This window comes from Mesorhizobium tamadayense, from assembly GCF_003863365.1.
Classification (GTDB): Bacteria; Pseudomonadota; Alphaproteobacteria; order Rhizobiales; family Rhizobiaceae; genus Mesorhizobium; species Mesorhizobium tamadayense.
The window spans coordinates 56,214-112,456 of the sequence record NZ_RQXT01000006.1 but is presented as its reverse complement, the minus strand read 5'-3'; the positions used below and the strand labels follow the sequence as shown (position 1 = coordinate 112,456).

The following is a 56,243-nucleotide window of genomic DNA, read 5'->3' as shown; positions in this document are numbered from 1 at the left end:
CTCCGGCGCCAGTTCGCCCGAAGTCTTGGTGAACATGAAGCCGGTGAGCGCGACCAGCGCGGCGACGATGATCAGCGTCACCGGCCGGTTCCTCAAGGAGGCGGTGACGGCCCGCTCGTAGACGTGCTCGACGCGGCCGAAGGTGCCGTCGACGACGCGCTGGAATCGGCTGTGCGCGCCTGCCTTCAGGAGGCGGGCCGACATCATCGGCGTGACGGTCACGGCGATCACGCCGGACAGCACCACGGAGCCGGCCAGCGTGACCGCGAATTCGCGAAACAACGCACCGGTCAGGCCGCCGGTGAAGGCCAGCGGCGCAAACACGGCGGCCAGCGTAATGGTCATGGCGACGATAGCCGAGAAGATTTCGCGCATGCCGTTGAAGGCCGCCTGCATTGGCGACATGCCTTCTTCTTCCATGTGGCGGTGGATGTTCTCCACCACCACGATGGCGTCGTCGACGACGAGGCCGATCGCCAACACCATGGCGAGCAGTGACAGAAGATTGATCGAGTAGCCGACCGAAAACAGCAGGAAGCAGACGCCGATCAGCGACAGCGGGATGGTCACGATCGGCATCATCACCGAGCGGAACGAGCCGAGGAACAGGAGGATGACCAAGATGACGATGGCAACCGCCTCGCCGATGGTCTTGAACACCTCCTCGATCGAGGCGCTGATCTGCTCGGTGGAATCATAGACGATCTCGATCGTCATGCCTTTGGGCAAGGTGTCCTGGATCACCGGCACGATCTTGTGGATCGCCTCCGCCGTCGTCAGCGGGTTGGCCGCAGGCGTCGGGAAGATGGCGAGGAAGGTGCCGGGCTTGCCGTTGAAGCTCACCCTGGTGTCGGTGCTTGCGGCGCCGAGCTCGACGCGCGCCACGTCGCGCAGGCGCACGACCTGTCCGTCGGTCGAACGGATCGGCAGTTGGGAGAAGGCCTCCGGCGTCTGCAGCGTGGAGCGAACCGTGATCGAGGAGACCACATATTCGTTCTGGGTGTTGCCGGGGGCGGACAGGAAGTTGGAGTTGTTGATCGCGGTCAGCACATCGGCCGCCGTCACGCCGCGCGCTGCCAGCCTGATCGGATCGATCCAGACGCGCATCGAATATTCCTCGGCGCCGAAGATCTGGACATCGGCAACGCCTTCCACCGTCGAGATGCGCGGCCGCACGACGCGCTCGATATACTCGGTGAGCTGCTCCTTCGTCATGTTCGGATTCTGCATCGAGATGTACATCATCGCGAACTGCTGGCCGGTGCCCTTTACGATCACCGGGTCCTTGGAGGCGTCCGGCAAGTCGCCGCGCACGCTCTGCACCTTCGACAGCACCTCGGTGAGCGCCACGTCGGGGTTGGAGCCGAGCTTCATCTGCACCGTCACGGTGCTGGAAGACGGGCGGCTCGATGACGTGACGTAGTCGATGTTTTCCGTCGAGGCGACGGCGCGCGCGATCGGGGCGGAGATGAAGCCCTGGATCAGGTCGGCGCTGGCGCCAGGATAGGCGGTGGTTATGGTGATCGCCGTCTCGTCGACCTTCGGATACTGGCGGATCGACAGGTTGAAGATGCCCTGGAAACCCAGGAGCAAGATCATGCAGGCCAGCACCGTCGAGAGGACTGGCCGGCGAATAAAGATGTCGGAAAAGCTCATTGCTGAACCTGTCTGTTCGCCGATTTGCTGGGATCGATGGTGTTGTCGACGGCAACTGACATGCCGTTGAAGAGCCGGTTCTGACCGGCAGTAACGACCTCGTCGCCTGCCTTCAGGCCCTCGACGATCTCAACCATGCCGTTGTTGCGGCGGCCGAGCTTGACGAACACCTGTGACAGAACGAGCGCCGGCTGCTGCCCTACATCGGCCGGCTTCTGAGCGTTGTCAGCAGCCGGCTTTGCCGTATCGGAGGCCGGCTTCGAGGCATCGGCTTGCGGCTTGGCGGCATCACCGGCAGGCTTTTCCGCGCCGGCATCATCGGGCTTGGCCGGCACCACCACGAAGACATAGTCGCCGTAAAGGCTGGACGTCACGGCCGTCTGCGGAATGGAAATGACATTGCTTTCCTCAGGCAGTTCGACGCGAATCTGAACGAACTGGCCCGGGGTCAGCTTGCCTTCAGGATTGGCGACCTCGCCGCGGATCGACACCAGCCGGCTCGCCGGGTCGATCTTGGGATCGATGCCGCGAATGGAGCCGGCAAAGGGCAGGTCCGTGCCGCTCGCGCCGAGGCGGATTGTCTGGCCGATTTTCAGCGACGACAGCTGCTGTTCGGGAATGGTGAAGTCGACGCGCATTGTATCGAGATCCTGGAGCGTCACCACCGAGTTGCCAGGCGCCAGGTACTGGCCGACATCGATCTTCGGAATGCCCGCAGTGCCGCTAAAGGGCGCTGTCAGCTGTTTCTGCTCGAGGACCGCCTGAAGCTTGTTCACCTGCGAAGCGGAAGCGGTTGCCGCCGCGCGCGCGGCGTCGAGCGTCGCGTCGGTGCCGACACCGCGCCGCTGCAATTCGAGCGCTCGGGTCAGCGCCGCCTGATCGGATGCGGCCTGCGCCTTCTGCGCCTCGAGATCGGCGCGTTCGACGGCGTCGTCGAGCTGCAACAGAACCGCGTTGTCGGTAACCTTCTGATTGGCGTGGAAGAGAATCTCCTTGACGATGCCGGTGGTTTCGACGGTCAGGTCGACGCCGCGCACGGCATTGACGGTGCCGATCGCCTCGATCCCCGGTGTCCAGCTCGACGGCTTGACGATCACCGTGGAGACGGTCGCGGCCGGCGGCTTCATGGTGGCGAAAAACTGCTTGATGCCGTTGTCGCGCAGGATGTTGAAGCCGACGATGCCGCCGCACACCAAAATGAGCAGAAGCAGGATTCCAGTGATGATAAAGAAGCGCTTCACGGACAGTCCCCTCGAGCCGGCAACCGGCAAAACGTCGATGCCGGGACACATACCGATGATGGGTCCCGATTTCAAATTGCGGGCGCTTTACTGTACCGTCTGGACGGTCTTGTCAATTCCGCATAGGCTAATGTAAGGGAGGCGTGATGAAGGCTCGCAGGGCAAATTCACGCGGCAGGATATTGGCTGCCGCCGCCGACGTGGCGCGCGAGGCGGGTCCGGGAAGCCTGTCGCTCGACGCCGTTGCCAGCCGCGCCGGCGTCTCGAAGGGCGGCCTGCTCTACAATTTCCCGACCAAGGCCAAGCTGATGCAGGGGCTGGTCGAGAATTACCTCGATGCTTTTGAAAAGGCGCTTGAAGAACGTACGACCGAAGCCAGCGACGAAAGCGTGCTCGCGGCCTACATACGGCTTTCGGCCGATAACTGCGAGAAGCCGAAACCGTCGGCTTCCTGGATGTTCTCTGCGATCGCAGAGGATCCGGAATTCCTGACGCCGATAAAAGCGTTCAAGCGGCAGCTGTTCGAACGGCTGAAGGGGGAAACGGACGATCTCGGCTCGCTGCTGGTCTGCTTCCTCGCCATCGAAGGGCTGCGCAGCATGGATCTTTTCGATTCCGACGTGCTCTCGCCGGAGGAGCGCAAGCTCCTGGTTTCCTCGCTTCTCAAGATAGCCGGATAGGTTGCAGGGCGTCACACCAGCTTCATCCTGGAGACATAGCGTTCGTCCCGGTTCTTTGCTGCAAGGCAAAAGGAGTGGGACATGGTGGACGTTGGGCAAATATGTCAAGCCGGGGGTGACCGTCGCCGACGCGAAAGCCGCGGTTCAGGACGCCGTGCGGACCAAGACCTGGAGCGACCAGACAACGGTGGCGCTGCAGACCTATATCCACGACACGACCGCCGGGTTGCAGCCCTATGCCTCGGTCGACAAAGTCCCGACCGACCTGGTCAGCAACGCCCGCAACGACATCTACCTGATCGGCGAAGCGCTGAAGCTGATCGACAAGAGAAAGCTGCTGCCGATGCAGGCCGACGACCTGAAGGCGGTGACCGACTATCACAAGGCGGTCGACAACGCGACGAAGTTCATCCCGCTGTGGGTGAAGATCGCCGTCGCGCTGGCGCTCGGCCTCGGCACCATGGTCGGCTGGAAGCGCATCGTCGTCACCGTCGGCGAGAAGATCGGCAAGAGCCATCTGACCTATGGCCAGGGCGCTGCAGCCGAGTTGGTGGCGATGGTGACGATCGGCATGGCCGACCGCCTCGGCCTGCCGGTGTCGACCACCCACGTCCTGTCGTCAGGCGTTGCCGGCACGATGGCGGCGAACGGCTCCGGCCTGCAGTGGGCGACGGTGCGCAACCTGCTGCTTGCCTGGGTGCTCACGCTGCCCTGCTCGATCGCGCTGTCCTTCGCGCTCTTCGTGGTCTTCCGCCAGGTGTTCTGAGCGGCGGCAATGGCGTCAACGGTGCCAGCTTTGAGGCTCCGTGCCCCTTCGGGTTATCCCGTAACGCTTGCGGGACAGCGCCCCCCTCTGTCCTGCCGGACATCTCCCCGCAAGGGGGGAGATCGGATGTCACGCCGGCTGTCGCCAATCATCAACGTTGGAAAATGAACGCCGACGGTCGAGCTGCCAATCTCCCCCCTTGCGGGGGAGATGTCCGGCAGGACAGAGGGGGGTGTGACGGAACTCGACGAAGAGGGCGTTCGGTACCGGAGCGGTCGTCGAATCCTAAGTCGGATCCTCGCGGTGCAGGTCGTGGATGGCGACGCCTTCGACATTGGTCGGCAGCATCAGCCACTGCTTGTGGCGCAGCGTGCGCTCGGTGTCCTCGAGGCCCATTTCCCAGTGCTCGCGCATTGAGGTGCCCGAGAACTCATAGTCCTTGGCGTGGCCTTCATAGCCTTTGTGCTGGTAGATCAGGTGGACGATGTTGACCACGCCGGCGTCGGAATAGTCGGCGATCAGCGCCTTCTCGCCCTCTTTCAGCAGTTCCGGCAGAACGCGCTTGAGGGCATCGAGCAGCTTCATCTTGAGCGCATGGATGCGCTGGAAATTGTCGGTGTTCTGGCGTGTGCGGCTCGAATACATGATGTCCTTGTGGCGCGACAGCACGTCCGTCATGCCGCGCGGCAGGGTTCCGCGGGCGCTGAACAGATCGACCTGGAAGACGAGCGACGAACGGTCCTCTTCCTGATCGAGCAGGTATTGTAGCGGCGTGTTGGAGACAATGCCGCCGTCCCAGTAATACTCGCCCTCGATGCGGATCGATGGGAAGGCCGGCGGCAGCGCGCCGCTCGCCATGATGTGCTCCGGCTCGATGTGCACCTTGTCGGTGTCGAAATAGATGAAGTTGCCGGTCCTGACATTGACCGCGCCGACGCTCAGCCGCTTCCTGCCGTCGTTCAGCACGTCGAAGTCGATCAGGCTCTCCAGCGTGTCCTTCAGCTCGGCGGTGTCGTAGAAGCTGGTTGCGCCATCAGCGCCCGGCGGCTGAAACCACGGGTTGGGATTGCGCGGCTTGAAGAAGCCGGGCTGGCCCATGGCCATCGTCATCCACGACGAGGTGCGGTTGCGGATGTCGCGATAGATGTCGCCTTCGGGCTTGTAGGCCCAGATCTTGCGGCCGGAGACCGTCTGCCAGAACTGCTCCAGCCGCTGCAGGCGCCGGCTCGGCTCGTTGCCGGCGATGATCGAGGCATTGATCGCGCCGATCGAAACGCCGGAGAGCCAGGTCGGCTCGCAGCCGGCGTCGGAAAGCGCCTGATAGACGCCGGCCTGATAAGCGCCCAGCGCGCCGCCGCCCTGGAACACCAGGGCGACACGGTCATATTGCTGCGAGATTTCCTGGATGGTGGCGGCGACCGCCTTGTTTCGGGTGCGTTCAAGCACGAGCTTTCTCCGGCTGGATTGCGCTCACCGCGGACGGGCTGCGATCCGCGAGATAGTCATGGACGACCTCGCCCAGCCCAAGCGTCAAATCGGCGGTGAAGTGGACTGCCGAGACGATTTCCAGCACAGGCAGCTTCGCCACGTCCGCCATGACATGCGGCCGAAGGTCGAGCGCGGCCGGCGCCGTCCAGGCCTCCTTCAGCGTCACGTCGGTCAGGTAGTAGCGCACCAGCTCGCAGATGCGCGGGCTGCCGTCGACATGCGGGATGATCTTGATCAGGAAGTTGGGCGCGGCGAGCGAGGCGAGCACCTGGTCGTGGTCGGCCTCACGGTGCTTGTAGCCCATCGTGCCGGTGGCGCACAGAACGCTGCCGTAGTGAAGCGTGCCCACCACCACCTCGCCCTCATGCACGATCTTTTGGCCGGCAAGCTTCTTCGGGAAACCCAAGAGCTCGCGGCCGCCGGCGATCGGCGCGTCGTCGTCGAGATACATGGAATGGACATAGCCGCCATGCTGGCCGCCGAAGCGGACGGGGATCACCTGGCCGGTCTCGGTGTAATCGCCGAAGCCGGTCGAATCCGGCATGCGGATGAACTCGTATTTTACCAGCGGCTCGTCGATCTCCAGCGGCGCCGGTACCACCGCCTCCAGCGCCTCGCGCGTCGTGCGGTAGGTGATGATGATGTATTCGCGGTCGAAGAAACGGCAGGGGCCGGGCGGGAAGGAAGGATTGGTGAGCGGCATCGCATAGGCGCGCTTCACGACATCGTCGATTTCCAAGCTATTCACCCATCGGTTCAGGATGACACGCGCGAGACGCGCAGGAAGAATATGTTGCACGGCACCATGACAGTGCCATGTCATGGTCCTTGAGCGCCAGCTTCACGGCTCCCGGACAGCATCACAACATTGCAATCGCAGCGACATACGGCCATGGCATTGTCATGCTGCGGCGCACAAACTATGTGCCTTCATAATCCCTCCCATCTGTCGCGAGATTTTTCATGGGTTCCCTGTCTTCGAAGAATGCGCTCGTCACCGGCTCGACCAGCGGCATCGGCCTGGCAATCGCCCGCGCCTTTGCCGCCGAGGGCGCCAACGTCACCATCAACGGCCTTGGCGATGCCGCGGCGATCGAGCAGGAGCGGGCCGGCATCGAGAGGGATTTCGGCGTCAAATGCCGCTACTCGGGCGCCAATATGATGGACGGCGCGGCGGTGACCGCGATGATCCGCGAGGCCGAAGCGGCGTTCGGTAGCCTCGACATCCTGGTCAACAATGCCGGCATCCAGCATGTCGCGCCGATCGACGAGTTTCCCGACGACAAATGGGAGGCGATCATCCGCATCAACCTGCTTGCCGCCTTTTACGCCATCAAGGCGGCGCTGCCCGGCATGAAGAGCCGCAAATGGGGCCGCATCATCAATACGGCCTCGGCGCACGCGCTGGTCGCCTCGCCGTTCAAGTCGGCCTATGTCTCGGCCAAGCACGGCATTGCCGGCCTGACCAAGACGGTGGCGCTGGAAGTGGCGCAGGACGGCATCACCGTCAACGCGATCGCCCCCGGCTATGTCTGGACGCCGCTGGTCGAGAAGCAGATCCCCGACACGATGAAGGCGCGCGGCATGACCGAGGAGCAGGTCAAGCACGACGTGCTGCTCGCCGCCCAGCCGACCAAGGAGTTCGTCACCGTCGAGGAGCTTGCCGCGCTGACGCTGTTCCTGTGCTCGGACGCCGCCAGGCAGATCACCGGCACAACCCTGCCGATGGATGGCGGCTGGACGGCGCAGTAAGGCGCAAAGCTGGTCTCAAAGGGAAGGCGGGGCGGAAGTTTGGCCTTCCTTGACAATTGGCAGGTGTGTCCTGCCTTCGGCAAGAGGCTTTCCCCACGACGACCCTGAGAGGCGTCAGCCCAACGATTTGCCCCACGTTCAGTTCTGGCAAAGCGTCCGTCAAATCTTTGGCAAAGGGCGTGCGGGGCCTAGAAGCTCAGATCGTTCCGGTCGCCACGCCGTAGAGCAGGCCGAGGATCGAGCATGCCACCAGCACCGGGATCATGCCGATCTTGAAACGGAAAACGGCAAGCATTGCGCCGAGCGTAAGGACCAGCGAGGGGAGATTCAAGGAGCTGAACACCGGCACATCCAGCTTCATGCCGAGCCAGTGGACCTCAAGCAGTTCGCGGAACAGCACATGAAGCGCGAACCACACGGCCAGGTTCAAGATCACACCGACAACTGCTGCAGTAATGGCAGACAGCGCCGAGGACAGGGCCTTGTTGCTGCGCATCGTTTCCATGAACGGTGCGCCTAGAAATATCCATAGGAAGCAGGGAACGAACGTGACCCACGTCGTTAGCAGGCCGCCGAGCGTTCCGGCGACAAGGGGGCTAAGCACTCCTGGCGCCCGGTAGGCGCCCATGAAACCGACGAACTGGGTGACCATGATCAGCGGGCCGGGCGTGGTCTCGGCCATGCCGAGGCCATCCAGCATTTCTCCCGGCTTGAGCCAGCCATAGTGCTCGACACCTTGCTGCGCGACATAAGCGAGCACCGCATAGGCTCCGCCGAAGGTCACCATCGCCATCTTGGAAAAGAAGATGGCGATGTCGGTGAAGACATTGCCTTGCCCAAGCAACACCAGCAATCCCAGGACCGGCACGAACCATAGCGCCAGAAACACCGCTGCAATCTTCAGCGACCAGCCGACGGGTGGCCGAGCATGTGCTGGTACCCCTTCGCCCAGAACTGTATCGGCATCGGCGACCTGCATGCCACCGACCTTGCCGTGGCCGTTGCCTGGGGTGAATGAGGCCCAGCCCGCTCGCCCGCCGACAAAACCGATCGCGCCGGCGATCAGGATGACCAACGGAAACGGCGCGTGGAAGAGAAAAAGAGCAAGAAAGGCCGCTGCCGCGAGCCCGATCATGACATTGTTTTTGAGCGCCCGCCTGCCGATCCGCGAAACTGCTTCAAGCACGATCGCAAGGACCGCAGCCTTCAGGCCGAAGAAGAGCGCCTGAACCGCACCAACATTGCCGAAAATTGCATAAATCCAGCTGAGCGCCATGATGGCGATCGCGCCCGGCAGCACGAACAGGATGCCAGCGACAAGGCCCCCTTTGGTCTTGTGCATGAGCCAGCCGATGTAGATGGCCAATTGCTGCGCCTCCGGACCGGGCAGCAGCGTGCAATAATTCAGCGCATGCAGGAACCTCGTCTCGCCGATCCAGCGTTTTTCCTCGACAATGATCCGGTGCATCATGGCAATCTGACCGGCCGGCCCGCCGAAACTGAGCGCGGCGACGCGAGCCCACACCCGCGTTGCCTCGGCGAACGAAACGCCATGGCCCGTTACTTCGGTCGGCTGGGTTGGTGCCGTCATGGCGCCGTTTGGATTTGCCATGGCTCAGTCACCCTTTTTTCGAGCGGAAATAGCGATAGAGGTTGTCGAATACCGAAGCGCCCTCGGCGATCCTTTGCTCGTCGCTTGCATTCGCCATCGCGATACCGGCGATCAAGCTGGCAATGCCGGTAGTCTCCTCGCGATTGAACTTGCCGTCCTTGAGATCGATATCGTGTACGACCTCCGCGATGGCCTGCAACGCCGGATCGGCTATTCCGGCGCGGGCAAGCAGTACCTCGAAGCTGCAGCGATCCCCCTCATGGGTGATCTCGCCCTCGAACATGTCGAAGCGCAATTCACCCTCCTTCGGCACATATCCCTTTCCCGCAACGAAGCGGATCGTTGCGTCGGCATCGATGAAGCGACGGATCAGCCAGCTGCAGGCAATGCGGTCGACATGTACATCGCGGCGCGTGACCCAGATCCGGCCCTTGAGCGCGCCCGGTTCGGCAGCCGCTTTGGGTTCCTTCGTCATGGGCTCATCCTGTTCAAGCATTGCCTCGACCTCGGCGAAGTATCCCTCGACTGCAAGGCGACCGCTGGCCCCGAAAAAATCGATCGCCACGACTTCGGCGAGCCGCTTTCGCAGGCGGCCGAGTTGCGAACGCGCTTCCGCATGCTTTTCCGACGTCGCGTTTGCCTCGATCTCAGTTGCCAGTTCTCGCGCCCCCTTAACGATCTCCGCATAGTCGGCGTCACGCGCGGCGTCGAACAGCGCCCGGACCTGAGCATCCGACAGGCCATCGACAAGGCGCGCCTCGCACATCATGGCTTCACCGCCGCCCGCGACGATCTCCTTCAGAAGCCATTCGAAATCCTCCTGCATCTCGGCGTTGGCCGGCAGTGCGTAAACGGTGCTTTTGACTGCGACCGCGCCGATGCCTTGCAGCCGCCGCCAGATCTTCACGCGGAAATAAGCCGGCTTGCTTGGCAGCTGATGGATAAGCAGCAGCCAACGTCCTTCCGTCGATCTCCCCTCACTCATAAGTGAAACCGTATCACGGGCGGATTGAAATGCAACACTTGTATCATCTCTTGTTTGGGCATAGCGTTCGACTCCCGACGGATAGCCCGTGCTCCGGAGCGAGGAAAAGATGCCCCACCAGATCATGCCACTGCCATTCAAGCCGCCCCGGCTCGAGGGCCTTTCCGAACGGCTGCTAGCGAGCCATTACGAGAACAACTATGGCGGTGCCGTTCGCCGCCTTAATGCAATCGAACGGCGGCTCGACGAACTCGATTGGAACGCGGCACCGGTCTTCGATATCAACGGGCTGAAGCGGGAGGAGCTGGTCGCCGCCAACTCGGCGATCCTGCACGAAATCTATTTCGACGGGCTGGGCGGCTCCGGGGATGCGGCCGGCGATCTCGCTGCAGCGCTGGAGCGGGACTTCGGCAGCGTGGCGGCTTGGCGCGCCAAATTCACGGCATGCGCCAAGGCGCAGGCCGGAGGCTCCGGGTGGACTCTGCTGACCTGGTCGGAGCGGCGCGACAGGCTCATGATCCAATGGGCAGCGGACCACACCAACTGCCTCGCCGGCGGCGTACCCATCCTTGCGCTCGACATGTACGAGCACGCCTATCATCTCGATTTCGGCGCCAAGGCCGGCGCGTATGTCGATGCCTTCATGAAGAACATTCATTGGGAGCGAGTCGCTGCCCGCCACCGCCGAGCCATCGCGCAGCCCGATCCCGCACTGAGACCCGAATCGCTTGAAAGTGTTCCGGCGGTCGCGCCGGAGGAACTGCGGGCGCGCCTTGATAGTGGAGAAGATCTCGTTCTGCTCGACGTCTGCCTCGCAGAGGATATGGCAAAACGCAGCGACATGCTGCCTGGAGCCAAGCTTCGTGCCCCGGAGAAGATCGCCGACTGGGCGGATGAGCTGCCGAAGGACATGCCGGTCATCGTCTATTGCCTTTATGGCTTTCAGGTCTCGGGCGACGCGGTGGCCGAACTGCGGCGGCGCGGCGTCGACGCAGTAGCGCTTTCGGGTGGCATTGCCGCTTGGCACGCGATCGGCGCGCCCACCATCCCTCTGACCAGTGAAGAAAGGATTGCGCCATGAAATGGGTTACCCGCGAACGTCCGGTCATCGATCGTATTGCCTGCCCCTGGCTGATTGAGCGTTTCATCGACAAGGAACCGGAGTTCCTCTTCGTGCCGCCCGATCAGGTAGTCAAGGTTGCCAACGAGACGGGCGCCACGCCCTACGACGTGCCCGACGTCGAATTCACCCATGTCGGCGACGGCTGCAGCTTCGACACTTTCGTTTCCAAATACGGTCTTGAGCGCGACCCGGCGATCGTGACCATCGCCGCGATCGTGCGCGGCGCCGACACGGACCGGCACGATCTGACGCCACAGTCGGCAGGGCTGCTTGCCATCTCAATGGGACTGCGGGACCTCAGTCCGGACGACCACGAGGTACTGAAACACGGATTCGTCATCTATGACGCGCTCTATGCTTGGGCTTCGCGTCGCAAGGCGGAGACGCATAGTTGGCCACCCGCCATGAAGCCGGCGGCGGCGTGATGAATTGGGCAATGGGGGCAAATCACAAGGAGAAACCCCATGCATGCAAAACTCATGGCTGGTGCAATGCTGCTGGACGTCGGCGCTGCTCCAGCCCGCCTCGGCTGCCCCAGATTGGAAAATGGTAGCAAAGACGTTCGGCAAAGCCGGAACGGAAATGCCTGATGGCGTCTACCGGGTCGGACTGCTGCGAACCGACCTGAAGGTATCGCTTGATGGCGTATCCCTGAAACCAGGGTTTGCCCTCGGAGGCTGGATCGCGTTCGAGCCCATGGGAAACCAGGCAATGGTCATGGGGGACATCGTCCTGACCCAGGACGAGGCGAACCCGGTCATGAAGAAGCTTGAAGAAACCGGGATCGAGATCACCGCGTTGCACAACCATTTGCTGCGCGCCGAGCCGATGACCCTCTACATGCATGTCTTTGGCCAGGGCGATCCGGTCACGCTCGCCACGGCACTTCACGACGGACTGGCCTTGAGCAAGACGCCGATGGGGAATGCAGCGCAAACACAAGCTTCCGCCCAGCAGATCGGTTTCGCCGTCGACCAGGCCATTGGCCGCAAAGGCAAGGCGAGCGAAAGCGTCTATCAGTTCAGCATCCCGCGAGCCGAAAAGATCACCGACGGCGGCATGGCGGTCCCGGCATCGATGGGCAGCGCCATCGCCATCAATTTCCAGCCGACCGGGGCCGGCAAGGCGGCGATCACGGGAGATTTCGTCCTGATCGCTTCAGAGGTGAATCCCGTTCTTCGAACTCTGCGCGACAACGGCATCGAGGTGACGGCTTTGCATAGTCACATGCTGGAAGAGCAGCCGCGGCTCTTCTTCATGCATTTCTGGGCTAACGATGACGCCGCCAAGCTGGCGCTCGACAAGATGAACCTAGCGAACAGCTAGATCGTAGGGACGGGCCGCTTCCGGAGGTCTCCTCGCTCGACCGCGCTGCTGTCCATAGCGGCGATGGTCGCTATGCTCAGGCTGAAAGCCGGCATGCTGCCGACGCTGGCGGGATCTGCGCTGGCGGGGCTGGCTTTGCAGGCATTGTGAATTATTTCGGGTGAATTGTTTCCGGTCGCATCCGAGCGTGATCGACAAGCTTGTTTACATCTAACATGTTAGCGTGGTACGGCTGCGTACAGGTTGATGAATTGGAGACTTTGCAAGTGGCTTCGCGCTTTGGTCTGTCGGTTGCCCTCACAACCCCGTTTGATGCAGCCGGGCGGATTGCCCTTCCGCTGATGACCGCGCATGCCAGGGCCTGTCTCGATGCCGGCTGCAGCAGCGTGACGCTGTTCGGAACCACCGGTGAAGGCGCTTCCGTCGGTACGGCGGAACGGCAACCAGTCCTCGATGCCATGCTTGCGGCAGGCATCCCGGCCGATCAGCTCGTCGCCGGCGTGCTCGTCGATGCGGCGGAGGACGCCGCCGAGCAGTGCCGCCAAGCCTTGCAGCGCGGCGCCCGCAATATCCTGTTGGCACCGCCGAGCTATTTCAAGAATGTCGGCGACGACGGGCTGTTCGGCTGGTTTGCCGCCGTGTTCACCGCGCTCGGTCCGCTCGCCCGCGGCATGCTACTCTACAACATCCCCTCGGTCACGATGGTGCAGTTGTCGCTCGACCTGATCGGCCGGCTGCGCAAGGCGTATCCGGGCGTGATCGCCGGGGTCAAGGATTCGGGTGGAAACTGGGCCTACAGCGAAGCGCTGCTCAAGGCGCATGGCGACCTGATCATCCTGATCGGCGATGAACGGCATCTGGCGCCGGCGGTGCGGATCGGCGGCCAGGGCGCGATTTCCGGCATGGCCAATTTCGCCGCCGGGGAGCTTCGCGCCATTGTCGAGAGCGGACGCGACGAGGCCCGTGTCGAGGGCTTTGTCCTCGAATTGCTGAGGCATCCGGTCATTCCGGCGGTGAAGGCCATGGTGGCGCATCAGACCGGAGACGAGCGCTGGCTGACGGTTCGGCCGCCGCTCGAGCCGGTAGCCTCGCAGGAGCGGCAGCAGCTTGGCGCCGCTTACGACAGGCTGTTCGCAACACAAGCGGCCTGACTCGTCGGAGGACCAGCATCGGCATGGACGACACGAGCGAACCGGCAACCCTCAGGGAAAAGGCCTATGCCAGCTTCACGCGGCATCTGCTGGCCCGCGACCTGAGGCCCGGCCAGTTCGTGTCGCAGCGCGAGCTGGTCGCCTTTACCGGCCTGCCGCTTGGCGCCATCCGCGAGATCGTGCCGCGGCTCGAGGCGGAGGGGCTGCTGACCACCATTCCGCAACGCGGCATGCAGATCGCGCATATAGACATCAACCTGATCCGCGAGGCCTTCCAGTTCCGCCTGTTCATGGAGCGCGAGGCGGTGGCGCTGTTTGCCGTCAACGCTTCCGACGCCGAGATTGCCCGCTTGCGGCGCGAGCATGAGGACATGCTCGCGCAGGCGCTGGCGCAGACGCCGACACCGGAAATGGAAGCCAGGGCCCAGAACATCGACTGGGCCATGCATGACACGTTCATCAGCGCGCTGGGCAACGAGATCATCGCCAAGGCCTATCTGGTGAATTCGGTGAAGATCCGGCTCATCCACCAGGAGCGGTTCCGCATCGACGGTCGCGTCGTGCCGGTCATGCGCGAGCATCTCGCGGTGATCGAGGCGCTGGAGAGCCGCGATCCGCAAAAGGCGGTCGAGGCGATCAGCCGGCATATAGACAACGCGCGCCGGCTGGCGCTGCAGATTTGAGGAAGCAGGACCGCGCCGCAATCGTCGCGGCGCAATCGACAACGACAGCAACCGGGAGGAAGAAATGTCGTCCAATCCGTTCAATCCAACCAGGAGACAGCTTCTCCAGGGAACCGCCGCGCTCGCCGCCGCCGGCCTTACCGGCCTGCGTCCCAGCTTCGCCGCGGGCGTCGACTGGAAGCGCTTTGCCGGCACGACGCTCGACGTCAACCTGGTGAAGAGCCCGCGCAGCGACACCATCCTGAAGAATCTTGCCGAGTTCGAGGAACTGACCGGCATCAAGGTCAACGCGGAGGCGACGCCGGAGCAGCAGCAGCGCCAGAAGACGGTGATCGAGCTCAGCTCCGGCAAGCCGAGCTTCGACGTCGTGCATCTGAGCTACCATGTGCAGAAGCGGCAGTTCGAGAAGGGCGGCTGGCTGGCCGACATTTCCGGCTACCTTGCCGATCCGGGCCTCACCGATCCGGGATTGGTCGAAAGCGATTTCGCCGAGGCCGGCATGCAGTTCGCCAAGGACGGCCAGGGCGTGCTGCGCTCGCTGCCGTTCTCGGTCGACTACTGGATTCTCTACTGGAACAAGGAGATGTTCGACGCCAAGGGGCTGAAATATCCCGAAACCTTCGAGCAGCTGGTGGCCGCCGCGGAAGCGCTGACCGACCCGTCGAGCAACACTTTCGGCTTCGTCGCCCGCGGCCTGAAGAACGCCAACACGCCGGTATGGACCTCGCTGATGCTCGGCTACGACATGACGCCGCTCGGCAGCGACGGCAAGCTGCGCACCACGTCGCCGGAAGCGATCGAAGCCGCCGGCCTCTACCAGCGGCTGATGACCAAGGCCGCGCCTCCAGGCGTCACCGGCTTCAACTGGGCCGAGGCGCAGTCTGCCTTCCTGCAGGGCAAGATCGGCATGTGGTTCGACGGCGTGGGCTTCGCGCCGCCGATGGAAAATCCGGAAAAGTCGCGGGTGGTCGGCAAGGTCGGCTACGGCGTCATGCCGAAAGGCCCCAAGGCGCATGCCGCGGGCACTTTCGGCGACGGCATCGGCGTCACGTCCGCCAGCACGAAGAAGGAAGCGGGTTATCTGTTCTGCCAGTGGGCGGTGTCTCCGGCCATGGGCGCGCGGTTGCTGCAGGCCGGCGCCGGCGTGCCGTTCCGCAAATCCGTGCTGGAAGACCCCAAGGTGCGCGAAGGCGTGACCATGCCGCCGAGCTGGCTCGACGCCGTAGTCGGCTCCGGCAACATCAGCCGGCTGTCGCTGCCGGTCATCATCCCGGTCACCGAGTTCCGCGACATCTACGGCGTGGCGCTGACCAACATGATTGCCGGCGCCGACCCGGCCGACGAGCTGAAGAAGGCCACCGAGCAGTTCCAGCCGGTTCTCGACAGGAGCGAGCAAGGCTGATGTCCGCCATCGCCCCAGAACGCGCGGGGGTGACGACGCAAGCCATCGAAGGGAGCCAGCCGGTGCGGCTGGCTCCCAACTACTGGCCTTTCGTCGTCCCAGCGTTGGTCGTCGTCGGCGCCGTCATCGTCTTCCCCTGGGCCTTCACGCTGTGGATGAGCGTCAACAGCTGGACGCTCGGCCAGTCGCGAAGCTTTGCCGGGATGGAAAACTATCTGCGCCTGGCGAGCGACCCGCGTTTCTGGGAATCGCTCTGGCATACCTTGACCTACACCTTCCTGTCGGTGGTCGCGCCGATGTTCTTCGGCACCGTCGCCGCCCTGATCTTCGACGCCAGGTTCCCGTTGCGCGGCCTGTTGCGCGGCCTATTCGTGATGCCGATGATGGCAACGCCGGTTGCCGTGGCCCTTGTCTGGACGATGATGTTCCACCCGCAACTCGGCGTGCTCAACTATCTGCTCTCGCTGGTCGGCATTCCCGCCCAGGAGTGGATCTTCAACGCCAACACGGTCATTCCTTCGCTGGTCGCGGTCGAGACGTGGCAGTGGACGCCGCTGGTGATGCTGATCGTGCTGGGCGGGCTGGCATCCGTGCCGCGCGAGCCGTTCGAGAGCGCCGAGATCGACGGCGCCAATGCCTGGCAACAGTTCCGCTATCTCACCTTGCCGATGATCGCGCCGTTCCTGATGATCGCAATGATCATCCGCACGATCGATGCGCTGAAGAGCTTCGACATCATCTACGCGATGACGCAGGGCGGGCCTGGCACCGCCTCGGAGACCATCAACATCTATCTATACAACACCGCCTTCTCCTACTACGACATGGGCTATGGCTCGGCCATGGTGGTCGTCTTCTTCATCGTCATCGTCGCCCTGTCCTTCATTCTCCTGATGCTGCGCCAGCGCACGCAATGGGTCGACACGGAGGGCAAGTAGATGAGCTCGCGGCTGCTCAACAAGCTGGGTCTGTTCTTCGTGGCGCTGGTCCTGGTCTCGCCGGCGATCCTGTTCTTCCTCTGGATGATCTCGCTGTCGCTTAAATTCGAGATCGACAACGGCGCCTACCCGCCGATCCTGATCCCGGAGCGCTTCGCATGGTCGAACTACGCGAAGGTGTTCGAGGAGAACAACTTCCTGCTCTATCTCTGGAACTCGGTACTGGTCACCGGCACGGCGACGCTGCTCGCGCTGCTGATCGGGGTGCCGGCCGGCTACGGCATCGCCCGGCTCAAGGCGGAGCGATCGGCGATCGTCATCATGATCGCGCGCATGACGCCGGGGCTTTCCTATCTCATCCCGCTGTTCCTGTTGTTCCAGTGGCTGGGCATCCTCGGCACGCTCTGGCCGCAGATCATCATCCATCTGGTGGTGACGGTGCCGATCGTGGTCTGGGTGATGATCGGCTACTTCGAGACGACGCCAATGGAACTGGAAGAGGCGGCCAATATCGACGGCGCCTCGTCCTGGCAGGTGTTCCGGCTGGTGGCGCTGCCGATCGCGAAGCCCGGCATCGTGGTGGCCTTCATCCTGTCGGTCATCTTCTCGTGGAACAATTTCGTCTTTGGCGTGGTGCTCGCCAGCCGCGAGACGCGGACATTGCCGGTCGCGGTCTACAACATGCTGTCCTACGAGCAGGTGAGCTGGGGGCCGCTCGCCGCTGCAGCACTGGTGGTGACGCTGCCGGTGCTGGTGCTGACCATGTTCGCGCAACGGCAGATCGTCGCCGGGCTGACTGCAGGCGCGGTCAAGGGCGGCTGAGCGGCCCGAACGGACGTCACTCTTTCTGGAGGAATCCAATGGCATCGGTAAGCATCAACAACGTGCAGAAGGCCTTCGGAGCTACCCGGATCATCCACGATGTCAGCGTCGATATCGCCGATGGCGAGTTCGTCATCCTGGTCGGGCCGTCGGGCTGCGGAAAGTCGACGCTGCTGCGGATGATCGCGGGGCTTGAAACGATCTCGGCCGGAAAGATCGCGATCGGCGAGCGCGTCGTCAACAATCTGCGGGCGCGCGACCGCAACATCGCCATGGTGTTCCAGAACTACGCGCTCTATCCGCACATGACGGTGGCCGACAATATGGGCTTCGCGCTCAGGATCAAGAAAGCCGATGCGGCCGACACCGCGAGCCGGGTCAAGCGGGCGGCGGGCATCCTCGGCCTGGAGAAGCTGCTCGACCGCTATCCGCGCCAGCTCTCCGGCGGCCAGCGTCAGCGCGTCGCCATGGGCCGCGCCATCGTGCGCGATCCGCAAGTGTTCCTGTTCGACGAGCCGCTCAGCAATCTCGACGCCAAGTTGCGGGTGCAGATGCGCGGCGAGATCAAGGCGCTGCATCAGCGGCTCGGCACCACCACCGTCTATGTCACGCACGACCAGATCGAAGCCATGACCATGGCGGACAAGATCGTCGTGCTGCATGACGGCCTTGTCGAGCAGATCGGCGCGCCGCTCGATCTCTACGACCGCCCGGCCAATCTGTTCGTCGCCGGCTTCATCGGTTCGCCCGCCATGAACTTCATCCATGGCCATATCGAAGAGGGCATCTTCCGCAGCGCCGGCGGGCTGACGCTGCCGCTGCCGGAAGGCATCCAGCCGGCCGAGGTCGCGGGAAGGGAACTGGTCTACGGCATTCGGCCAGAGCACATCCGGGCGAGCGGCAAAGGCCTTGCCGGCACGGTCACGCTTCTGGAAGCGACCGGCTCCGAGATATTCGCCACGGTCGACTGCAGCGGAGGGGTGATCTCCTGCCTCTTCCGCGAGCGGCTGGCTCTGAAGCAGGGCGAGAGCGTGCGGATCGAGGTCGACCGTAGCTTAGCGCATCTGTTCGACGCCAAGACCGGCCAGCGAATCTGATCTCTCGGCCGGCGGGTTCCTGCTCGTCCACTGGACCGACGGCGCCTTCTCCTACTGGGCGATCTCGGACGCCGAACGGCCGGAGCGCTGCGAGATCTCCAGCATGCGTCTCGATTGTGCACGGCGCGTCGCCGAGTTCCCTCAAGCCGTGGCCGCGCTTGTCGTGGACGATGAAGCCACAGCGGTCCCTGAGCGGCGGCTCGACCTCGTTCCAGACGCGCAGGTCGGTGCCGAGCGAATTCACAAAGACTGCGATCGGCCTGCCTGCGAGTGGCTTCTGGCGAAGGTGGAGGGTCGCTCCCTTTTCATGCGGATCAGACCTTCGGCATCCCCTCGGGCCGCATCAAGCGTTTTTGCGCGGCGATGCGGAACGGCGCGTTCGGCCCGCCATAGCCCGCATAGGCGCCGCGGCGCTCGACGATCTCGAAGATGAAACCTTCGCCGAAGGTCGGAGCGTAGAGCTGGAAGAACTCGCCCTTGTCATCGCGGTCATAGAGGATGTTCGATACGCGCAGCCGGTCGGCGAGATCGGGATCGAGGCCGAAACGCGCCTCCACATCGTCATAGTAGTTCATCGAGATCTGCAATGGCTCGAAGCCGTTGGCCTTGAGCCTTTCGGCGGTCATGAAAATGTCGCCAGTTGCCATAGCGAGATGCTGGATGCTCGAGCCGAAAGTCTCGGCGATGAAGTGGCCGGCAAGCGTGCGGCGGCTCTCGGCGCCGTTGAGCGTGAGACGAACGCGCTTGTCGAGACCTTCGATCACCTGGCTGCGAACGAGGCCTGCCGGATCGACGATGTCGACCATCGGCGTCTTCGTTGTCCTGAAGAGCGAGACATAGAAGAGCAGCCAGCTCGGCATCTCCTCGTGAAACATGGTCTGGCCGACATGGTCGATACGGGTGAGGCCAGCGCCACTGCCGGCATCCGCAGCAACGACAGGCTTGAACTCGATGTCCCAGACCTTGGCCAGGTCCGTCTTGCCATCGAGGAAATAGATCAACCCGCCGCCGACGCCACGAATCGCCGGGATCGACAGCTCGCCCTGGCCGACGCGCTGATGGAATATTTCGGCGCCCAGCGTCCTGGCGCGGGCTACTGCCGCCGCCGCATCCTCGACCTTCAACCCGATCGCATAGGCCGACGTGCCGTGAACCACGAAGGAGGAGTGCGCAAAGCCCTGCCGCTCGGTGTTGACGACAATGTTGATCTCTCCCTGCCGATAAAGAGTGACGTCCTTGGAGATGTGACGCCCGGCTTGGGTGAATTCCAGCGTTGTGAGCAGTCTGCCGAGCGATTCCGCTCCTTCCGGATTCGCGGCGAATTCGACGAACTCGACTCCTTCGACGCCAATGCGGTCTGGCATCGCCGGCGCCGAAACCTTCAGCGCCGGCTCCTCGCGCCGTACCTGATCCATCAGCCAGACAAGAGAGCGCTTGCCGTCGACGGAAATCGCCTTGGCCGAGCCGCCGCGGAACTGGTCGTTGAAAATTTCGAGCGATATATAGCCATTGTAGCCGGTTGCTGCGACGGCCCGCATGAACTCGCGCACCGGCAAGTCACCTTCGCCCGGCATGTTGCGGAAGTGCCGGCTCCAGTAGAGCAGGTCCATGTCGATCAGCGGCGCGTCGGCGAGTTGGACGATGAAGATCTTGTCCGAGGGGATCGAGCGGATCGAGGCCAGCTCGATCTTGCGAGCCAGCGTGTGGAAGGAATCGAGGATCAGCCCGATGTTTGGGTGCGCCGCGCGGCGCACGACCTCCCAGGCATCGCGATGATCGTTGACGTGCCGGCCCCAGGCGAGCGCCTCGTAGCCGACCCGCAAGCTTCGCTTCGCCGCGCGATCGCCGAGTTCGCGGAAGTCTGCGGCAGCGCGGTCGATGCCGCCGAGCGACACCGGTGAGACCGACGAGCAGACGAGCATCAAGTCGGTGCCGAGTTCCTGCATCATGTCGAACTTGCGCTCGGCGCGGTCGAAGGCGCGGCTTCGCTGCGGCTCGGGCAGACCCTCGAAATCGCGGAATGGCTGGAATAGGGTGATCTCCAGCCCGTGGTCGCGCACCATGCGGCCGACCTCGGCGGGCGTGCCGTCGAAGGCCAGGAAATCGTTCTCGAATATCTCCACGCCATCGAATCCGGCAGCGGCGATCGCCGCGAGTTTTTCCCGCAGGTCGCCGCTTATGGAAACGGTTGCGATGGAGGTTTTCATTGCTTCACCTGCCAACTTACAGAAGCGCGATCGCCCGGGTGGGGCCGCCGGTCGCGCCCTTCACCTTGGGGATGCCAAGGAACAGTTTACCGGCGCTGCCTGGGCCGGGGGCGTCCCCGGAGCCGCCGCGGCCGCCGCGCCGAGGCCGAGCGTGAGCCCGGCTTTGAGCAAGCCTCTGCGTGTGGCATTTTCGCAGATCGAATGAAGGCATCCCGGAGGGCACATGTGATTTTTCCTTCCCCTGCTTTAGTTTTAACTCTGCATACGTCTTGCACTCACCAGTTCGCTTGAAACTCGCGCAGAGCGAACTGCGGGCGGCACCGCAGGCTTCTGCTTTTCGATCACCTCCTTCAGCGATTTGACGGCAATCGCATATCCGCGAGGTCCGAGACCGGCGATGACCGCCGTCGCGACCTTGGAGATCAGAGAGCGATGATAGATTTCCTCGCGCCGGTGGATGTTGGAGATGTGCAGTTCGACGATCGGCCCCGCGAACATTTTCAGCGCGTCGAGGATTGCAATCGAGGTGAAGGAGAAGCCGGCCGGATTTATGACGATGCCGGCAGCGTCGTCGATCGCCTCGTGGATCCAATTGACGATCTCACCCTCGAAATTCGACTGGTGAAAGCGAACCGGGTGTTCCCCGGCCGCCTCCCGGCACATGATCTCGATCTCTGCAAGGGTCGTCCTGCCGTAGATCTCGGGTTCTCTCGTGCCGAGACGGTTGAGGTTTGGACCGTTGATCACGAAGATGGACTTCATTCCTCCAACTCCTGTCACCCCTGATAGCCGAGCAGGCGCGGCAGCCAGAGCACCAGCCCCGGAAAAAACGTGATTAAGGCCAGCGAGCCGATCATCGCCCAAAGGAAGGGCAGCACATTGCGCACCAGATCCCTGAACGGCACCTCGGCGATCCTGGTCATGATGAAAAGCAGGAGGCCGTAAGGCGGCGTCACGAGGCCGAGCATGATGTTGACCACGACCACCACGCCGAAATGCACCAGATCGATACCCAGGGCCCTCGCGGTCGGGATGAGCACCGGAACGATCACAAGCAGGATGGTCGTTCCCTCCAGCACGCAGCCGAGCAGGAGGAGCAATACGTTTACGAGAATGAGGAAGCCGGTCGGCGACAACTGCCACGTCTGCAGAAGCGCGCTCACCGACTGGGGAATGTTTTCGACGGTGACCACATAGTTGAACACCAGCGCGCCGCCGATCAGCATGCCGATCGAGGCGCTGGTGCGAGCGCTGACCAGCACCGAGCGGTAGAAATCGGCGAAGCTGACGCTGTGGTAGAGGAAGACAGAAACCAGCAGCGCGTAGGCACCGGCGACGGCAGCCGCCTCGGTTGGCGTCGTCACTCCGCTATAGATGCCGCCGAGCAGCACCACGGGCATCATCAGCGAGGGCAGCGCCTGCCAAGTGATGCGCGGCAGCTGGCGCAGCGGCGTCGGCGGCTCGACCGGGAAGCCGCAGACGCGGGCATGATAGGCGACGATGATCATCTGGCCGCCCGCCATCAGAAGGCCCGGCACGACGCCACCGAGGAAGAGGTAGCCGATCGATGCGTCGGAGACGAGCGCGTAGACAACCATCGGGATTGAAGGCGGGATAATCGGGCCGATCACCGCAGTCGCGGCGGAGAGCGCGGCGGCGTAGCTCGGCGGATATTTTCCGTCGTTGGTCATCATCTTCTGCATGAGCTTGCCGGGGCCGGCGGCGTCGGCGATAGCCGAGCCCGACATGCCGGCAAAGATGATCGCCTGGACGATGTTGACAAAGGCAAGGCCGCCGCGGAACCGGCCGACGAAGGCGTTGCAGAAGCGCAGCAGGCGCTCCGTCATGGAGCCGATGTTCATCAGCTCGGCGGCCAACACAAACAGGGGGACGGCGAGGATGATGTAGTTGGCGTACATGCCGTTCAGGAGCTGCTCGGCGACGGTGCCCATGTCGAGCCCGGCGAGCAGCAGGTAGAGGATCGAGCCGGCGATCATCGCGTGACCGATCGGCAGGCCAAGAAAGGCAAGCGCGGTGATCGCGACGACCGACAGGGAGAAAGGGCGGGCGAGGTTCACGTGCCGGATCCCATCTCTGTCGGATCGGGCCTCTTCGGAGCCGGGCCGAAGGCGGCCCGCCAGGAAAGCCAAAGGTAGCGGACCAGCGTGGCAACGACGAAGACCAGATAGATGGAGAAGAGCCAATCGAAGCGGAACTTCAAGTAGGCGGTGCGCTCTACCCTCATGAATGTCACGTAATCGAAGACTGCCCGGAAGGAGATCGTGTAGAGCGCGATGAGCGCTGTGGCCGCGGCCAGGAACATGATGCGGCGTCCCCTCGGCCCGGCCGATGCATAGAAGAGATCGAAGCGTATCTCCTCCTCTTCGCGGGTCACGAAGGCTGCACCCCAGAGCACCAGCCAGATCCAGAGCATCACGCTGAGCTCATTGGTCCAGCCAATCGGCAGGTTGAGCAGATAACGAAAGGCGATCTGCAGGATGAACACGGCAAACATCAGCGCCATCATGGCCGCGAGCACGGCCTCCGCAACGCGATAAAGTCTGCCGGCGATCAAGCGCGAGTTGGCATCCAAGATGGTGTCCTTCACGGTATCAGACGTGGCAGCAACGGCTTCGGCGGGCTCCTGACCGCCGAAGCCGGGGCGGGTCAGAGAGCGTTGATCTTTTCCAGCATGCCCGCGGGCCAATCTTTCGCCAGGTCGGAAGCCAGATACTGCTCCTGGACATGTTTGCGGAAGGCCCCAACGTCGGGTTCATAAAGCTTCAATCCCTTGCCTTTGAAGAACTCGACCAGCTCTTTTTCCCGTGCCAAGTGCTTGTCGGTCGAGAATTCGATGGCCGCATCGGCCGCCGCCTGGAACCTTGTCTGCTTCTCGGCGCCCATTTCGTCCCACACCTTCTTCGACACCGCGAGAAGATCGAAGCCGACGAGGTGCGAGGTGAGCACGATCTGCGACATCACCTCGTAAAATTTCATGTTCTCGACATTCGGCAGCGGATTGTCCTGACCATCGATCGCACCCGTCTGCAGGCCGGTGTATACCTCCGCATAAGCCATCGGGGTTGGGTTGGCGCCGAGCGCCGAGCCGAGGAACTGCCAGGCATCGCCGCCCGGCATCCTGAGCTTGATGCCGGCAAGATCGGCTGGCGTCTTGATCTCCTTGTCAGGCTTGAGGCCCACCTGACGCATGCCGAAATAGGTGGGGCCAAGCACCTTTATACCGAGCTGGTCCTCGGTCATCTTCTTCATTTCCGCGCCCGGTTCGCTGGCGAAGAATTTCCGCATGTGGGCGGCGTCGCGGAAAAGATAGCCGGCGGTGACGATAGACCATGCCGGGATCTGCTTGGAGACGTCCTGCGGCGCGATGTTCCCCATTTCCAAGGTGCCGCGCTGGATAGCGACGAGCTCCGTTCCCTGCTTGAAGAGATTGCCCCCGTAGTAGCCTTCGAAGGTGAAGTCGTCCTTGATGGCATCGGCGAATTTCTTCATCATCTCGGCGCGGATATCCTGCTCGGAGAACACCGCCGAGAAGCGTAGCTTCGGCTTCTCCTGAGCAAAGGCCGGAAACGCCGTGGCGGCCGCCACGAGACCAGTGCCGACAAGAAACTGGCGGCGGCTTGCATTCGAAGTCATGTCTTCCTCCCTGTTTCATTCTCATAGGCTTGGCGGCTTTCGCCCCCACCCGCCCGTTCCGGAACGGGCTTGTCGCCGAAGGTCGCGAAGGCCGCCTTCATTCGATCGACGTCCGGCTGAATGCCGGTGAAAAGCTCGAACGCCCGCGCCGCCTGATGGACGGCCATGCCCTCGCCGTTGAGCGTGCGGCAGCCGCGCTGTCTCGCAGCGGCGAGCAGCTCCGTCTCCAGCGGGAAATAGACGATGTCGGCGACCCAGCATTCAGGTCTCAATAGCGCTGGATCGAGCGGGATGCCCGGCAGCTTGGCCATCCCGACCGGCGTCGCATTGACGATCCCGTCGGTTTGCTGCGCAGCCGCGGCGAAATCGGAAACGGCCGTCACCCGGTCCGGCCCGAACAGCGATCCGAGCCGCTGGGCGAGCGCCGCCGCCTTGGCAGGCACGATGTCGCCGACAAGCAATTGCCTGACACCCAGCTGGAGCACGGCATGAGCCACCGCGGCGCCGGCTCCCCCGGCTCCGAGCAGCAGCACGCTGTCGCGCGGCGCCCCCGCCATGCCGCCTCGGAAACTCTCCGTAAAACCCCACAGGTCGGTGTTGTGGCCGATCCGGCGGCCGCCGCGCAGCACCACGGTGTTGACCGAGCCGAGCGCCTCCGCGGCCTCCGACAATTCGTCGAGCAACGGAATGATCTCCTGCTTGTAAGGGAAGGTGACGTTCAGCCCGTCGAAGCCGAAATGCCCGGCGAAAGCGAGTATGTCGTCCAGCCGGAGCGTGCCGTCACCCATGCGGTCGGCATCAAGCAGCCGGTAGATGTAGGCGATGCCCTGCGCCCTCCCTTCGGCCTGGTGCATCGCCGGCGTCCGCGACGCCTGGATGCCACGCCCGACCAAGCCCACCAGCACGCGCCGCGGATCGGAAGCCGTAACTTCTCCATCCGCCATCTCGCGAGCAGCAAACGATGTCAATGCAACCTCCCGGAGCCGGACTTGCCGTTTCATCAGCAAGCTCCTCCCGACATCCGCCTGCACTTTGTACCGTTTGGTTAATTCCGTCAACGACTTTGTACGAGCCGGTTAATTTGCTAAAGACTCGATCGGATGCAACGGTTCGGACTGGGAGGGCATCAGCCGATCATGGACGATAAACCGGCGAATGGACGGAGCGGCGGCTGGAAACAGGATCCCGCAGGCGTGCGCAAGAATATCCTATCCGTGGCGATGGCGGAATTTGCCGCAAACGGCCTGTCGGGAGCACGCATCGACGAGATCGCAGCCAAGACGAACACCTCGAAGCGCATGATCTACTACTATTTCGGCGACAAGGAGCGGCTGTATGAGCGGGTCCTGGAAGAAGCCTATCGCGAGGTTCGTGCCGGCGAACAGGAACTGGAACTCGACCATTTGCCGCCAGTCGAGGCTTTGAAACTGCTCGCGGAATTCACCTTCGACCACCACAGCCGCCACCCGGACTTCATCCGGATCGTCATGATCGAGAACATCCACCACGGGGCTTATCTGGAACGATCCGAACTGATCCGCCCGCTGAATGCCGGCGCCATACAGAAATTGGAGGCGATCTGCCGACGCGGCCGCGAGGCTGGTCTGTTTCGCAAGGACGTGACTCCGCTTCAATTGCACTGGCACATCAGCGCAATGAGCTTCTTCAATGTCTCGAACCGAACCACCTTCTCGCACATTTTCGGCACGGACCTTTTCATGGGCGACGGGCAGGAGGCGCTCAAAAGACAAATGGTGGAAATGGTGGTCGGCCTCGCGCTGAAGCCGGAACGTCGCTAATCGTTTCTCGGCTAGCTTAAGGCGGCCTCGGCGTGAGCGGGGTGCCGGAACCGAGATTTGGAGGATGAGAGTTTTCTGTCGGCCTGCGTGAAAGGACGCTTTCCGATATCGGCCCGTCTATACGACGTCGGGTTAAACCTTTGAAAAGCATGGTGATCCCGACAGGAATCGAACCTGTGACCTACAGATTAGGAATCTGCCGCTCTATCCTACTGAGCTACGGGACCACGCGGCCAGACACATAGCCGCTTCGAACCGGTTCGCCAAGAGGCATACAGTCGATCCGCTGCGGAGGCACCTGATGTTCATCCGCTTCCGCAGACCCGGCAATAGGCCCGGCGGGATGTTCGCCGGGCTCTGATCGCAGATCGCTCAGGCGCCCAGCGCCGTCTCCGCCAGCTTTACCCAGTAGCTCACGCCGTGCGGGATGACCTCGTCGTTGAAGTCATAGGCCGGATGATGGAGGCCGGCTGAGTCGCCGTTGCCGATGAATATGAAAGCGCCGGGGCGCGCTTCCAGCATGTAGGAAAAATCCTCGCCGCCCATCACCGGCTGGATGGCGCGGTGGACATGGGCCTCGCCAGCGACGTCGGCGGCAATATCGCTGGCGAAGACCGTCTCTTCTGCATGGTTGAAGGTGACGGGATAGTTGGCGTCGTAGTCAACCTCGATCGTCGCGCCGAAAGCCGACGCCAGGCCGGCGCAGATGGCGCGGATGCGTTCTTCCGCCTTCCTGGCCACTTCCTTCTTCAGCGTGCGTACCGTGCCGGCGATCTCGGCTTGTTCCGGAATGACGTTGTAGGCATCGCCGGCGTGGAACTTGGTCACCGACACGACGACGGCCTCGACCGGATCGGTGCTGCGCGAGGCAATGGTCTGCAAAGCGCCCACCAACTGGCTGGTGATGACGATCGGATCGATGGTGCCGTGCGGCATGGCCGCATGGCCGCCGTGCCCCTTGACGGTGATGGTGAATTCGGCGGTCGCCGCCATGATCGGGCCGGGCTTGATAGCGAACTCGCCAACGGGAAGGCCGGGCATGTTGTGCATGCCGAACACCTTCGAGATGCCGAAGCGCTCCATCATGCCGTCCTTGACCATCTCGTTGCCGCCGCCGCCACCTTCCTCGGCCGGCTGGAAGATCACCGCCACGGAGCCGGCGAAATTGCGCGTTTCGGCGAGATACTTCGCGGCGCCGAGCAGCATGGCGGTGTGGCCGTCATGGCCGCAGGCATGCATCTTGCCGGGGACGGTCGACGCATAGGGCTTGCCGGTGATCTCATTGATCGGCAGCGCGTCCATGTCGGCACGCAGCCCAATGGCCGGACCCTCGCCCTTGCGGCCGCGGATGATGCCGACGACGCCGGTCTTGCCCAGCCCCGCCACAACCTCGTCGCAGCCGAAAGCCTGCAGCTTGTCGGTGACGAAGGCGGCGGTCTGGAACACGTCAAAGTTCAGCTCCGGCGTCTGGTGCAGATGGCGCCGCCAGCCGGCGACCTCTTCCTGCATTTCCGCGGCACGGTTGAGAATTGGCATAATCGGTCCATTTCTTTGTTGGGGCAGGCGGTTCAGGGCCGCTTGCCGGCAATCGTGATTGTCTGGCGCTTTGCCATTTTGGCGTCACATAGGGTAAATAGCACCGCATAATGCGGTCCGGGGTCGAGGGTCGGTCCGCACCATGCTGGCCATCGCGTAACGAAATCTTACGGAGCCAGCGGCAACTACGGCAAGAGGCGATTTCGGAATTGATCATGCGGCAAAGGCATTTCCTCAACCTGTTGCTTGCGGGCGCGCTGGCGCTGCCGGTGTTTTCGGGCGCCGCGCACGCCAATCCGGTGGTGCTGTTTGACCTGAAGAGCGGCAACGTGCTGGAGCATCAGGACGCCTTCAAGCGCTGGTATCCGGCCTCTCTGAGCAAGTTGATGACGGCCTATGTCGCGTTTCGGGCGATCGCCGCCGGCGAGGTGGCGCTCGATTCGCCGATCAAGGTGACAAAACATTCCGCCGGCGAGCCGCCGAGCAAGATGGGCTTCAAGCCCGGCTCGATAATGCGGCTCGACAATGCGCTGAAGATGATACTGGTCAAGTCGGCAAACGACATCGCCATGGCAGTCGGCGAGAACATCGGCGGATCGCAAGCCGCCTTTGCCGATCGTATGAATGCCGAGGCCGCCAGGCTCGGCATGGTCGGAACGCATTTCGTCAATCCGAACGGGCTCTATTCGCCGGACCAGTACACGACCGCGCGCGACCTTGCAGTCCTGGTGATGGCGCTTCGCAACGATTTTCCGCAATATGCGCCGTGGTTCTCCATCGAGGGACTTGCCGTCGGCAAGAAGGCGATCCCGAACTACAACCTCCTGATTGGCCGCTATCCGGGCGCCGACGGCATGAAAACCGGCTTCGTCTGTTCCTCGGGCTTCAACATGATAGGCTCGGCGACGCGCAACGGCCGCACGCTGGTCGCCGTCGTGCTCGGCGAAAAATCGGCGATCAGCCGCGCCGAAACGGCGGCGAAGCTGCTCGACCAGGGTTTTGACGCGCCGGCCGTCGGCACGACGACGCTCGCGGCGCTCAAGCCCTATGGCGACACGCTGTCGCCCAACGATCTGAACGACGAGATCTGCAAGAAGAAGCCGAAAGAAGAACAATCCGAGGCAGCGCCCACCTTGGCCGCCAAGGACAAGCCGAAGTCGCCCTACCAGGTGAAGCTCGATCATCCGACGCTGATCGCCGTCGGCCTCGGCGGCGCGACCGGGCCGGCGCCCAAGGCTTTCGTCGACCAGACCGATCAAAACTATGCCGATGTGCCGCTGCCGACCTGGCGGCCCGACAGGCCGGCGCCGGCCGGCGCCGCACCCGCCGCCACTGCTGCCGCGGCGGCGCAGGGGGATCAGCCGGCCAAGGCGGCGAACTAGCGATGACAGGGCAGATGCGCGTCGACTTTCCCATTCCCGTCTCGGTGCTCACCGGCTTTCTCGGCGCCGGCAAAACGACGCTGCTCAACCGGCTGCTCAAGGATCCGGCGCTTGCCGACACGGCCGTCATCATCAACGAGCTCGGCGAGGTGGCGATCGACCATCTGCTCGTCGAGCAGGCCTCGGACGGCATCATCCAGCTTTCCGACGGCTGCCTCTGCTGCACGGTGCGCGGCGACCTGGTGGACACGCTGGCCGATCTCGTCGACCGGGTGCAGACCGGCCGCATCGCCAGACTTGCCCGCGTCGTGGTCGAGACCACCGGTCTTGCCGATCCCGCGCCGGTGCTGCAGTCGATCATGGCGCATCCGGCGCTGGTGCAGGCTTTCCGGCTCGACGGCGTCATCACGCTGGTCGATGCCGTGAACGGCGAGGCCACGCTCGATGGCCATGTCGAGGCAGTGAAGCAGGCGGCGGTCGCAGACCGCATCGTGCTGACCAAGTCCGATCTCGCCGAGGCGGCCAATGCCGACGCCTTGCGGGCGAGGCTGCGCCAGATCAATCCGGGCGCGGTGCTGCTCGACGTCGACGATCCCGCTGCCGGGGCCGCGTCCCTGTTCAATTGCGGCCTCTACAATCCCGAAACCAAGAGCGCCGATGTGCGGCGCTGGCTTGGAGAGGAGGCTGCGCATGATCACGATCATCATCACCACGGCGATGACCATGATCACAGCCACCATCATCACGACCACCGCCACGATAGCCGCCTGCGCTCCCACTCGCTCGTCCACGAGGGGCCGGTGCCATTCTCGGCGATCGAGATGTTCCTCGATCTCTTGCGCTCGACGCATGGCGAGAATCTGCTGCGCATGAAGGGCGTGATCGAGCTGATGGAGGATCCGTCACGGCCGCTGGTCATCCACGGCGTGCAGAAGATCCTGCATCCACCGGCAAGGCTGCCGGCCTGGCCGGACGGGCAGCGCGGCACCCGGTTGGTGCTGATCACGCTCGACATGCCGCAAGACTATGTCGAGCGGCTGTTCGCAGCCTTCACCAACAAGCCGTCGATCGACACACCCGACCGGGCGGCGCTCGAGGCCAATCCGCTGGCGATCGCCGGGCTGTAGCTGCGGGAAATTCCGATTGGCTTAAAGCGCGTCGCGCTGAAACGGATTTGAGGCGACGCGCTTTACGTCTTTGTTTGATGCATGTCGTTTTCCCAAAACCGCTGCGCACTTTTGGGCGACATGCATTAAGCCAGGCCGCCACGCTCGACCAGGAAACGATGGCCGCCGTCGACCGCGGCCGTCTCGATCAGCCGGTGGCCGGCATCGGTGCAGAAGGCCGGAATGTCGATCACGGCCAGCGGATCGGTGGTTTCCAGCCACAGACGGTTGCCGGGCCGCATCGCGGCCAGGCGCTTGCGCGCCTTCAGCACCGGCAACGGGCAATTCAATCCCTTGAGGTCGTAAATGGCTGGCCTGGACAAGGCGAAAGATCTCAGCCGCCGAACATGCCGAGCAGCTTCTTCTTCAGCTTCGACACCGTGCCTTCGTCGGCGCTTGCCGCCTGGGTCTCAGCCGCCGGCCGGGTCGGCGCCGCCTCGACACCCGCGGTGACCACCGGCTGCTGGGCTGCCTGCTTGGCGGCTTCCTTCTCGCCCAGAGCCTGCGCCTTGGCTTGTTCCTTGGCGGCCTTGGCCGCCACGATCGCCGCCAGCCGCTGCTCCTCGGCCTTGCGCTTGGCTTCTTTCTCCGCGTCGATCGCCGCCATCTTGCGGCCGATCGGGGAATCGATGCGGCCCATGCGCGCCGTCTCGGTCACCGAGCCGTCGGAATTCAGCGACGGCGGATCGATCGGCACGCGCTCGCCGCGGGCACGACGCTTCGACCAGTCGGAAACGATGCTGGCTTCCTTGATGCCGGCAATGGTCGGCCTGGGGGCCGGAGTGCTCGAGTTCACGGCCGCGTTGTAGGCCGCGTCATAACGCTTCTCGTAATCGGCATAGGCCGTCTTCAACGAGTCGGGCTGGGCGCTCGCCGGGCAGGGGCCGGTCGGATCGAAGGTCGTGCCTTCAGGCGCGACCTGGTTGAAGACGTAGCGTTTCTCGCAGACGTCGACCCTCGGCGGCACCTTGGTGATCTCGAAATTGTCGTAGCCGACCTTCAGCATCTTCCAGAACTCGTAGTTCGGGTCGTTGCGGTAGCGCGCCATGTTGGCGGCGGTCATGCGGAACGGGAAGGCCTGGATCTGGAACTCGGTCTGGCCGCCCTGGAAGGCATCGCGGCCGAAGGCATAGATCTGCTCGATCTGGGCGTCGGTCATCGAATAGCAGCCGGACGAGGAGCAGGCGCCGTGCACCATCAGATTGGAGCCGGTGCGGCCGTTGGCCCGGTCATAGGTGTTGGGATAGCCGATGTTGAAGGACAGATGGTAGTTCGAGCGCGGATTCATCTGCGACGGACGCACCGTATAGAAGCCTTCCGGCGCCTGGCGGTCGCCCTCGGTGTATTTGGGGCCGAGCTTGCCCGACCATTTGCAGATGTCGTAGCTGGCGACCAGATCGTAGCGGCCGTTGGTCTTGGCCTTCCAGATCTCCAGCTTGCCTTCTTCCTTGAAGATGCGCGCCATTACCGAGGAGGTGCGCACCATGCCCTTCGCCTTCAGGTCAGCAAGGATCTTGTCCGGCAGCGGCTTATTGGCCTCCGGCGCGAAATCCTTCATCGAGGAATCATTGCAGCCGGCGACGCCTATCGCGGCGATCAGGACTCCGGTGCGGGCAAGCTTGGCAAACATCGATACGGCTATGTCTTTTCTCTCGGGCCAACGGCTTCGGCATGGCCGGGCCCTCAGGCTGAACACCAATGGACCGTAAGCCCGTTAACCTTGAAAATTTCTTACCGCAAGCATCGGCCAACCCCTCACGGCGAATTTCATTGAGCCGAATGCGGCGGCATTTTTGTGGCGAAATTGTTGTTTGCCGCCACAGTTCACCACGAACGGCCCGATTAAAGCCCGATTAAAGGCTGCGGCCCATCGCCAGATATTTCTCGCGGCGCTGCTCGCGGAAGTCGGTGTTGGCGCCGGCAAAGTCCTTCATCGTCCTGGCGATCAGGTCGCCGGTGGCGGCAATCACCGTCTCCGGCGCTCGCTGGGCGCCGCCCATCGGCTCGGGAACGATGGCGTCGATGATCTTCATTTCGAGAAGATCCTGGGCGGTGATCTTCATGTTGGTCGCCGCGTCCTTGGAACGGGTGGTGTCGCGCCAAAGAATAGAGGCCGCGCCCTCGGGCGAGATCACCGAATAGATGGCGTGCTCCAGCATGTAGACGCGATTGGCGGTGGCGATCGCGATGGCGCCGCCGGAGCCGCCTTCGCCGATGACGACGGAGATCGACGGCACCTTGAGCCCCAGGCAGGCCGAGGTCGAGCGCGCGATGGCCTCGGCCTGGCCGCGCTCCTCGGCGCCGACGCCGGGATAGGCGCCGGCGGTGTCCACCAGCGTCAAAAGCGGGATCTTGAAGCGGTCGGCGAGTTCCATCAGCCGCACCGCCTTGCGGTAGCCTTCCGGCCGTACCGAGCCGAAATTGTGCTTGATGCGGCTTGCCGTGTCCGAACCCTTCTCCTGGCCGATCACCGCCACCGGCTCGCCGTGGAAGCGGGCGAAGCCGCCGACGATGGCCTGGTCGTCGCCGAAATTGCGGTCGCCGGCCAAAGGCGTGAAATCGCTGAACAGGCCCTTGATGTAGTCGACGCAGTGCGGCCTGTCGGGATGGCGGGCGACCTGCACCTTCTGCCAAGGGGTGAGTGCCTTGTAGAGGTCGCGCAGCGCATCGCGCGAACGCTTCTCCAGCCTGCTGATCTCGTCGGCGACATCGACCGCCTCGCCGTTCTCCGCGAGCTTCTTCAGCTCAAGGATCTTGAGCTCCAGATCCTGCACCGGCTTTTCGAAGTCGAGGTAGTTGTACATGCTTGGGCGGACCGATCCGTCGGAAGGCAATGGCTGGCGGAACCGTGGAAATGCTGGCTCCGGGCGGTGGAACGTCGCCCTCACATAGCGATATGAGGCCTAGTCGGCAAGCGGATGATGATCGTTGACCAGCCGCACCAGCCGCTCCTCCAGCACATGGGTGTAGATCTGCGTGGTGGAGATATCGGCGTGGCCAAGCAGTTGCTGCACGGCCCTAAGATCGGCGCCGTTTTGCAGCAGATGGCTGGCAAAAGCGTGGCGCAGGACATGCGGCGAGATCTTGGCTGAGGCGATGCCGGCCCGCGCCGCCAAACCTTTGAGATCGCGTGCGAAAACCTGCCGGGAGAGATGGCCGCTGTCCGAGGCGGCGGGAAACAGGTAGGGGCTGTCGGCGAAGGCCGGCCGAACTGCCCGTTCCGAAAGCCATGCCCGCATCGCGGCGCGCGCCTTCGCCGACAGCGGCACCATGCGTTCCTTGTCGCCCTTGCCGCGCACCATGAAGAAACGGTCGTCGCGCTGCGCCACCGTCACCGGCAGGCCGACCAGCTCGGAGACGCGCAGGCCCGTGGCATAGAGCACCTCGACCAGCGCGTGCAGGCGCAGCCGCGCCAGCCGGTCGCCGTCGGACCCGGCTTCGCCCGCCTCCTCGGCCGCGCGGTCGAGCAGACGCCCGGTCTCGGCCTCGGTCATGGTCTTCGGCAGCAGCCGGCCCTTGCGCGGGCTGTCCAGCGTGCCTGTCGGATCGTCGCCGCGCAGACCTTCGGCGTAAAGGAATTTGAAGAACTGGCGGATCGCCGACAATTTGCGCGCCTGCGAGGTCGGTGCGAAGCCGCGCGCGGCGATGTCGTCGAGATAGGCGCGGATGTCGGCGGCAGCCGCTCCCGCCAGTCCGCCGTCGATGGCTTCGGAGGCGTCTTCCAGGTCGCGGCGGTAGGAGGACAGCGTGTTCTCGGCCGCACCCCGCTCGGCGCTCATCATCTCCAGAAAAGCTTCGATGCGGGCCGCGCTGTTCATCTGGCCGGGATCAGTTCTTCTTCGGGTTGAGCTTTTCCGCGGGAATGCGCACGCTCATTTCCGCCTTCTTCGGCTCCACGAACATCGCCAGCGCGAACATCGCGCCATAGGCGACGCCTGCAAGAACCGCCAGCGTCACGACAAAGCGAAACAATGTCGGCATTCAGTCTTCGCCCGTCTTCTTGTTCTGCGATTCCAAACCCTGTGCCCTTATGGGACGCTAATCCGGCCAATTCAAGGACGAAGGATTTGTCGACGAAGGTTCCCGGCGGAAAGCCGCACGATCCGGTCCGCTTGCGGCGCCGTGCTTGACGCAAACAGGCTTTTGATGTCGATACGGCGCAAAGAGGGTTCCGCATGAGCGCGCTACCAGCAAATCCGCCGGACGAAGGCCGTGTCGCGCTGCTCGAGCGGCTCGGCAGCCGCTCGGTCGTCTTTGTCGGCCTGATGGGCGCGGGCAAGACGGCGATCGGCCGCAAGGTGGCGGCCATGCTTTCGCTGCCCTTCATCGACAGCGACCAGGAGATCGAGAGCGTATCGCGCATGACCGTGCCGGAGCTGTTCGAGCGCTATGGCGAGCTTGAATTCCGGGCGCTGGAGCAGCGGGTGATCCTGCGTCTGCTCGAGAACGGCCCGCAGGTGCTGTCGACCGGTGGCGGTGCCTTCATGAACGCGCAGACGCGGGAGGCGATCGCCGGCCATGGCGTCTCGGTCTGGCTGAAGGCTGATCTCGATCTCCTGATGGAGCGGGTCTCGAAGAAGCAGAACCGGCCGCTGTTGAAGAATCCCGATCCGCGCGGCGTTCTGGAGAAGCTGATGGATGAGCGCTATCCGGTCTATGCCACGGCCGACATCACGGTTGCGACCCGCGACGACCGCAAGGAAGTCATCGCCGGCGAGGTGGTATGCGCGCTTTGCGCCTATCTCGGGATCGACGCGATCGCGACCAGCAACGAGGTGGAACAGTGAGCCGTGCCGAACCGGTGAAGGTCGAGGTCGGGCTCGGCGACCGTGCCTATGACATCTTGATCGGGCCGGGCCTGCTTTCCGGCGCCGGAACGGAAATCGCGCGCCGCCTTCCCGGCACGCGCGCGGCCATCGTCACCGACGAGAATGTCGCCGCAACGCATCTCAAAACGCTGAAGGCCGGCCTGGAAAAAGGCGGTATCCAGACAGCCGTCATCACGCTGCCGGCCGGCGAAAAGACCAAGAGCTTTGCTCACCTCGAAGAGGTCGTCGATGGCGTGCTTGCCGCCAAGCTCGAACGCCGCGATGTCGTCGTGGCGCTTGGCGGCGGCGTCATCGGCGACCTTGCCGGTTTCGCCGCCGGCATCCTGCGGCGCGGGATGAATTTCGTGCAGGTGCCGACCTCGCTGCTGGCGCAGGTCGATTCTTCCGTCGGCGGCAAGACCGGCATCAACAGCGCGCGCGGCAAGAACCTGGTCGGGGTCTTCAACCAGCCAAAGCTGGTGCTTGCCGACACCGGCGTGCTCGACACGCTGCCGATCCGCGAGTTCCGGGCCGGCTATGCCGAGCTTGCCAAATACGGGCTGATCGACCGCCCGGCCTTCTTCGCCTGGCTGGAGGAGAACTGGCAAAAGGTGTTCGCCGGCGGCCAGGAGCGGACCGAAGCCATCGCCGAGGCCTGCCGCGCCAAGGCCGATGTGGTCGCGCGCGACGAGTTCGAGACCGGCGACCGCGCGCTGCTCAATCTCGGCCACACTTTCGGCCACGCGCTCGAAGCCGCCACGAATTATGACGGCGCCCGCCTCGTCCATGGCGAGGGCGTCGCCATCGGCATGGCGCTGGCGCACCGTTTCTCGGCGCGCCTCAATCTGGCGAGCCCGGACGATGCCGAGCGCGTGGAAGCGCATCTTCGCGCCGTCGGCCTGCCCTGGCGGATGGCCGACATATCAGGCGAATTGCCGGATGCCGAGGCGCTGCTTGGCTTCATCACCCAGGACAAGAAGGTGTCGCGCGGCGCGCTCACCTTCATCCTGACGCGCGGCGTTGGCCAGGCCTTCATCGCCAAGGACGTGCCGCCTTCGGAAGTGCTGTCCTTCCTCAAGGCGAGCCATCCGGGATGAGCGACGCCGGCTGGATCGCCGCAGCCGTTCTGGCCGCCATCATTCTGTTGGCGCTTCTGTTCCGCACGCGCCTGTTCGCAGCGCTCGGCTACAGCCTGCAGCCGATCGAGCCGGTGGCGCCCGAGGACGATGAATCGGACGAGAACGGCGACGACAGCCGCCGCAACGGGCAGGCGCGCGATGGCCGCAACCGGCTGGGCGCGCTTTTCGATCTTGAGGAGCTCGAAGTTTCGGACGTGATGGTCCATCGCACCAACATGCGCTCGGTCAACGCCGACGACCCGCCGGAAATGGTCGTACGCGAGATCCTGCAGAGCCCGCACACGCGCATGCCGCTCTGGAAAGGCTCGCTCGACAACATCGTCGGCGTGCTGCACGCCAAGGATCTGCTGAGGGCCCTCAACGAGGTCGGCAACGACTTTTCCAGGATCGACGTGACAAAGATCGCGTCGAAGCCATGGTTCGTGCCCGACACCACCACCTTGCAGGACCAGCTCAACGCCTTCTTGCGCCGCAAGGCGCATTTCGCTCTCGTCGTCGACGAATATGGCGAAATGGAAGGGCTGGTGACGCTGGAGGACATCATCGAGGAGATCGTCGGCGAGATCGCCGACGAGCACGATATCGACGTGCAAGGCGTCAAGCAGGAGGCGGACGGCTCAGTCGTCGTCGACGGCACCGTGCCGATCCGCGATCTCAACCGGGCGCTCGACTGGGACCTGCCGGACGAGGAGGCCACGACGATCGCCGGCCTGGTCATCCATGAGACGCAGACGATCCCCGAGGAGAAGCAGGCCTTCACATTCCACGGCAAGCGTTTTGTCGTCATGAAGCGCGACAAGAACCGCATCGCAAAGCTAAGGATCAGACCTGCCGGCGAGGGCTAAGAGTTTGTCGATATCCAGGTGATGCCGGCACCTTGGGCAGAGCTGGGCCTCCGGCCTCACAGTTCCTTCGTCGAGCGCTCGCTGAGCATCGCGCCGGTTTCAGCATCCATGGCCGCCAGGCTGACGTCGTAGCCCCATAGGCTTCGGATATGGCGCAAGGTTGCGTCGCGGCTTTCGCCCTCGAGCAGGATGCCGTCCTTCACTTTGTGCTGCAGCCGCAGATGCCGGTCGCCCAAAAGGTCCACGTCAACCACCTGGATGTCGGGCCGGCTCGCCCCGACATCGTAGCTTTGGGCCAGCGCGGACCGTATCTTGCTGTAGCCGCGCTCATTGTGGATCGAGGCGACTTCGTAGTGCGGCTCGTCGGCGCCGTCGGCCAAAACGAAGAGCCGCCATTTCCGGATCAGGGCGGGGCTCAGGTACTGGCGGATGAAGGATTCGTCACGGTGGTTGGCCCAGGCATCGAGCAGGGTGTCGCGCCAGTCGCCGCGGCCGGCGATGTCCGGGAACCAGTCGCGGTCCTCCGCGGTCGGTTCGGTCGAGATGCGCTTGATGTCCTGCATCATGTCGAGACCCAGCGCATAGGGATTGATGCCGGAATAACGCGGATCGTCATAGGCCGGCTGGAAAACCACGTTCGAATGGTTGCGCAAGATCTCAAGCATGGCGCCTTCGCTGATACGGCCACGATCGAAGAGCGTGTTCATGAGCGTGTAATGCACGAAGGTGGCGCAGCCCTCGTTCATCACCTGGGTTTGCCGCTGCGGGTAAAAATATTGCGCAATAACACGCACGATCCTGATGATCTCGCGCTGCCAGGGTTCAAGCACAAGGCTGTTCTTCTCAAGGAAGTAGAGCAGATTCTCCTCAGGCAGTTTGAGCGATTTCTTCCGTGCCGCCGCACCGTCGTCGCGCGTTTCGCTCTTGTCGGTGTCTTGCGAAGGCGGCAGCGTGCGCCATAGATCGTTGTAGGAACGCTCCTCGTATTCGAGGCGCTCGCGAAGCCCTTCGCGCTGCTGCTCCGACGACAGCTTCGGCGGCCGATGGTAGCGGAAGACGCCTTGCTCCATCAGCGCGTGGGCGGAATCGAGCACTGCCTCCACGGCCGCGAGGCCGTGCCGCTCCTCGCATCGGGCGATGTAGCCCTTGGCAAAATCCAGATAGCTCAGGATGCCTCCGGCGTCCGTCCATTGCCGGAAGAGATGATTGTTCTTGAAGAAATGGTTGTGCCCAAGCGCGGCATGGGCGGTCACCAGGGCCTGCAGGGCCATGGTGTTCTCTTCCATGAGATAGACGATGCAGGGATTGGAGTTGATGACCAGCTCATAAGCCAAACCGCGCGCGCCCTTGCGGTAGAGAAGCTCGTTGTAAAGGAAATGCTTGCCGAAAGACCAATGTCGATACATCAGCGGCATGCCTACCGAGGAATAGGCGTCGAGCATCTGCTCGGAGGAAATGACCTCCATCTGCACCGGGTAGATGTCGAGGCGAAGCTCTTCGACCCCGATCGCTTCGATCTCGTCGTAGACCCGCGATAATTTCCTGAAATCCCAGTCCGCCCCAGAAAAAAGCAGCTCGGATTTGCGCGCCTGACTGACCATCGGCCTCTATCCCATCGACCCCGTGTCTTTACGCACTCTTGCGCAGAGCAGGCTGCCTGGCGAAAAGCTCGCGGAAGACCGGATAGATATCGGCCGGAGCAGCGATGCGCCTCATCTGGAAATTCGGCCATTTCCCGTCGACAGCGTTGTAGGCGCGCCAGAGCGACGTCCCGTTCTCGGTTGAGCCGAAAATGTGGCTTTCGCGTTCGTCGATGATCTCAACATAGGCGAAATACTGGCAAAGACGCATCAGCTTGCGGTCGAGCAGCGCTATGCAGCGCTCGGAGTCGGTGGCGAAGTTGTCGCCGTCGGAAGCCTGGGCGGCGTAGATATTCCACTCGGCGGCCGGATAGCGCTGCTCGATGATGCGATGCATTTCCTCAAGCGCCGTGGAGACGACGGTGCCGCCGCTTTGGGTATGGTAGAAGAACGTGTGCTCGTCCACCTCCTTGGCCTCGTGGGTGTGGCGAATGAAGACGATCTCGGTGCGTTCATAACGTCGTGTCAGGAACAGATGCAGCAGCACGAAGAAGCGCTTGGCCAGATCCTTCTCGCGCTCGCCCATCGATCCCGAGACGTCCATCAGACAGAACATGACCGCGCTCGCATTCGGCACCGGTTGGGGGTCGAAGCGATTGAAACGGATGTCGACCGGATCGACATAGGCAATTCGCTTGCGCCGGCGCTCAAGCCGGTCAAGCTCCTCGCGCAGGGCCGCGATACTCTCGCGCATTGCAGCGTTTGAAGGGTTCGATTCCAGCTCGGCGAGCTGCCTGGCGACGGCGTCCACGGCCTCTTGCTTGGGTCGCCTGAGCGCGATGCGGCGCCCGTGGCTGTTTCGCATCGTGCGTCCGACATTGATGTTGGTCGGCGCCCCGCTTGCCGTGAAGCCCGCCCGTCTTGGCTTGAAGCTCAGGATTTGCTTGAGATTGAGCTTGACCAGATCGGGCAGCTCGAGGTCCTCGAAGAAGAGATCGAGCACTTCCTCGCGCGACAGCACAAAGCGAAAGTCGTCCTCGGATTCGGTGGTTCCCGGAGCCGATGGATTGCCGCCTCCACCGCCGGGCTTGGGGATCAGGTCACCGGGGCTGAACGACCTGTTACCGGGCAGGATGTGCTGGCGCTCTCCACTGTCCTTGGCGTCGCTGAAGGTCGGTTCGCCGGTGCCTTTTCGAGGCATCGGCACGGCATGTTCCCGGTCGAGATCGGCGATGCGGCCTGTGCGAACCCGGTCGCGGATGCTGCGCTTGAGCTCTTCGCGGGCGCGCCTCAGGAAGCGCTGGCGGTTGCCCAGGCTTTTGTCCTTCGGGTTCAGGCGGCGGTCGATGAAGATCGGCATGGAACCGTCCCGGTTTGCTCAGCCCGCCTTATTCACGCGCATGTACCAGTCGACCAGCCGGCGCACCTGCCGCTCGGTGTAGCCGCGCTCCACCATGCGCTGCACGAATTCATGGTGCCGCTTTTCCGTGACGCTGTCCTGCTTGGAGCCGAAACTGATCACCGGTAGCAGATCCTCGACCTGGCCGAACATGCGCTTTTCGATCACCTCGCGAAGCTTTTCATAGCTTGTCCACGACGGGTTGCGGCCATGATTGCGCGCCCGGGCACGCAAGGTGAACTTGACCACTTCGTTGCGGAAGTCCTTGGGATTGGCGATGCCGGCCGGCTTCTCGACCTGCGACAGTTCCTTGTCCAGGATCTCGCGATTGAGGATCTGCCCGGTATCGGGGTCCTTGTAGTCCTGATCCTCGATCCAGGCATCGGCGTAGGCGATGTAGCGGTCGAAAAGGTTCTGGCCGTACTCGCTATACGATTCCAGATAGGCCTTCTGGATCTCATGACCGATGAACTCGGCGTAGCGCGTTGCAAGTTCCGACTTGATGAACTCGAGATAGGCGGCTTCCGTTTCCTTCGGGAATTGCTCGCGTTTGATCGCCTCCTCGAGGATGTACATCAGATGCACCGGATCGGCGGCCACCTCCTTGGTGTCGTAGTTGAAGGTCTGCGACAGGATCTTGAAGGCGAAGCGCGTGCTGACCCCGGTCATGCCTTCGTCGACGCCCGCGGCATCGCGATATTCCTGGACCGACTTCGCCTTTGTGTCGACCTCCTTGAGGTTCTCGCCGTCATAGGCGCGCATCTTGGTGTAGAGCGGCGAGTTCTCATGCTCGGCAAGGCGGGTAGAGACCGTGAAACGGCTGAGAATGTCCAGCACTTCGGGCGCGCAGGGGCTGCTCGCCAGATCGCTTTCGCGCAGCAGCTTCTCGTAGATTTGCCTTTCCTCGGTGATGCGAAGGCAATACGGAACCTTGACCACGAGGATGCGGTCGAGGAAAGCCTCATTGTTCTTGTTGTTCTTGAACTGCTGCCATTCCGATTCGTTGGAATGGGCAACGACGATGCCCTGATAGGGGAAGGCGCCGAAATTCTCGGTGCCGTTGTAGCTGCCTTCCTGGGTCGCCGTCAGCAACGGGTGCAGGACCTTGATCGGCGCCTTGAACATCTCGACGAACTCGAGCAGGCCCTGCGTGGTCCGGTTCAAGCCGCCGCTGTAGGAATAGGCATCCGGATCGGACTGGCTGAAATTCTCCAATTGCCTGATGTCGACCTTGCCGACCAGGGCCGAGACGTCCTGATTGTTCTCGTCGCCGGGCTCGGTCTTGGCGATGGCGATCTGGCGCAGACGCGACGGCGACAGCTTGACCACGCTGAACTTGGAAATGTCGCCGGACAGTTCGTCGAGGCGCTTGGCCGCCCAGGGCGAGATGAGCCCGTTCAGACGACGGCGGGCTATCCCGTATTTGTCTTCCAGCAGATCGCCCATGCGATCGGGATGGAAAAGGCCGAGCGGCGATTCGAAAATCGGACTGATCTGGTTGCCGACCTTCAGCGTGTAGATCGGGCGTTGCTCCATCAGCTTCTTCAGCCGTTCGGCAAGCGAGGACTTGCCGCCGCCGACCGGCCCGAGCAGGTAGAGGATCTGCTTGCGCTCCTCGAGGCCCTGCGAGGCATAACGGAAATATCCGGCGATGCGCTCTATCGTATCCTCCATTCCGTAGAAGTCGGAGAAGGAGGGATACACCTTGATGGTGCGGTTCGAGAAAATGCGCCCGAGCCGCTCGTCCTTGCTGGTGTCGACCAGGTTCGGCTCGCCTATTGCCTCGACCATCCGTTCAGGCGCCGAGGCATACATGGATTTGTCCTCGCGGCAGGCGAGCAGATATTGCTGGAGGCTGATCTCTTCCTGGGCCGCGTTGGCGTAAATCTCCGAAAACAGATCGAAGACGTCGGATTGGTTCTCTCGCATGATATTCTGCCCTCAGAGCCGCTCTAGCTTCCAGTCGGCCAGTCGGCTCGTCTCGTATTCAACTGCCGGAAAGCATTGTGGTTCCCTCACATGAAGGAGAGCGTCTGCAATCGGGCATCGACGTCTCAAAGCACCCGATGCGGACGGAATGCTCACCTATGATCTTTAGGTGGTGATGGCGGGGAGAGCTTCAAGGAGAATCTTGGTTTTTCCACTACATATCGTGGTCGGGAACGTAGAGGCAGAACGAATGCTGAGACGCCGCGTCGCCGCCGGGCTTGCACTCGTGAAAGAACTCGTCACGCGAGCGCTTGATCCGACTGTCGGAGTAGGGGATGAGCTCTCCGGTGGAGAGCTGGTATCCATATTTCGTTTCCTTCACGTCGGCCGTGGGTGCCTGGTAGCAGTCCATTCCCGAGCAGCATGAGCTGTCATACTGCCAGCCCTTGGGCGCCTGATGCGCGGCGGCCGGAGCCGACAGGAAGGCCGCCAGCGCGATTGCCGGAAACAGGCGCAGAGGGTGCAAACGGCCTGAGCACCCGTTGGCACGCGCGGCTGGAACTCGATACTTCGTCGTCATTGACGGTCACCGTTCGGAGGCGCCGGCCGAGGGCATCGGCTCTCCTGTCTGACAAGCGATTCGTTCCGGTATGGATGAAGGCTTCCTCCGGATCCGGGCCTCCACTCAAACTGCCAGGCCAAGGAAATGTTCCATGATCCTCCCGGTGGCGGAGTTGCGCGCCGGCGCTTTTTGAGGGCGCGAGACGGGCGCGGGCCAACGTTGACGGGCCCCAATCCCACAGTCGATGAACAATCCTAGCTGGACGCTCGCCGAGCTCGCATGCACTCTTTGCGGAGTGGGCGGTCAGGGGGCCGGAGGGCTGTCAGGAGATGACGATGATCGATCGGCGACATTTTGTCCTTGCGTCGGTTGCTGCCATGCTGCCGACAGCTGCGTCGGCAGCATGGCGTGGGCGCCAGCCGACGCCAATGACGCTCGACTACGGGCCGGCCAAGCTCGACATCTACGCACGCGACGGCGCCAAGGGCGATCCGGTCGTCTTTTTCATCCATGGCGGCGCCTGGCGGCTCGGCAACCGCAACAATGTCAATGCCAAGCCTGGTTTCCTGCTCGCCAAGGACTTCCTGTTCGTCTCGATCGACTACCGCATGCTGCCGGAGGCCGCCGTCGCCACCCAGGCGAGCGACGTCGAGAAGGCTTACGGCTATGTGCGCGCCAATATCGCCAAATATGGCGGCGATCCCGACCGCATCGTGGTGATGGGCCACTCGGCCGGTTGCCATCTCGCGGCGCTGACGGGGTTTCGCGGCGGCTTGCCCGGCGTCGCCGCGCTGGTGCTCGACGATACCGAGGCCTATGACATCGAGGCCCTGGCCAAGGCGCAAGGCGGCAAGCTGCGTCCGGTCTATGCCCAGGCGTTTTCGGATCCGAGCCAGTGGCGGGCGCTGTCGCCCGCGACTTATATCGGGACGGCCAAGCATCCGCCCGTGTTCGTCGCCTATTCGAACGCGCCGATCCGCGCGGTCGCCGCGCGTGATTTAGCGGACCGGCTGCGGGCAAGGGGCACCAAGGTGACGCTGTTCGACGGCAGCGCCTATTCGCATATGGCGATCAACCGCCGCTTCGGCGAGGACGGCGATGCGCTGACCGCCGCGGTCATGGCTTTCCTGAAGGCGACGCTCGTGTAGTTACCAGCGCGTTTTCTCCCCCGGCGCCGCCGGCTCGATCGCCAGCGCGTGCACGCCGGCCTTCAGCTCGTCGGCGAGCAGTTCGTTGACGGCGCGGTGGCGGTCGATGCGGCTCATGCCGGCAAAATTCGGCGAGACGATGCGGACGCGGAAATGCGTCTCGCCGGCGCCGTCGAAGGTGGCGTGATGGCCCGACTCGACATGATGATGGCCGGCATGAAGGTGGCTTTCGTTGATGACGGCGAGCCTTTCCGGCGAAAACGCCGCCCTCAGCTTGTTTTCCATCGTCGACTGTATGGACATCGGGGCTCCCCTTCACCACATCTGCGGCACCGCCGCAAAATCTGCACTTTCGACCGCTTTTAAGCCGTGATTCAGCGGTTAGGGCGATCATCGGCGAAATGTCAATTCTTGTTTCGCACTGGCGAACAGCCCATAAATGGGTGAGATGAAACCATATCCCAAATATTTCGAGAAAATTCGCATCCGGCCGGAAAAGGATGCGGAGCTGAAGTCGCGCTCGCCGATCTGCCAGTGGGACGGTTGCAAGGAGGCCGGCACGCATCGCGCGCCGGTCGGACGCCTGAAGGAGGGCGAGTATTTCCGCTTCTGCTTCGAGCATGTGCGCGAATACAACAAAGGTTTCAACTATTTCTCGGGTGTGCCGGACAGCGAGATCGCCCGCTTCCAGAAGGAGGCGCTGACCGGTCATCGGCCGACCTGGCGCATGGGCGCCAATGGCGGCGGGATGCGTTCGGCGCCCGATTTCGCGCAGCAGCGTTCGGGGCGCGCCGGCTACTACAACCGCATGCGCGACCCCTTCAACCTGTTCGGCGGCGGAACGCGGGAGGTGCGCGAGCGCAAGGCCAAGCCGCTTGAGGCCAAGGCGCTGGAAACGCTTGGCCTTGATACAAAGGCGACTGGCAAGGATATCAAGGCGCGCTATAAGGAACTCGTTAAGCGCCACCATCCGGATGCGAATGGCGGCGACAGGGGTTCGGAAGACCGGTTCCGCGATGTGCTGCAGGCCTATCGCGTGCTCAAGCAAGCAGGATTGTGCTGAGCGACCCTACGGTCCCATGTCGTTTTCCAACTTTCATAAGGTTGGAAAAGGCTCTAAGACCGCCCCCGAACAAAATCGATTGCCGGCGAAACGCGGCGTTTCGCCCGTGGAGACGTTGATAGAGATGAACAAGGTCGATCGCGACATCGCCAACCTGCCCGACACGACGGCGTCGGTGAAGGACAAGTTCGGCTTCGATTCCAAGATGATCGTGCCGGCCTATTCCGTCTCGACCGAGCACGTGCCCGACATCGACCCGGACTACCTCTTCGACCGGGCGACGACATTGGCGATCCTCGCCGGCTTCGCCTACAACCGCCGCGTCATGGTGTCGGGTTATCACGGCACCGGCAAGTCGACGCATATCGAGCAGGTCGCCGCGCGCCTCAACTGGCCCTGCGTGCGCGTCAACCTCGACAGCCATGTCAGCCGCATCGACCTCGTCGGCAAGGACGCCATCGTCGTCAAGGAAGGCCTGCAGATCACCGAGTTCCGCGACGGCATCCTGCCCTGGGCCTATCAACACAATGTGGCGCTCTGCTTCGACGAGTACGACGCCGGCCGCCCGGACGTGATGTTCGTCATCCAGCGCGTGCTGGAATCGTCTGGCCGCCTGACGCTGCTCGACCAGAGCCGCGTCATCCGCCCGCATCCGGCCTTCCGGCTGTTCGCCACCGCCAACACGGTCGGGCTGGGCGACACCACCGGCCTCTATCACGGCACGCAGCAGATCAACCAGGCGCAGATGGATCGCTGGTCGATCGTCACCACGCTCAATTACCTGCCGCACGACAACGAGGTCTCGATCGTCCTGGCCAAGGCCAAGCATTATCGCGACAACAAGGGCAAGGAGATCGTCAACAAGATGGTGCGCGTCGCCGACATGACGCGCTCGGCCTTCATCAACGGCGACCTGTCGACGGTGATGAGCCCGCGCACCGTCATCACCTGGGCCGAGAATGCCGAGATCTTCGGCGATATCGGCATGGCGTTCCGGCTGACCTTCCTCAACAAGTGCGACGAGCTGGAGCGTTCGGTGGTCGCCGAATTCTACCAGCGCGCCTTCGGCGAGGATCTTCCGGAGAGCGCCGCCAACGTGGTGCTGGGGTAGGCGCGCGCCGGAAGGCTTGGCCTTTCCGGCGAAATCGCGCAGGGAATGATCGATGGCGGGTCCGGGCGACAACACGCGCAACAAGCCGAAGAACGGGTCTGAAGCCGACAGCTTCAAGCGCGCCGTCACCGTCTGCATGCGCGCGGTCGCCGGCGACAAGGACCTCGAGGTCGGCTTCGCCAAGGACCGGCCGGCGCTGGCCGGCAATCGTGCGCGCCTGCCCGAGCTGCCGAAGAAGGCTTCCCGCAACGACATTGCGATCACCCGCGGCATCGGCGATTCCATGGCGCTGAAGCGCGCCTGCCACGACGCGCGCATTCACAGCAAGCTGGCGCCGGAGGGCAAGCTCGCGCGCGCCATCTACGACGCGGTCGAGCAGGCGCGGGTCGAGGCGATCGGCAGCCGCGCCATGCAGGGCGTGGCCGACAATATCGGCTCGATGCTCGAGGACAAATACGCGAGAGCCAACCTCGTCGACGTCAAGGACAGGGCCGACGCGCCGCTCGAGGAGGCGGTGGCGCTGATGGTGCGCGAGAAGCTCACCGGCCGCGCCGTGCCGAAGAGCGGCGAGCGGCTGGTGGATCTGTGGCGCCCCTGGGTCGAGGAGAAGGCAAGCGCCGATCTCGATGGCCTGTCGTCCAGGCTCGACGACCAGCAGGCCTTCGCCCGGATCGTGCGCGACATGCTCGTTTCCATGGAGATGGCCGAGGAGCTCGGCGACGACCAGGATACCGAGGATAGCGAGGACGACGAAGAAAACGAGCAGCAGGGCGAGGAGCAGAGCGAGGAAGGCGGCGAGGACGATTCCGGCTCGGAACAGTCGCAGTCCGAAGATGCCGAGGCCTCTGCCGACGAGGAAGACTCTGCCGAGACCGAGGCGACCGACGCCACATCGGACGACCTCTCCGACGAGGACGATTCCGACGCCGAGACGCCCGGCGAGGCGCGCCGCAACGACAATCCGTTCCTCAACCTGCCGAGGGAGATCGACTACAAGGTCTTCACCACCGCCTTCGACGAGACGGTCGGCGCCGAGGACCTTTGCGAGGAAGAGGAACTCGACCGGCTGCGTGCCTTCCTCGACAAGCAGCTCGCCAATCTCTCGGGCGTCGTCGGTCGCCTGGCCAACCGCCTGCAGCGCCGCCTGATGGCCCAGCAGAACCGCTCCTGGGACTTCGACCTGGAGGAAGGCTATCTCGATCCGGCGCGGCTGGTGCGCGTCGTCATCGATCCGATGCAGCCGCTGTCCTTCAAGCAGGAGCGCGATACCAAGTTCCGCGACACGGTGGTGTCGCTGGTGCTCGACAATTCGGGCTCGATGCGCGGGCGCCCGATCACCGTTGCCGCGACCTGCGCCGACATTCTGGCGCGCACGCTGGAGCGCTGCGGCGTTTCGGTGGAAATCCTCGGCTTCACCACCCGCGCCTGGAAGGGCGGGCAGGCGCGCGAGAAATGGCTGAAGGACGGCAAGCCGCCGAGTCCGGGCCGGCTCAACGACCTGCGCCACATCATCTACAAGTCCGCCGACCATCCGTGGCGGCGGGCGCGCCGCAATCTCGGCCTGATGATGCGCGAGGGCCTGCTCAAGGAGAACATCGACGGCGAGGCGCTGCTTTGGGCGCACAATCGGCTGATCGGCCGGCCGGAGCAGCGCAAGATCTTGATGATGATCTCGGACGGCGCGCCGGTCGACGATTCCACCTTGTCGGTCAATCCCGGCAACTATCTGGAGCGTCACCTGCGCGCGGTGATCGATCTCATCGAGACGCGCTCGCCGGTGGAGCTTTTGGCCATCGGTATCGGCCACGACGTCACGCGCTACTACCGCCGCGCCGTCACCATCGTCGATGCCGAGGAGCTGGCCGGCGCCATGACCGAGCAATTGGCATCGCTGTTCGGCGAGGAGAGCGCGCGCGACACGCGGCGCGGCGGCTTGCGGCGCGCCGGATGATCTTTTCGCGGGGCGGATCCCGGCGGACGGTTTTCGCTTGCGCGCTGGTTTGCGCGGCCGCCTCTCCGGTCTTCGCCGAGGGAGGCGCTCCGGTCGAGACGATCGAGATCGCGGCGCGGCCGATCGCTGAGTTTCACATCGGCCGCGACCGGAAACAGTTCGGGCCGCTCGAGTTCGTCGGCGGACTGGAGATGACCTCGCCGTCGCGCGATTTCGGCGCGCTATCGGCTTTCCGTTTCCTCAAGTCTGGCAGCGATTTCATCGGCCTCGCCGACACCGGCTTCTGGTTCTTCGGCACCATCGCCCATGATGCCGACAAGCGGCCCTCGGGCGTGTCGAATTTCCGCATGCAGCAAATGGTCGACGCTTCGGGCCAGCCGATCGACAAGAAATGGCAGGTCGACGCCGAAGGCCTGGCGGTCAAGGACGGCATCGCCACCGTCGGCTTCGAGCGCGAACAGCGCGTCGTCCAGTTCAAGATCGAGCCGGACAACATGAAGGCGCCGTTCAAGTCGCTCGACTATCTGGTCCCGGCCTGGGAGCTGCGCCAGAATCGCGGCTTCGAGACGGTCACGCATGCCAATGCCTACGGCCAGCATGAGGGCGGCCTGGTCGTGGTTTCGGAAAAGAGCCTCGACAAGGTCGGCAACATCTATGCCGCCATCATCGAGGGACCGAGGAAGGGCGTCTTCACCGTCAAGCGCAACGGAGATTTCGACATCACCGACGGCGCCTTCCTGCCGGATGGCGACCTGCTTCTGCTCGAACGCAGCTTCTCGATGGCGCGCGGGGTGAAGATGCGGCTGAGGCGCATCTACGGAGAGAGCGTCGAGAAGGGCGCGGTCGCCGACGGCCCGGTGCTGATGGAAGCCGATATGGGATATCAGATCGACAATATGGAAGGGCTCGACGTCTGGACGCGCGACGACGGCGCGCTGATGGTGTCGCTGGTGTCGGACGACAACCACTCGATCCTGCAGCGCAACCTCTATCTGGAGTTTATTCTCCACCAGGATTGAGCCGGATATTCCGATTCTCAGCGGACCTTGTAGACCTTGACCGGCTTGCCGGCGGTCTGGCCGTCCAATTCCAGCCAGTCCGGCACGTCTCCGTGCAGCAACCGCGCGGCCAGGCCTGCGGGGGCCTCCGCGGCGAGCGACAGCTCTTCCGAATTGCCGCGGCATATGGCGACCAGCCCGACATGCTCGCGCTCGACGACGGCTCGGGCGGCGTCCGGCGTTCCCATGAAGGCGTCGAGCATGGCGAGGTTGCCGCCGACATTGCGATGGTAGGGGCTGGCCAATGCCCTGTGGCCGGTGAACATCACTATGGCCGAGCCGAGATTGGAAGACGCAAGCACCGTCGTTGCCGGCAGGGCGGCAAGATCACCGAAATCTCCGGCCTTGCTGCAGGTCAGCGCATGGTCCGCGTCGGAATTTATCCCTGCGGGCGCCTTTTGGGCAACGGACTGCGCCGCGACCGCGACGCCGGCCCAGGTCACGTTAAGCGATGCCAGCCATGCAGCCGCAATGCGGGTGGAGCCGCGCCATGACTGCGCGGCGCTTGCCTGGAGGCGAATCCCGGCGATCCAGGTCGAAAGCGGCAGCACCGCGAAGGCGACCGAGAAGGTCGAGCCGCGCACCTGCCACAGGCTGATGACGAAAGCGATGATCAGCAGCGCAGCGGCAATGGCCTCTTCGCGGCGCGGGCGGCGCCTGTGAAGTTGAAAGCCGATCAGAAGGAGCGCAATGAAGGGCGTAACATAGCGCGCCGCCATCAGCTTCGGCTCGTTGACGGCGACGCTCAAGAAAGGCTGCGCCTCGACGACGTCGTTCAGCCAGTAGGTGCGAAGGCGCTCGTCCAAGCCGGCATAGGGCGAGGCCAGGCATTGCGGGAAGAACACGATCGCAACGGCCGCGACCGCCAGGAACAATGCGGACATTGAGACGAGCCGCGTCTTGACTGTCGATTGCCCGGACAGACCGGCAATCGCCGCCAGGCCGAAGCCGGACAGTGCCGCGATGACGAATTGGAAGGCCGAGAAGGCATCGCACTGGGCCACGCCCCAGGCCGACGGCGGTACGGTGGCAACGAGGACCACCAAGGCCACCACGGCAAATCCGGTGCCGAAGCCGCGCGCCGTCAGGCGTTCCCGTTCATCGAGGATGAAGAGCACGGCGGCACATGCGCCGAGTGCGGCCACATACGGCGCGGTCTCCATGCCGATGGCCAGCGTGAGACCCGCGCACAGGCCGGACAGAAAGGCGGCTGGCCGCCACGAGGGAGCCTCCATCAGAAGCCAGAGACTGGCCGCCGTCAGCAGGATCTGGACATTGTGGTGGTCGAGCGTGCCGGGGCTGAAGGTGCCGAGAAAGAACAGCGCGGCAGTGGACAGGATCAGCGACGGCATCGCCACGTCGGCGCCGGCAAAACGCCGCGAGGCGCGCAGGATGACGAATATGGTGAGCCCATAAAGGAAAAGCGGCCAGATGATCTGCGCCGCTCTCTCAGCGGCGGCCATGCTGGCGCCCAGCGCCTGGAAGGCCAGGATGATCAGCGAGATCGGCGTGTCGACCAGCCGCGACCAGTGCATGACGAAGCCGCCGGTCAGGCCCATACGGTATTGATGAAGGTCGAACCAGCTCTGGCCCGCCAGCAGGTCGCGAACCTCGACCAGCCTCAGCATGCTGTCGTTGTCGGCGCCAAGGTCCGCGATCGTCGGGAAGCCGGAGATCGCATTGATCGCCAGCACCAGCAGCGTCGCGCAGAGCGCGAGCAGGAGGTCATGTTTCCAACCGGTGCCCTGGATGGTCATGCTGGCGGCGCTGTCCTGGATCGTTTTCGCGATCCTGCATCATCGGCCGTAACAAAGCGTAAAGCCGCCGGGGATTTCCGATGGCGGGCCGGCTCCAGCGGCGAGCGGCCGGCAGGGATCACCGCCCTTTGGCTGCGATCCAAATGACGTGACGGGCGCCGAGCTTGACACGGGCGCGCGCGTTGATCTCCTCGACTATGAAGCCCGCCTGCTTCAGCCGCCGCGTGAAACCGCCGTCTGGTCCCTGCGACCAAACGGCCAGGACGCCGCCGGGCTTCAACGCGGCATGGGCGGCTGCCAGGCCGGCCGCGCTATAGAGCGAGTCATTTCCCTTGTAGACGATGCCTTCGGGACCATTGTCGACGTCGAGCAGGATGGCGTCCCAGGCGGCCGCTTCCGCCCTTATCAGTTGACCGACATCAGCCTCGCGAATGGTGACGCGGGGATCGTCGAGGCAGCCGTCGAAGATTCCGGCCATCGCGCCGCGCGCCCAGGCGACGACTGCGGGCACAAGTTCGGCAACGGTGACGGCAGCGTCCCTGTCAAGTGCTGCAAGAGCGGCGCGCAAGGTGAAGCCCATGCCGAGCCCGCCGATGAGGATTCTTGGCTCCTTGTGGCCAGCGATCAGCTCGCAGGAAAGCTTGGCGAGTGCCTCCTCGGAGCCGCTGAGGCGGCTGTTCATCAGCTCGTTGGTACCCAGCATGATCGAGAATTCATCGCCGCGCCGCTTCAGGCGAAGTTCCTGAGCGCCGTCGGGCGTGCGGGCTGAATCAAGCTGAACCCAGGGGATCACGAGCGAGCTCTTTGTCTGACCACGATCTTTTCCGCAAGCCGGGCTTCATTTTGCGGGATCATGGTTAGACCGCGACTGCCGGCTGGGTCCAGCGGGCGGCGAGCAGCCGGTAGGGGATCAGCGCCACCACCGCGATGATGAGCTTGACCGAGAGATCGCCGAGCGCCCAGGAGACCCAGCGCATGGTCTCGATGGGCAACACGCCCATCAGCGGCGCCGTCTCCAGCGCGAAGCCGTCGTTCGGCCCGACAAAGGCGAAGGCGGCGGAGAAGGCGACGCCGAAGAACACGACCGTATCGAAGGTTGAGCCGACCAGCGTGCCGACGATCGGCGCGCGCCACCAGCTCTGCCGGCGCAGCCGGTTGAACACGGTCACGTCGAGCAGCTGCGCGATGAGGAAGGCGGCGCCGGAAGCGGCGGCGATGCGCACCAGCCGGTCGGCGGCGGTCTCGAACTCGATCAGGCCGTGGCGGAACAGGAAGGGCGGAACGAGGATCGAGCAGATCACCGCCGTCATGAAGCCGACGAACACCACCTTGCGCGCCACGGCCGGGCCATAGCGGCGATTGGCAAGATCGGTGACCAGGAAGGAGAAGGGATAGGTGAAGGCGCCCCAGGTCAGCAGGTCGGACAGCGACAGGCCGCCGATCTGGCCCTGGATCGGGAACTGGACAAGGATGTTCGATGCCACGACGACAAGCGCCATGGCGGCCACGAAGGGCAGGTATCGCGAAAGGAAGTTCATTTTTTTATCCTGGGTAATGGAACCAGCTGAGCGTCATGTCGACGCTCGCTCATATTTGAGCACCAGTTTGAGGCCGGTGCTCGAGGCGGTCGTCCCGGCCCGAATGGCGCTTTAGGCTGCCGGCTGCTCGGCGAGCTTCTTGGCGATCTGCTTCTTCAGCAGGCGCGCGCGCTGCGACAGCTCCTTGGCGTCGGCCTTGGCCAGGAAGGCGTCGAGGCCGCCGCGATGCTCGACCGAACGCAGCGCGTTGGCCGAAATGCGCAGACGAACGTTCTGGTTCAGCACTTCGGAAATCAGCGTCACATTGACCAGGTTCGGCAGGAAGCGGCGCTTGGTCTTGTTGTTGGCATGGCTCACATTGTTGCCGGTCTGGACTGCCTTGGCAGTGAGCTCGCAGGTGCGGGACATCTTGTCTAACCTTCAGTTCTAACCTGCCAAACCATTCTGCCCGCGCCAGGCGGCGCGCGGTCTCGATCAGGCGGCCTTTGGAAAAGTTGGCGTTCCATAGTTGCATTTCGCCACTACGTCAAGCTCCGGCAGATGCGCGACGGCGAAGCGCGCTCCATATAAAGGCCGGATTTCGCCCTATAAGCCCTTCGCGAAGGGATTGCCAGGCTGGAGCCGTTGCGTTTCCGGCCAGTATCAAGGATTTGCCGCCGGCCATGCTTCGCTTATCCCATGCATTTGCAACGCTGCTTGCCGTCGCTGTGCCGGCGACGGGCTTCGCTGCTGCCTCGCCGCAGGCCTTCAAGGGCGAATATACCGTTTCGTTCCTTGGCCTTTCGGTCGCCAGGGCGACGTTTTCGAGCCGTTACGACGGCGACAACTACGCCATCAACGGCACTGTCTCCGCCGCGGGCATCGCCAAGCTGTTCGACGACACCAAGGGCACGATTTCGTCGAAAGGCACGATTGCGGGCCAGCAGATGCGGCCGCAGGCCTTCCGGGCCGACTACACCTCCGGCAAGAAGGCATCGGTGGTCGACATACGCTTCGCCGATGGGGGTGTCGCTTCGACCCAAGTCATTCCGGCGCCGAAGAAGCGCGATCCCAAGAGCTGGGTGCCGGTCGGCGCCGGCGACCTGAAATCGGTGCTCGACCCGATGGCGGCCACCGTCATCCATGCCGACAGCCTGGACAAGGTCTGCGGGCGGACAGTCAAATTCTATGACGGCGAGATGCGCGCCAACCTGTCGCTGACCTATGCTTCGAAGGGCTCGATCTCGGTGCCCGGCTACAAGGGCGACACCGTCACCTGCAAGATGGGCTTCGAGCCGGTCGCGGGCTATCGCAAAGGCCGTAAGGCGCTGGAGTTCCTCAAGAACAAGAGCCGCATGATGGTGACATTTGCGCCGGTCGGCCAATCCGGCGTATATGCGCCGATCCGCGCCACGGTCGGAACCCAGATCGGTCCGCTGACCATAAGCGCGAGACGGTTCGAAGCCGTCGAATAGTTTGTACAGGCGCCGCGGCGCGCCGCCGGGGACAGGTATGGGGCGCGCAACACTGATCGGTTTCTCGGCGGTCGCCATGTGGGCGCTGCTCGCACTGCTCACCGACGCCTCCGGGCAAGTGCCGCCGTTTCTCTTGTCGGCCATCACCTTCGCCATCGGCACCTGCGTCGGGCTTGCCGCCAGGCTGGTGATGCCGGCTCCCGACAAGAGCCGGAAGATTCCGCCGCAGGTCTGGCTGATCGGGATTGCCGGCCTGTTCGGCTACCACTTTTTCTACTTCACGGCGCTGCGCAACGCACCGGCCGTCGAGGCGAGCCTGATCGCCTATCTTTGGCCGCTGCTCATCGTGCTCGGCTCGGCGCTGATGCCGGGCGAGCGGCTCGCCTGGAACCATGTCGCCGGCGCGCTGCTCGGCCTTGCCGGCACTTTCCTGATCGTCACCAAAGGTGGCGGCCTCGCCTTCGATCCACGCTATGCCTTCGGCTATGCGATGGCCGGCGTCTGTGCGCTGCTGTGGTCGTCCTATTCGCTCTTGTCTCGCCGCTTCCCGTCGGTGCCGACCTCGATCGTCACCTGGTTCTGCGCGGCGACGTCGGTGCTTTCGCTCGCCTGCCACCTGCTGCTCGAAAAGACCGTGCTGCCCGACGGCCCCGGCCAGTGGCTGGCGGTCGTCGGGCTCGGTCTGATGCCGGTGGGGGCCGCCTTCTATGCCTGGGATATCGGCGTCAAGCGCGGCAACATCCAGGTGCTGGGGGCGGCAAGCTACGCCGCGCCGCTGTTATCGACGCTGGTGCTGATCGCCGCCGGCGTGGCCGAGCCGTCATTGCGCATCCTCGCGGCCTGCGTGCTCATCACCGGCGGGGCGGCGCTCGCCGCGAAGTCGCTCCTGCTGCGCAAGCCGGCGACCGGCGGAGCTGGCGCATGATGCCGTTTCCGGGTGGCATCGACGCCAACCCGAATGCGACGCTTTTGTTCTCGATCGCTGCCGCCGCGATCTACGGCCTTGCGCTCGAGCTGTCGCCGCGCCTCGCCCGCTCCGCCGCGAAGACGCTTGCCGTCGCCTTGCTGGCGGCGCTCGCCGTCATGCAGGGCGGTCCGCTGCTGCTCGTCGCGGCGCTGGCGCTCAGCGCCGCCGGCGATGCGTTCCTCTCGCAGGACGGCGAGAAGGCTTTTCTTGGCGGCCTGGCGAGCTTTCTTGCCGCGCATATCGCTTATGTCGCCCTGTTCCTCGAGGCGGGCGGCGGGATCGGGCTGCTCACCGCCGAACCCTGGCGCGTCGCGATCGCACTGGCGCTGGCGGTCTTCGTTATCGGAATGCTCGCCGCGCTACGGCGTCGCGTCGGTCCACCCCTGCGTATCCCGATCGCCGTCTATGTCGCGGCGATCCTCGCCATGGGCATCTCGGCGCTTACGACCTTCTATCCCTGGGTCATCATCGGAGCCGTGCTGTTCGTGGCCTCGGACGGCTTGCTGGCGGCGGAACGCTTCCTGTTTGCCGCGATCTCGCCGCATCGCGTCTGGATGCGCTACGCGGCCTGGGTGCTCTATTATGCAGCCCAGCTGGCGATCACGCTCGGCTTTCTCTTGAGTTAAGCGGTTTTCGGCTGCCAGCCCGGTTTGGCCAGCTCGAAAGCAGCGAAGTCGAAGCCGGGAGCGACGGTGCAGCCGACGAGCGTCCATTCGCCGAGGCTGCGCGCCGACTGCCACCAGCCGGCCGGCACAACGATCTGCGGCCGCTCGCCGGCGGCGAGCGCTGGCCCCAGCACCTGTTCGACGACAGCGGCGGAGCCTTCCTCATGCATGGCGAGCGCCAGCGGCGCGCCGGCATAGAAGTGCCAGACCTCCGCCGCATCCTTCACCCGGTGCCAGGCCGAAAGCTGGCCTTTCTCCAACAGGAAATAGATTGCTGTCGAATGGCCGCGCGGGCCGCCCGCTGCGTCACGAAACGTCTCGGCATACCAGCCGCCTTCGGGGTGCGGCTGGAGGCCGAGCGTTGCGATGATTTCGGCAGCACTGGTCATGCAAGAGCGCTCAGAAATTATCCTTGCGCTTGCGGATCTCGGCGAACACTTCCGCATCGCTCGCCCTCTCCATCCCGAGATGCTTGCGGATCGCCGGGTCGTGCCAGCGCAGGAACGGGTTGGTCGACAGTTCCTCGCCGATCGTCGTCGGCAGCGTCGGCTTGTTGTCGGCGCGCAGCGCCTCGATCCTGGCGGCGCGTTCCTTGAGCGCTGAATTGCTGGGGTCGACGGTCAGCGCGAAGCGGGCGTTGGCCAAAGTATATTCGTGGCCGCAATAAATGACGGTCTCGGCCGGAAGGGCGGCCAGCTTCTTCAGCGACTCGTGCATCACCGGCGGCTTGCATTCGAACAGCCGGCCGCAGCCCAGCGCAAACAGCGTGTCGGCGGTGAAGGCCACTTTCGAGGCCGGCAGAT

At 63.6% G+C, this 56,243-nt stretch carries 53 protein-coding genes, 1 tRNA gene and 2 pseudogenes (2 of these 56 cut by a window edge); 26 read left to right on the top strand and 30 right to left on the bottom strand.

Annotation, left to right across the window (positions count from 1 at the left end; translation table 11 throughout):
* On the bottom strand, positions 1–1,656 hold the 5' portion of the coding sequence (locus tag EH240_RS07305) for an efflux RND transporter permease subunit (RefSeq protein WP_124996739.1). It extends 1,428 nt beyond the left edge of the window; only the first 1,656 of its 3,084 coding nucleotides appear in the window; the start codon lies at positions 1,654–1,656; its stop codon lies off the left edge, out of view.
* The gene (locus EH240_RS07300; RefSeq protein WP_124996848.1) at positions 1,653–2,948 is read right to left on the bottom strand and encodes an efflux RND transporter periplasmic adaptor subunit; all 1,296 of its coding nucleotides are present in this window, start codon (positions 2,946–2,948) and stop codon (positions 1,653–1,655) included. Before EH240_RS07300 ends, EH240_RS07305 begins: the two co-directional genes overlap by 4 nt.
* Before the next feature lie 95 nt (positions 2,949–3,043).
* Between EH240_RS07300 and EH240_RS07295 the strand changes: the two genes are divergently transcribed.
* Positions 3,044–3,577, top strand: a complete 534-nt coding sequence (locus tag EH240_RS07295) for a TetR/AcrR family transcriptional regulator (RefSeq protein WP_124996738.1) — start codon at positions 3,044–3,046, stop codon at positions 3,575–3,577.
* Between the two features lie 91 nt (positions 3,578–3,668).
* Positions 3,669–4,343 (top strand): annotated as a pseudogene (locus EH240_RS07290) (inorganic phosphate transporter); the annotation flags it as partial.
* A gap of 285 nt (positions 4,344–4,628) precedes the next feature.
* On the opposite strand, the gene EH240_RS07280 reads toward EH240_RS07290, so the two are convergent.
* A complete protein-coding gene (locus EH240_RS07280) occupies positions 4,629–5,789 on the bottom strand; it encodes a patatin-like phospholipase family protein (RefSeq protein ID WP_124996737.1) in 1,161 nt (386 codons plus the stop codon).
* A complete protein-coding gene (locus EH240_RS07275; protein ID WP_124996736.1) occupies positions 5,782–6,570 on the bottom strand; it encodes an acetoacetate decarboxylase in 789 nt (262 codons plus the stop codon). The genes EH240_RS07280 and EH240_RS07275 overlap by 8 nt, the downstream gene beginning before the upstream one ends.
* A gap of 224 nt (positions 6,571–6,794) precedes the next feature.
* Here EH240_RS07275 and EH240_RS07270 point away from each other — a divergent pair, with 224 nt between their 5' ends.
* On the top strand, positions 6,795–7,583 hold the full coding sequence (locus tag EH240_RS07270) for a 3-hydroxybutyrate dehydrogenase (protein WP_124996735.1): 789 nt from the start codon (positions 6,795–6,797) through the stop codon (positions 7,581–7,583).
* A gap of 196 nt (positions 7,584–7,779) precedes the next feature.
* On the opposite strand, the gene chrA is transcribed toward EH240_RS07270, so the two are convergent.
* Together chrA and EH240_RS07260 are read right to left on the bottom strand one after the other, a co-directional pair.
* A complete protein-coding gene (gene chrA / locus EH240_RS07265) occupies positions 7,780–9,195 on the bottom strand; it encodes a chromate efflux transporter (RefSeq protein WP_124996734.1) in 1,416 nt (471 codons plus the stop codon).
* A 7-nt stretch (positions 9,196–9,202) separates the two neighbouring features.
* On the bottom strand, positions 9,203–10,306 hold the full coding sequence (locus EH240_RS07260) for a chromate resistance protein ChrB domain-containing protein (protein WP_245435856.1): 1,104 nt from the start codon (positions 10,304–10,306) through the stop codon (positions 9,203–9,205).
* On the opposite strand from EH240_RS07260, the gene EH240_RS39825 reads away from it, so the two are divergent.
* From EH240_RS39825 to EH240_RS07215, 9 genes are all read left to right on the top strand, one after another.
* Entirely contained in the window at positions 10,290–11,261 is a 972-nt protein-coding gene (locus tag EH240_RS39825; RefSeq protein WP_124996733.1) for a Fe-Mn family superoxide dismutase, read from the top strand. The genes EH240_RS07260 and EH240_RS39825 overlap by 17 nt on opposite strands.
* Positions 11,258–11,728: a chromate resistance protein ChrB domain-containing protein gene (locus tag EH240_RS07250; protein WP_124996732.1), complete on the top strand. Its 471-nt coding sequence runs from the start codon at positions 11,258–11,260 to the stop codon at positions 11,726–11,728. The genes EH240_RS39825 and EH240_RS07250 overlap by 4 nt, the downstream gene beginning before the upstream one ends.
* Before the next feature lie 43 nt (positions 11,729–11,771).
* Positions 11,772–12,629: a DUF1259 domain-containing protein gene (locus EH240_RS07245; protein WP_124996844.1), complete on the top strand. Its 858-nt coding sequence runs from the start codon at positions 11,772–11,774 to the stop codon at positions 12,627–12,629.
* A 266-nt stretch (positions 12,630–12,895) separates the two neighbouring features.
* On the top strand, positions 12,896–13,780 hold the full coding sequence (locus tag EH240_RS07240) for a dihydrodipicolinate synthase family protein (RefSeq protein WP_124996731.1): 885 nt from the start codon (positions 12,896–12,898) through the stop codon (positions 13,778–13,780).
* Positions 13,781–13,803: 23 nt separating this feature from the next.
* Positions 13,804–14,463: a GntR family transcriptional regulator gene (locus EH240_RS07235; RefSeq protein ID WP_124996730.1), complete on the top strand. Its 660-nt coding sequence runs from the start codon at positions 13,804–13,806 to the stop codon at positions 14,461–14,463.
* Between the two features lie 64 nt (positions 14,464–14,527).
* Positions 14,528–15,865, top strand: a complete 1,338-nt coding sequence (locus tag EH240_RS07230; RefSeq protein WP_124996729.1) for an ABC transporter substrate-binding protein — start codon at positions 14,528–14,530, stop codon at positions 15,863–15,865.
* A complete protein-coding gene (locus tag EH240_RS07225; RefSeq protein ID WP_124996728.1) occupies positions 15,865–16,803 on the top strand; it encodes a carbohydrate ABC transporter permease in 939 nt (312 codons plus the stop codon). The genes EH240_RS07230 and EH240_RS07225 overlap by 1 nt, the downstream gene beginning before the upstream one ends.
* Positions 16,804–17,625, top strand: a complete 822-nt coding sequence (locus EH240_RS07220) for a carbohydrate ABC transporter permease (protein ID WP_124996727.1) — start codon at positions 16,804–16,806, stop codon at positions 17,623–17,625.
* A 38-nt stretch (positions 17,626–17,663) separates the two neighbouring features.
* On the top strand, positions 17,664–18,722 hold the full coding sequence (locus tag EH240_RS07215) for an ABC transporter ATP-binding protein (protein WP_124996726.1): 1,059 nt from the start codon (positions 17,664–17,666) through the stop codon (positions 18,720–18,722).
* A 314-nt stretch (positions 18,723–19,036) separates the two neighbouring features.
* Here EH240_RS07215 and EH240_RS07205 read toward each other — a convergent pair whose 3' ends face one another.
* From EH240_RS07205 to EH240_RS07180, 6 genes and pseudogenes are all read right to left on the bottom strand, one after another.
* Complete coding sequence (locus EH240_RS07205; protein ID WP_124996725.1) at positions 19,037–20,929, bottom strand: bifunctional sugar phosphate isomerase/epimerase/4-hydroxyphenylpyruvate dioxygenase family protein; 1,893 nt, start codon at positions 20,927–20,929, stop codon at positions 19,037–19,039.
* A 333-nt stretch (positions 20,930–21,262) separates the two neighbouring features.
* A pseudogene (aroQ, locus tag EH240_RS07200) lies at positions 21,263–21,691 on the bottom strand (type II 3-dehydroquinate dehydratase); the annotation flags it as partial.
* Between the two features lie 14 nt (positions 21,692–21,705).
* Positions 21,706–23,007: a TRAP transporter large permease gene (locus EH240_RS07195; RefSeq protein ID WP_124996723.1), complete on the bottom strand. Its 1,302-nt coding sequence runs from the start codon at positions 23,005–23,007 to the stop codon at positions 21,706–21,708.
* Positions 23,004–23,522, bottom strand: a complete 519-nt coding sequence (locus EH240_RS07190; protein WP_245435855.1) for a TRAP transporter small permease — start codon at positions 23,520–23,522, stop codon at positions 23,004–23,006. The genes EH240_RS07195 and EH240_RS07190 overlap by 4 nt, the downstream gene beginning before the upstream one ends.
* 74 nt (positions 23,523–23,596) lie before the next feature.
* Complete coding sequence (gene dctP, locus EH240_RS07185; protein WP_124996722.1) at positions 23,597–24,583, bottom strand: TRAP transporter substrate-binding protein DctP; 987 nt, start codon at positions 24,581–24,583, stop codon at positions 23,597–23,599.
* Positions 24,580–25,527, bottom strand: coding sequence for a shikimate dehydrogenase (locus EH240_RS07180; protein WP_124996840.1), 948 nt, complete (start codon positions 25,525–25,527; stop codon positions 24,580–24,582). Before EH240_RS07180 ends, dctP begins: the two co-directional genes overlap by 4 nt.
* 192 nt (positions 25,528–25,719) lie before the next feature.
* On the opposite strand from EH240_RS07180, the gene EH240_RS07175 reads away from it, so the two are divergent.
* A complete protein-coding gene (locus EH240_RS07175; protein WP_124996721.1) occupies positions 25,720–26,382 on the top strand; it encodes a TetR/AcrR family transcriptional regulator in 663 nt (220 codons plus the stop codon).
* Positions 26,383–26,532: 150 nt separating this feature from the next.
* On the opposite strand, the gene EH240_RS07170 is transcribed toward EH240_RS07175, so the two are convergent.
* Both EH240_RS07170 and EH240_RS07165 read right to left on the bottom strand, forming a co-directional pair.
* Positions 26,533–26,609 (bottom strand) — tRNA-Arg (locus EH240_RS07170).
* A 145-nt stretch (positions 26,610–26,754) separates the two neighbouring features.
* Positions 26,755–27,918: a M20 aminoacylase family protein gene (locus tag EH240_RS07165; RefSeq protein WP_124996720.1), complete on the bottom strand. Its 1,164-nt coding sequence runs from the start codon at positions 27,916–27,918 to the stop codon at positions 26,755–26,757.
* Between the two features lie 215 nt (positions 27,919–28,133).
* On the opposite strand from EH240_RS07165, the gene EH240_RS07160 reads away from it, so the two are divergent.
* Both EH240_RS07160 and EH240_RS07155 read left to right on the top strand, forming a co-directional pair.
* Entirely contained in the window at positions 28,134–29,300 is a 1,167-nt protein-coding gene (locus EH240_RS07160; protein WP_124996719.1) for a D-alanyl-D-alanine carboxypeptidase family protein, read from the top strand.
* 2 nt (positions 29,301–29,302) lie between these two features.
* Complete coding sequence (locus EH240_RS07155) at positions 29,303–30,427, top strand: CobW family GTP-binding protein (RefSeq protein ID WP_245435854.1); 1,125 nt, start codon at positions 29,303–29,305, stop codon at positions 30,425–30,427.
* A gap of 125 nt (positions 30,428–30,552) precedes the next feature.
* Here the strand turns inward: EH240_RS07155 and EH240_RS07150 are convergent, their stop codons facing one another.
* The 5 genes from EH240_RS07150 to EH240_RS07130 form a co-directional block, all read right to left on the bottom strand.
* Positions 30,553–30,789 carry a sulfurtransferase TusA family protein gene (locus tag EH240_RS07150; RefSeq protein WP_167483951.1) on the bottom strand — a complete coding sequence of 79 codons (237 nt, stop codon included), beginning with the start codon at positions 30,787–30,789 and terminating at the stop codon, positions 30,553–30,555.
* Positions 30,790–30,800: 11 nt separating this feature from the next.
* Entirely contained in the window at positions 30,801–32,096 is a 1,296-nt protein-coding gene (locus EH240_RS07145; protein WP_124996717.1) for a L,D-transpeptidase family protein, read from the bottom strand.
* 223 nt (positions 32,097–32,319) lie between these two features.
* Complete coding sequence (locus EH240_RS07140; RefSeq protein WP_124996716.1) at positions 32,320–33,270, bottom strand: acetyl-CoA carboxylase carboxyltransferase subunit alpha; 951 nt, start codon at positions 33,268–33,270, stop codon at positions 32,320–32,322.
* A gap of 99 nt (positions 33,271–33,369) precedes the next feature.
* On the bottom strand, positions 33,370–34,284 hold the full coding sequence (locus EH240_RS07135) for a site-specific tyrosine recombinase XerD (RefSeq protein WP_124996715.1): 915 nt from the start codon (positions 34,282–34,284) through the stop codon (positions 33,370–33,372).
* A 10-nt stretch (positions 34,285–34,294) separates the two neighbouring features.
* Complete coding sequence (locus tag EH240_RS07130) at positions 34,295–34,447, bottom strand: histidine kinase (protein WP_066990358.1); 153 nt, start codon at positions 34,445–34,447, stop codon at positions 34,295–34,297.
* Positions 34,448–34,641: 194 nt separating this feature from the next.
* Here EH240_RS07130 and EH240_RS07125 point away from each other — a divergent pair, with 194 nt between their 5' ends.
* The 3 genes from EH240_RS07125 to EH240_RS07115 are packed head-to-tail and all read left to right on the top strand — an operon-like array spanning position 34,642 to position 37,258.
* Positions 34,642–35,253 carry a shikimate kinase gene (locus tag EH240_RS07125; RefSeq protein ID WP_124996714.1) on the top strand — a complete coding sequence of 204 codons (612 nt, stop codon included), beginning with the start codon at positions 34,642–34,644 and terminating at the stop codon, positions 35,251–35,253.
* Positions 35,250–36,371 (top strand): 3-dehydroquinate synthase, encoded by a 1,122-nt coding sequence (gene aroB / locus EH240_RS07120; RefSeq protein WP_124996713.1) that lies wholly within the window; start codon positions 35,250–35,252, stop codon positions 36,369–36,371. The genes EH240_RS07125 and aroB overlap by 4 nt, the downstream gene beginning before the upstream one ends.
* Complete coding sequence (locus EH240_RS07115) at positions 36,368–37,258, top strand: HlyC/CorC family transporter (RefSeq protein WP_124996712.1); 891 nt, start codon at positions 36,368–36,370, stop codon at positions 37,256–37,258. Before aroB ends, EH240_RS07115 begins: the two co-directional genes overlap by 4 nt.
* 56 nt (positions 37,259–37,314) lie before the next feature.
* Here EH240_RS07115 and EH240_RS07110 read toward each other — a convergent pair whose 3' ends face one another.
* From EH240_RS07110 to EH240_RS07095, 4 genes are all read right to left on the bottom strand, one after another.
* Entirely contained in the window at positions 37,315–38,859 is a 1,545-nt protein-coding gene (locus EH240_RS07110; RefSeq protein ID WP_124996711.1) for a SpoVR family protein, read from the bottom strand.
* 28 nt (positions 38,860–38,887) lie between these two features.
* A complete protein-coding gene (locus tag EH240_RS07105) occupies positions 38,888–40,198 on the bottom strand; it encodes a YeaH/YhbH family protein (RefSeq protein WP_124996710.1) in 1,311 nt (436 codons plus the stop codon).
* Positions 40,199–40,216: 18 nt separating this feature from the next.
* Entirely contained in the window at positions 40,217–42,166 is a 1,950-nt protein-coding gene (locus EH240_RS07100; RefSeq protein WP_124996709.1) for a PrkA family serine protein kinase, read from the bottom strand.
* A 214-nt stretch (positions 42,167–42,380) separates the two neighbouring features.
* On the bottom strand, positions 42,381–42,692 hold the full coding sequence (locus tag EH240_RS07095) for a hypothetical protein (RefSeq protein ID WP_124996708.1): 312 nt from the start codon (positions 42,690–42,692) through the stop codon (positions 42,381–42,383).
* A 371-nt stretch (positions 42,693–43,063) separates the two neighbouring features.
* Between EH240_RS07095 and EH240_RS07090 the strand changes: the two genes are divergently transcribed.
* Complete coding sequence (locus EH240_RS07090) at positions 43,064–43,876, top strand: alpha/beta hydrolase (protein WP_124996707.1); 813 nt, start codon at positions 43,064–43,066, stop codon at positions 43,874–43,876.
* Here the strand turns inward: EH240_RS07090 and EH240_RS07085 are convergent, their stop codons facing one another.
* A complete protein-coding gene (locus tag EH240_RS07085; RefSeq protein WP_124996706.1) occupies positions 43,877–44,179 on the bottom strand; it encodes a BolA family protein in 303 nt (100 codons plus the stop codon). It lies immediately after the preceding gene.
* Positions 44,180–44,315: 136 nt separating this feature from the next.
* Between EH240_RS07085 and EH240_RS07080 the strand changes: the two genes are divergently transcribed.
* From EH240_RS07080 to EH240_RS07065, 4 genes are all read left to right on the top strand, one after another.
* On the top strand, positions 44,316–44,939 hold the full coding sequence (locus EH240_RS07080) for a J domain-containing protein (protein ID WP_124996705.1): 624 nt from the start codon (positions 44,316–44,318) through the stop codon (positions 44,937–44,939).
* Positions 44,940–45,063: 124 nt separating this feature from the next.
* Entirely contained in the window at positions 45,064–46,050 is a 987-nt protein-coding gene (gene cobS, locus EH240_RS07075) for a cobaltochelatase subunit CobS (protein WP_124996704.1), read from the top strand.
* Between the two features lie 52 nt (positions 46,051–46,102).
* A complete protein-coding gene (gene cobT / locus EH240_RS07070; protein WP_124996703.1) occupies positions 46,103–48,001 on the top strand; it encodes a cobaltochelatase subunit CobT in 1,899 nt (632 codons plus the stop codon).
* Positions 47,998–49,020, top strand: a complete 1,023-nt coding sequence (locus EH240_RS07065) for an esterase-like activity of phytase family protein (protein WP_124996702.1) — start codon at positions 47,998–48,000, stop codon at positions 49,018–49,020. Before cobT ends, EH240_RS07065 begins: the two co-directional genes overlap by 4 nt.
* A gap of 17 nt (positions 49,021–49,037) precedes the next feature.
* Here the strand turns inward: EH240_RS07065 and EH240_RS07060 are convergent, their stop codons facing one another.
* The 4 genes from EH240_RS07060 to rpmB all read right to left on the bottom strand — a co-directional run bounded on the left by EH240_RS07060 (position 49,038) and on the right by rpmB (position 52,762).
* Positions 49,038–50,816, bottom strand: a complete 1,779-nt coding sequence (locus EH240_RS07060; protein WP_124996701.1) for a GtrA family protein — start codon at positions 50,814–50,816, stop codon at positions 49,038–49,040.
* Positions 50,817–50,934: 118 nt separating this feature from the next.
* Entirely contained in the window at positions 50,935–51,609 is a 675-nt protein-coding gene (locus EH240_RS07055) for a polyamine aminopropyltransferase (protein ID WP_124996700.1), read from the bottom strand.
* Positions 51,610–51,673: 64 nt separating this feature from the next.
* Positions 51,674–52,354 (bottom strand): queuosine precursor transporter, encoded by a 681-nt coding sequence (locus EH240_RS07050; protein WP_124996699.1) that lies wholly within the window; start codon positions 52,352–52,354, stop codon positions 51,674–51,676.
* Between the two features lie 111 nt (positions 52,355–52,465).
* Positions 52,466–52,762 (bottom strand): 50S ribosomal protein L28, encoded by a 297-nt coding sequence (gene rpmB / locus EH240_RS07045; RefSeq protein ID WP_095804527.1) that lies wholly within the window; start codon positions 52,760–52,762, stop codon positions 52,466–52,468.
* A 254-nt stretch (positions 52,763–53,016) separates the two neighbouring features.
* Between rpmB and EH240_RS07040 the strand changes: the two genes are divergently transcribed.
* The 3 genes from EH240_RS07040 to EH240_RS07030 are packed head-to-tail and all read left to right on the top strand — an operon-like array spanning position 53,017 to position 55,401.
* Positions 53,017–53,808 carry a DUF3108 domain-containing protein gene (locus EH240_RS07040; RefSeq protein ID WP_124996698.1) on the top strand — a complete coding sequence of 264 codons (792 nt, stop codon included), beginning with the start codon at positions 53,017–53,019 and terminating at the stop codon, positions 53,806–53,808.
* A gap of 37 nt (positions 53,809–53,845) precedes the next feature.
* The gene (gene yddG, locus EH240_RS07035; RefSeq protein WP_124996697.1) at positions 53,846–54,733 is read left to right on the top strand and encodes an aromatic amino acid exporter YddG; all 888 of its coding nucleotides are present in this window, start codon (positions 53,846–53,848) and stop codon (positions 54,731–54,733) included.
* On the top strand, positions 54,730–55,401 hold the full coding sequence (locus EH240_RS07030) for a lysoplasmalogenase family protein (protein ID WP_124996696.1): 672 nt from the start codon (positions 54,730–54,732) through the stop codon (positions 55,399–55,401). The genes yddG and EH240_RS07030 overlap by 4 nt, the downstream gene beginning before the upstream one ends.
* Here the strand turns inward: EH240_RS07030 and EH240_RS07025 are convergent.
* On the bottom strand, positions 55,398–55,829 hold the full coding sequence (locus EH240_RS07025; protein ID WP_124996695.1) for a cupin domain-containing protein: 432 nt from the start codon (positions 55,827–55,829) through the stop codon (positions 55,398–55,400). The genes EH240_RS07030 and EH240_RS07025 overlap by 4 nt on opposite strands.
* 10 nt (positions 55,830–55,839) lie before the next feature.
* On the bottom strand, positions 55,840–56,243 hold the 3' portion of the coding sequence (gloB, locus tag EH240_RS07020) for a hydroxyacylglutathione hydrolase (protein WP_124996694.1). It continues 364 nt past the right edge of the window; only the last 404 of its 768 coding nucleotides appear in the window; its start codon lies beyond the right edge, outside the window; the stop codon is at positions 55,840–55,842.

What these genes read in the sequence shown, in the direction of transcription:
- dctP (WP_124996722.1), bottom strand. Translation starts at nt 24,583, where the DNA reads ATGACTTCGAATGCAAGCCGCCGCCAGTTTCTTGTCGGCACTGGTCTC.
- cobT (WP_124996703.1), top strand. Translation starts at nt 46,103, where the DNA reads ATGGCGGGTCCGGGCGACAACACGCGCAACAAGCCGAAGAACGGGTCT.
- EH240_RS07245 (WP_124996844.1), top strand. Translation starts at nt 11,772, where the DNA reads ATGCAAAACTCATGGCTGGTGCAATGCTGCTGGACGTCGGCGCTGCTC.
- EH240_RS07145 (WP_124996717.1), bottom strand. Translation starts at nt 32,096, where the DNA reads ATGTTTGCCAAGCTTGCCCGCACCGGAGTCCTGATCGCCGCGATAGGC.
- EH240_RS07220 (WP_124996727.1), top strand. Translation starts at nt 16,804, where the DNA reads ATGAGCTCGCGGCTGCTCAACAAGCTGGGTCTGTTCTTCGTGGCGCTG.
- EH240_RS07215 (WP_124996726.1), top strand. Translation starts at nt 17,664, where the DNA reads ATGGCATCGGTAAGCATCAACAACGTGCAGAAGGCCTTCGGAGCTACC.
- EH240_RS07065 (WP_124996702.1), top strand. Translation starts at nt 47,998, where the DNA reads ATGATCTTTTCGCGGGGCGGATCCCGGCGGACGGTTTTCGCTTGCGCG.
- EH240_RS07230 (WP_124996729.1), top strand. Translation starts at nt 14,528, where the DNA reads ATGTCGTCCAATCCGTTCAATCCAACCAGGAGACAGCTTCTCCAGGGA.
- EH240_RS07160 (WP_124996719.1), top strand. Translation starts at nt 28,134, where the DNA reads ATGCGGCAAAGGCATTTCCTCAACCTGTTGCTTGCGGGCGCGCTGGCG.
- cobS (WP_124996704.1), top strand. Translation starts at nt 45,064, where the DNA reads ATGAACAAGGTCGATCGCGACATCGCCAACCTGCCCGACACGACGGCG.
- EH240_RS07025 (WP_124996695.1), bottom strand. Translation starts at nt 55,829, where the DNA reads ATGACCAGTGCTGCCGAAATCATCGCAACGCTCGGCCTCCAGCCGCAC.
- EH240_RS07250 (WP_124996732.1), top strand. Translation starts at nt 11,258, where the DNA reads ATGAAATGGGTTACCCGCGAACGTCCGGTCATCGATCGTATTGCCTGC.
- EH240_RS07080 (WP_124996705.1), top strand. Translation starts at nt 44,316, where the DNA reads ATGGGTGAGATGAAACCATATCCCAAATATTTCGAGAAAATTCGCATC.
- EH240_RS07030 (WP_124996696.1), top strand. Translation starts at nt 54,730, where the DNA reads ATGATGCCGTTTCCGGGTGGCATCGACGCCAACCCGAATGCGACGCTT.
- EH240_RS07270 (WP_124996735.1), top strand. Translation starts at nt 6,795, where the DNA reads ATGGGTTCCCTGTCTTCGAAGAATGCGCTCGTCACCGGCTCGACCAGC.
- EH240_RS07165 (WP_124996720.1), bottom strand. Translation starts at nt 27,918, where the DNA reads ATGCCAATTCTCAACCGTGCCGCGGAAATGCAGGAAGAGGTCGCCGGC.
- EH240_RS07135 (WP_124996715.1), bottom strand. Translation starts at nt 34,284, where the DNA reads ATGAACAGCGCGGCCCGCATCGAAGCTTTTCTGGAGATGATGAGCGCC.
- EH240_RS07040 (WP_124996698.1), top strand. Translation starts at nt 53,017, where the DNA reads ATGCTTCGCTTATCCCATGCATTTGCAACGCTGCTTGCCGTCGCTGTG.
- EH240_RS07100 (WP_124996709.1), bottom strand. Translation starts at nt 42,166, where the DNA reads ATGCGAGAGAACCAATCCGACGTCTTCGATCTGTTTTCGGAGATTTAC.
- EH240_RS07260 (WP_245435856.1), bottom strand. Translation starts at nt 10,306, where the DNA reads ATGATCTGGTGGGGCATCTTTTCCTCGCTCCGGAGCACGGGCTATCCG.
- EH240_RS07295 (WP_124996738.1), top strand. Translation starts at nt 3,044, where the DNA reads ATGAAGGCTCGCAGGGCAAATTCACGCGGCAGGATATTGGCTGCCGCC.
- EH240_RS07205 (WP_124996725.1), bottom strand. Translation starts at nt 20,929, where the DNA reads ATGAAAACCTCCATCGCAACCGTTTCCATAAGCGGCGACCTGCGGGAA.
- EH240_RS39825 (WP_124996733.1), top strand. Translation starts at nt 10,290, where the DNA reads ATGCCCCACCAGATCATGCCACTGCCATTCAAGCCGCCCCGGCTCGAG.
- chrA (WP_124996734.1), bottom strand. Translation starts at nt 9,195, where the DNA reads ATGGCAAATCCAAACGGCGCCATGACGGCACCAACCCAGCCGACCGAA.
- rpmB (WP_095804527.1), bottom strand. Translation starts at nt 52,762, where the DNA reads ATGTCCCGCACCTGCGAGCTCACTGCCAAGGCAGTCCAGACCGGCAAC.
- EH240_RS07155 (WP_245435854.1), top strand. Translation starts at nt 29,303, where the DNA reads ATGACAGGGCAGATGCGCGTCGACTTTCCCATTCCCGTCTCGGTGCTC.
- EH240_RS07125 (WP_124996714.1), top strand. Translation starts at nt 34,642, where the DNA reads ATGAGCGCGCTACCAGCAAATCCGCCGGACGAAGGCCGTGTCGCGCTG.
- EH240_RS07300 (WP_124996848.1), bottom strand. Translation starts at nt 2,948, where the DNA reads ATGTGTCCCGGCATCGACGTTTTGCCGGTTGCCGGCTCGAGGGGACTG.
- EH240_RS07235 (WP_124996730.1), top strand. Translation starts at nt 13,804, where the DNA reads ATGGACGACACGAGCGAACCGGCAACCCTCAGGGAAAAGGCCTATGCC.
- EH240_RS07085 (WP_124996706.1), bottom strand. Translation starts at nt 44,179, where the DNA reads ATGTCCATACAGTCGACGATGGAAAACAAGCTGAGGGCGGCGTTTTCG.
- EH240_RS07050 (WP_124996699.1), bottom strand. Translation starts at nt 52,354, where the DNA reads ATGAACTTCCTTTCGCGATACCTGCCCTTCGTGGCCGCCATGGCGCTT.
- EH240_RS07115 (WP_124996712.1), top strand. Translation starts at nt 36,368, where the DNA reads ATGAGCGACGCCGGCTGGATCGCCGCAGCCGTTCTGGCCGCCATCATT.
- EH240_RS07225 (WP_124996728.1), top strand. Translation starts at nt 15,865, where the DNA reads ATGTCCGCCATCGCCCCAGAACGCGCGGGGGTGACGACGCAAGCCATC.
- EH240_RS07180 (WP_124996840.1), bottom strand. Translation starts at nt 25,527, where the DNA reads ATGGCGGATGGAGAAGTTACGGCTTCCGATCCGCGGCGCGTGCTGGTG.
- EH240_RS07140 (WP_124996716.1), bottom strand. Translation starts at nt 33,270, where the DNA reads ATGTACAACTACCTCGACTTCGAAAAGCCGGTGCAGGATCTGGAGCTC.
- EH240_RS07110 (WP_124996711.1), bottom strand. Translation starts at nt 38,859, where the DNA reads ATGGTCAGTCAGGCGCGCAAATCCGAGCTGCTTTTTTCTGGGGCGGAC.
- EH240_RS07060 (WP_124996701.1), bottom strand. Translation starts at nt 50,816, where the DNA reads ATGACCATCCAGGGCACCGGTTGGAAACATGACCTCCTGCTCGCGCTC.
- EH240_RS07130 (WP_066990358.1), bottom strand. Translation starts at nt 34,447, where the DNA reads ATGCCGACATTGTTTCGCTTTGTCGTGACGCTGGCGGTTCTTGCAGGC.
- EH240_RS07090 (WP_124996707.1), top strand. Translation starts at nt 43,064, where the DNA reads ATGATCGATCGGCGACATTTTGTCCTTGCGTCGGTTGCTGCCATGCTG.
- yddG (WP_124996697.1), top strand. Translation starts at nt 53,846, where the DNA reads ATGGGGCGCGCAACACTGATCGGTTTCTCGGCGGTCGCCATGTGGGCG.
- EH240_RS07175 (WP_124996721.1), top strand. Translation starts at nt 25,720, where the DNA reads ATGGACGATAAACCGGCGAATGGACGGAGCGGCGGCTGGAAACAGGAT.
- EH240_RS07105 (WP_124996710.1), bottom strand. Translation starts at nt 40,198, where the DNA reads ATGCCGATCTTCATCGACCGCCGCCTGAACCCGAAGGACAAAAGCCTG.